We start from the raw sequence: 40530 nt of genomic DNA, 5'->3' as shown, positions 1-40530 counted from the left end.
CACATAACACGTATCTCTTAGGTAAGGAGGTGATCCAACCGCAGGTTCCCCTACGGTTACCTTGTTACGACTTCACCCCAGTCATGAATCACAAAGTGGTAAGCGCCCTCCCGAAGGTTAAGCTACCTACTTCTTTTGCAACCCACTCCCATGGTGTGACGGGCGGTGTGTACAAGGCCCGGGAACGTATTCACCGTAGCATTCTGATCTACGATTACTAGCGATTCCGACTTCATGGAGTCGAGTTGCAGACTCCAATCCGGACTACGACAGACTTTATGAGTTCCGCTTGCTCTCGCGAGGTCGCTTCTCTTTGTATCTGCCATTGTAGCACGTGTGTAGCCCTACTCGTAAGGGCCATGATGACTTGACGTCATCCCCACCTTCCTCCGGTTTATCACCGGCAGTCTCCTTTGAGTTCCCACCATTACGTGCTGGCAACAAAGGATAAGGGTTGCGCTCGTTGCGGGACTTAACCCAACATTTCACAACACGAGCTGACGACAGCCATGCAGCACCTGTCTCAGCGTTCCCGAAGGCACTCCTCTATCTCTAAAGGATTCGCTGGATGTCAAGAGTAGGTAAGGTTCTTCGCGTTGCATCGAATTAAACCACATGCTCCACCGCTTGTGCGGGCCCCCGTCAATTCATTTGAGTTTTAACCTTGCGGCCGTACTCCCCAGGCGGTCGATTTAACGCGTTAGCTCCAGAAGCCACGGTTCAAGACCACAACCTCTAAATCGACATCGTTTACAGCGTGGACTACCAGGGTATCTAATCCTGTTTGCTCCCCACGCTTTCGCACCTGAGCGTCAGTCTTTGTCCAGGGGGCCGCCTTCGCCACCGGTATTCCTCCACATCTCTACGCATTTCACCGCTACACATGGAATTCTACCCCCCTCTACAAGACTCTAGCCAACCAGTTTCAGATGCAATTCCCAAGTTAAGCTCGGGGCTTTCACATCTGACTTAATTGACCGCCTGCGTGCGCTTTACGCCCAGTAATTCCGATTAACGCTTGCACCCTCCGTATTACCGCGGCTGCTGGCACGGAGTTAGCCGGTGCTTCTTCTGCGGGTAACGTCAATTGATAAGGGTATTAACCTTATCACCTTCCTCCCCGCTGAAAGTACTTTACAACCCTAAGGCCTTCTTCATACACGCGGCATGGCTGCATCAGGCTTGCGCCCATTGTGCAATATTCCCCACTGCTGCCTCCCGTAGGAGTCTGGGCCGTGTCTCAGTCCCAGTGTGGCTGATCATCCTCTCAGACCAGCTAGAGATCGTCGCCTAGGTGAGCCTTTACCCCACCTACTAGCTAATCCCATATGGGTTCATCCGATAGTGCAAGGTCCGAAGAGCCCCTGCTTTGGTCCGTAGACATTATGCGGTATTAGCCACCGTTTCCAGTAGTTATCCCCCTCTATCGGGCAGATCCCCATACATTACTCACCCGTCCGCCGCTCGTCAGCAAGAAAGCAAGCTTTCTCCTGTTACCGCTCGACTTGCATGTGTTAGGCCTGCCGCCAGCGTTCAATCTGAGCCATGATCAAACTCTTCAATTAAAAGTGTTTGATGCTCAAAGAAATCGAAAACTTAGCTTATTCATTATATGAATTAACTTGTTAGTCACTCTTCAAGACTTGATACATCTAATTTTTTAGAAGATATTGTCTCTGCGAGTGCCCACACAGATTGTCTGATAATTTGTTAAAGAGCAGTGCAACTGTCGCTGCCGTTTCCGGTCTTCTGCGTTGTTGCGAGGAGGTGCATTCTACATCTTCCTCATTCAGTGTCAAGCGCTAATTTATCAGGCTTTTCACTTTTTATTTTGTTCTCTCAGCCGGTTCGCTTAGCGCCCTGTGCCGTGACAACGAGGACGCATTATAGGGAGTTTTCTGAGGCTGGCAATAGTTTTTTGAAAAAAAATGTTCAACAGCATATTTAATAATCAGAGCATCGATTTTAGCGCTATTTATAAACATTTATTGCTCAAAAAACAGATCAAATAGGTACTCTTCTCTTTGTTCTGTTCATTTACCTTTAAAAACACAAAACTGCAGGCATAAAAAAGAGGCCTATTCAGGCCTCTTTTTCAATTTAATGACATCTTCTATATATCATTACTATATATAAAGATACTTTATGACTGTTTTGCAATGATCTGATTGTCATCTAAGTCCAAGATAATTTCTTTACCCGGAACTAATTTACCCGACAAGATATCTTGCGCTAATGGGTTTTCAACCTCTTGCTGGATAGCACGTTTCAATGGACGAGCACCATAGATTGGGTCGAATCCAACTTCACCCAGTTTTTCTAATGCTGCTCCCGTAATAGTCACGTGATAACCACGCTCTTCTAAACGCTGATACAAACGACGTAATTGAATTTGAGCAATAGCGGCAATATTCTCTTTACCTAATGGATGGAATACCACTACCTCATCAATACGGTTAATAAATTCAGGTCTAAAGTGGTGACCAACAACATCCATAACAATAGTTTTCATTGCCGGATAATCAAGGGTACCGAAGCGCTCTTGAATTAAATCCGAGCCTAAGTTTGATGTCATAATGACTACGGTATTACGGAAATCAACGGTTCTACCTTGTCCATCTGTTAAACGGCCATCGTCTAATACCTGTAATAAAATATTAAACACATCAGGATGCGCTTTTTCTACCTCATCTAATAAGATGACAGAATAAGGACGGCGACGAACAGCTTCTGTTAGGTAACCACCCTCTTCATAGCCCACATATCCTGGAGGCGCCCCCACTAAACGTGAAACAGAGTGTTTCTCCATAAACTCAGACATATCGATACGCACCATCGCATCATCACTATCAAACAAGAAATCAGCGAGCGCTTTACACAATTCAGTTTTACCAACCCCGGTTGGCCCTAAGAATAAGAACGAACCAATTGGGCGATTTGGATCTGATAATCCAGCACGGCTACGACGAATTGCGTTAGAGACTGCATTTACCGCCTCATCTTGGCCGATAACGCGTCTATGTAATTCCTGTTCCATTCTTAACAGTTTTTCACGCTCCCCTTCTAACATTCTAGACACAGGGATACCTGTCCAACGTGCTAAGATTTCAGCGATTTCAGCATCTGTTACTTTGTTACGTAACAGTTTCATATGCTTATCTTCAGTTTTATTAGCTTCAGCAAGTTGTTTTTCTAAAGTAGGAATTTGACCATATTGGATCTCTGACATTTTTGCCAAATCACCACTACGACGAGCCTGCTCTAGTGCAATACGCGCTTGCTCTAATTCTGCTTTTATATGCTGAGTACCAGTAAGCTCTGCTTTTTCTGCTTTCCACTCTTCTTCTAAGCTAGAATACTCTTTCTCTTTTTCTGCAAGTTCTTCATTTAACATAGCTAAACGTTTCTTACTTGCATCATCAGATTCTTTTTGCAGTGCTTGCTGTTCAAGTTTTAGCTGAATAATTCTTCTATCCAGTCTATCTAATGCTTCTGGTTTTGAATCCATCTGCATACGTAGACTTGCACCAGCCTCATCGATTAAGTCAATTGCTTTATCTGGCAACATACGATCAGAAATATAACGATGAGACAAAGTAGCTGCTGCTACAATCGCCGGATCCGTAATTTGTACATGGTGATGCAATTCATAACGCTCTTTTAAACCACGCAAAATGGCGATGGTATCTTCTACCGTAGGCTCCGCCACATAAACTTTTTGGAAACGACGCTCTAAAGCCGCATCTTTTTCAATGTATTGGCGATACTCATCTAATGTAGTGGCGCCGACACAGTGTAATTCACCACGTGCCAAAGCAGGTTTCAACATGTTCCCTGCATCCATCGCACCATCAGCTTTACCAGCACCAACCATAGTATGTAATTCATCAATAAACAGAATGACACTACCTTCCTGTTTAGATAAATCATTTAATACCGCTTTTAAACGCTCTTCAAATTCACCACGATATTTAGCCCCTGCTAATAAAGATCCCATATCAAGTGAAAGCACACGTTTATTTTTTAAACCTTCAGGAACTTCTCCATTAACGATCCGTTGAGCTAAACCTTCAACAATCGCGGTTTTACCTACACCAGGCTCACCAATTAATACTGGGTTATTTTTAGTACGACGTTGTAATACCTGGATTGTTCTTCTTATTTCTTCATCACGTCCAATAACGGGGTCAAGCTTGCCTTGTTCTGCTCGTTCTGTTAAATCAACAGTATATTTTTTCAATGCTTGACGTTGGTCTTCTGCATTTTGATCGTTCACTGTTTCTCCACCACGTATTTTTTCAATGGCTAATTCTAAACTGGCTTTGTTAGCTCCGGCGGCTTTTAGCATATCAGCAACCTGACCACCGCTTTCCATGGCAGCTAAAAGAAAAAGTTCTGATGAAATAAATTCATCACCTTTTTTCTGAGCTAACTTATCGCATAAATTAAGATGTTTAATTAAATCGTTTGAAGGGTGAACTTCTCCACCAGCACCTTCCACTTTTGGTAATCGAGATAATGCATCATTAATTCTTTCATTAAATTGTGAGGCATTAACACCTGTGGATGTTAATAGTGGGCGAATAGAGCCACCTTGTTGATTAAATAACGCACTCAGTAAATGTATGGGTTCTATAAATTGATTATCGTTCCCAAGTGCCAATGACTGGGCGTCTGCGAGAGCTTGCTGGAATTTATTGGTTAATTTATCCAGACGCATAACACCTCCAAGTAAAATTCGATTTAAAATTTATCACTGGAGAATAGATGAGGTCATTTAGACAATATTCAAGCTCAAAATGACAATTTTGAGCAAAAATATTTGCCTATATTTGGGATAAGGAAGAATAAACGTTGGAGAGCGTCTATTTGATCCAGATTAATGAGGCCATACGTCCGGTAGTATGTTCACGTCGATAGGAGAAAAAGCGTGATTTATCGCTAACAGTACAAAAGTCCCCACCATAAATCTGATTTACCCCACTTTCCTGCAGAATTATTCTCGCTAACATATAAATATTAGCTAAGTATTTGCCATTGTGGGGAATAAATGCGCTATCAAAGGCAATATTTTTTTCTACAAAAGCGAGACGGACTTCTGCTCCTACTTCAAAAGCATTAGGGCCTATTGCTGGCCCTAACCACGCCATAATCTTCTCATTAGAGGCTTTAAATTGAGCGAGTGTCTGTTGTAATACACCTTGGCAAAGCCCGCGCCATCCACCATGGGCAGCGCCAACTTCCGTTCCATCAATGGTACTAAATAGCACAGGTAAACAATCTGCGGTCATGATAGCGCACACCTTATTAGCACTAGAGGTGTAAAGGGCATCGCCTTCAACGGTATGATTGTCTTGATTATCCAAATTAACCACCTCAATACCATGAACCTGTGTTAACCATAATGGCATTTCAGGTAATTGAGCTTGTTGACAAATGATACGTCTATTTTGTTCTACCAATAGCGCATCATCGCCCACATGCGCCCCTAAATTAAGGCTGTCATAAGGTGGCAAACTGACACCGCCAGTTCTTAATGTGCTACATGCGCCAATATTGTCAGGCTGTGGCCAATCAGGATAAATCAATGAGGTCATTTACCAGTCCATTTCATCTTTAAACTGTTCTGCGTCCACTTTTAGTACGCGAATAAGTTCTACCATATCATCAGGCAACGGTGCATGCCATTCCATTTCAATTCCGGTAATAGGATGATAAAGGCGTAACATTGTGGCATGTAGTGCTTGTCGGTCAAAGCGACGTAACGTCTCACGAAATTCTTCACTAGCCCCTTTCAAAGGACGCGGTCTACCACCATACAGTTGATCACCAATTAATGGATGATGGATATGAGCCATATGGACACGAATTTGGTGAGTTCGACCGGTTTCTAGACGCAAACGTAAGCGGGTATGGGCACGGAAATGTTCCATAACACGATAATGCGTCACCGCAGGTTTTCCCATTGGGTGCACTGCCATATGGGTACGTTTGGTGGGATGTCGAGAAATTGGCTCATTAACCAGCCCTCCTGCTGTCATCCTTCCTGTTGCAACCGCTTCATATTCACGGGTGATTTCGCGACGCTGTAATGCTTCTACCAAGTGAGTTTGAGCGGGAACTGTTTTTGCAACAACCATCAAACCTGTTGTATCTTTATCTAAACGATGAACAATACCAGCACGGGGAACATTAACAATCTCTGGATAACGATAAAGAAGTGCATTTAATACGGTGCCATCAGGATTACCTGCACCGGGATGAACAACAAGATCTCTTGGTTTATTAATCACCAAAATATCATCATCTTCATAGACGATATTTAACGGAATATTCTGAGGCTCCCAACGAACATCCTCTTCGATTAAGGCATCGACTTCAATTTTTTCACCGCCAAGCATTTTTTCTTTTGGCTTATTGATGATTTTATCGTTAACCTGCACTCTATTGTCTAAGATCCACTCTTTTATGCGTGATCTTGAATAATCAGGGAACAATTCGGCCAAAGCCTGATCTAAGCGTTGACCCAGCTGTGAATCTGCGACTGTAGCATTAAGTCGTATTTGTTGAGACATAAATAGTTTCTATATTAAGTTAGTATTTTGACGGCACAGCCGTTTCATTTAAAATGAGTTATAGTATAACCGATTTCAGGGAGCTTCACGGAGAGACTCCCAAACCTATTCAGAGGATAATCAATACGTGATGAGACGCATGAAATACCTAGTGGCAGCGGCCACTGTAAGCCTGTTACTTTCTGGCTGTTCTAGTTCAGACAAAGACGCAACTGCTGATATGTCTCCTTCTGAGCTTTATGCAACAAGCCAAGAAAAATTGCTAGATGGCAATTATGGAGCGGCTATCAAACAACTGGAGTCTCTCGATAATCGCTATCCTTTTGGTCCTTACTCACAACAAGTTCAGCTTGATCTGATTTATGCTTATTATAAATCAGCTGAGTTACCAATGGCGATTTCCGCTATTGACCGCTTTATGCGATTAAACCCAACCCATCCAAATATTGACTATGTTCTATATATGCGTGGGTTAACCGCTCAGGCATTAGATGATAGTGCATTACAAGGATTCTTTGGTATTGATCGCTCAGACCGTGATCCTCAGCATGCTAGAGTGGCTTTCAAAGACTTTAGCCAGTTAGTTCGCTACTATCCTGATAGCCTCTACACAGCAGATGCCACAAAGCGTCTTGTTTTTCTTAAAAACCGTTTAGCGAAATATGAACTCTCTGTTGCGAAATTCTATACCAAACGAGGGGCTTATGTCGCGGTTATTAATCGAGTTGAACAAATGATGCGTGATTATCCAGATACCGAAGCTACACGTGAAGCGCTTGTGTATATGGAAAATGCCTACAAAAAACTAGGCTTAACTCAAGAAGCAGATAAAGTTGCCTCACTGATTGCAGCCAACCCTGCTTAAACATTTTTACTATCAAAAACAGCAGCCTAGCGCTGCTGTTTTTTTATGCTAATTCAAAGGCTAAAAACTTACTTTTCATCAGACCAACCCTCTTAATATGAACGAATAAACACGACTCTACAAGCACTCTTTTTCAGCTATTTATCATTTGTCACGTTTCTATTACTTGTTATATAAACTTCTAACAAAAAGTGATCTTGATCATGTTTTAAATTGTGTATCACGATATTCTGAACCTATCCAAGATGGAGTAATAAAGAGGTAACTATATGATTATAAATATCACTAGCAAACAAATGGACATTACCCCAGCACTACGTGAACACATTGAAAGCCGTTTAACTAAACTTAACAAATGGCAGGTAAATTTAATCAACCCTCATATTATTCTCACTAAGGATCCAAAAGGTTTTAGTGTTGATGCAAGTATTCATACTCCGAATGGACAACTTGTAGCAAACGCACAACATGTTGATATGTATGCGGCAATTAATGATCTCTTGGCAAAATTGGAACGTCAATTAAATAAAGTTCAGCATAAAAATGAGTCTCGACGTGCGGCCAATAGCTTAAAAGAAGAAAATTTACTCGTAAATGAAATATAAGTAGTGAAGCTTGATTAAAAATTAGAATAATTCACTGACTCAAAACGCCTCTGCGCATCCTCGTGATGCGCTTTTTATTGTATTTTTCTTGACTCCTCACCCATCATCATGTTTGATAGCTATATGTTAAATAGTTAATCAATCCATATAATGATGACTCACTCTTTTTTGCCATTCTTCTTTTTCTTTTTACTCTATTCTTAAAGAGGCTTTGTTTATTTCAGAAAGAAAAGTAAGAACGACAATAGCCTCCAAAATGGAGGCTTTTTTATTTAAAATGGTACGATACAAAAGTATAGGGCACTAACATGGAAAAACTCGATTTATTAGCAATCAGAGATAAAATCACTGCGCTAGATTCTGAACTACTTTCACTATTAGCTCAAAGACGCCAATTATCGACTGAAGTTGCCCAATTTAAATTAAATACCCACCGCCCTATTCGAGATAAAAACCGTGAGCGTGAACTGCTTGAACTATTAATCGAAAAAGGGAAAAACGTTGGATTAGATGGCTTTTATATCAGCCGTATTTTCCAAATGATCATCGAAGATTCGGTGCTCACGCAGCAAGCCATTTTACAGCAACACCTTAATGCGACTGCAAATGAATCTGCAAGAATTGCTTATTTAGGCCCTAAAGGTTCTTATTCTCATATTGCCGCTCGCCAATATGCAGCCCGCCATTTTGATACTTTTGTTGATTGCACTTGCCATAAATTTGAAGATATTTTTACACTGGTAGAAACAGGACAAGCGGATTACGGTTTACTACCTATTGAAAACACCAGCTCTGGTGCAATTAATGATGTTTATGATTTACTACAAACCACCTCGCTGTCGATTGTTGGCGAAATTCGTATTCCGATAAACCATGCTTTATTAACAGCAGTTAAGAGTAGCCTAGAAGAATTACACACTATTTATAGCCATCCACAACCATTCCAACAGTGCAGTCACTATTTAAATCAATACCCTCACTGGAAAATTGAATATTGTGAAAGCACAGCTGCGGCAATGGAAAAAGTTGCATTAGCACAATCTCCCCATGTAGCCGCTATTGGCAGTGAAGCTGGCGGATCGCTTTATAATTTAACACCACTTGCTAGTAATTTAGCTAATCAACAAATTAATGTTACTCGTTTTATTGTGATTGCCCGTAAACCTATTGATGTATCAGAACAAGTACCTGCAAAAACCACCTTTTTAATGGCAACGGGGCAACAAGCAGGGGCATTAGTTGATGCTTTAATTACCTTAAAACAATACAGCATTATTATGACTAAATTAGAGTCTCGCCCAATAAATGGTACACCTTGGGAAGAGATGTTTTATATTGATGTACAAGCTAATTTACGGGATATCAATATGCAAAAAGCATTACATGACTTATCAAAAACATCTCGTTCACTCAAAGTATTAGGATGCTATCCTTCAGAAAATATTGTACCCGTTGAAATACAATAGCTTATTACCCTACTATATAACCAAAAGCCAGATAGCTTATTGTTATCTGGCTTTTCTACTTTTATGACTCTATTCCCAGGATAATTTAGCTAATTATAAAAAACCATACATAGCAGCAAATACCCAGCCAAAAATACAAGAAACAGTAACACCAATTAATCCCGGTAAAATAAAGCTATGATTAATAACAAAACGACCTATACGTGTTGTTCCTGAACGGTCAAATTGGATAGCGGCTAAATCACTGGGGTAAGTAGGAAGAATATAATAGCCATAGCACGCCGGTGCTGAAGCAACAATATAGGCAGGATCAATACCAATACCTAAAGCCAAGGGGACTATTGCGGCTAATGCGGCGGCTTGTGAATTAACAAACTTAGAAACAAGTAATAAGACAACGGCATAAGCCCAAGGATACTCACGAACTAATTGTCCTAATGCAGCTTCTATTTCTTTCATATGTGCAGAGAACATGGTTTCTGCCATCCAAGCAATACCATAGACCGCAACAATGGCTATCATACCGGAGCGAAAAACTTCATTTTTAGAAATAAGTGAAGGATTAGTTTTACAAATAATAATAATAGAAGCGCCCGCTAATAACATAAACATTTGAATAACTAATACCATAGATAATGGTTTATTATTAAATACGGGACGTAATTCAGAAAATGCACCTAATACAGCAACAACCGCAATCGCACCTAAGAATATCCACATTGCTACCCAATTTTTCATTGGTAATTTTTTATCTAACAATGTTGCAGTATCACCATAAACGTAATCATGATTCTCTGGTACGGAAATAAAATCTTGGAAGCGCTGATCTTTATCTAACTCTTTACCTCTAAACCAGCTAAAAATCCCAATGGCTAAAATACCAATAAAGGTTGATGGAATGGTAATCGCTAATAAATCTAAAAACTCAAGATGCTTACCATTAAAAGTGACATTACCTAACATTGCCACTAAGGTGACGACCGCAACAGATACGGGACTTGCGATAATTCCCATTTGTGAACCAATGGTACTGGCTGCCATCGGTCTTTCTGGACGAATATTATTTTTAATCGATACATCATAGATAATAGGCAAAATGGTATAAACCACATGTCCAGTACCACATAATATAGTCAGGGTACAGGTAACGAGAGGTGCAACAATAGAAATATACTTCGGATTTTTTCTTAATAATTTTTCAGCTATTTGCAACATAACATCTAAACCACCTGATGCTTGTAATGTTGCAGATGCAGAGACAACAGCAATAATCACTAACATTACATCGACAGGCGGTTTACCCGGAGGTAAATTAAAAATAAAGACTAAAATAACCAGCCCCACTCCGCCTAATAGACCTAATGCAATTCCCCCTTTCCTTGCTCCATAAAATAAACAAACTAATATAATGGCTAGTTGTATTATAAAATCCATCATTAACCCCTTAAAAAACGCATCGGAATAGAAATAAAAAATAATACAATTAAATCGTTAGCACTTTTTGCAAAAAAACAACGTCGACCAATATAATTTACGGCATCTGTTATAGGTATTTTTTTGATCGTTGTTATAGTTTTAATATCCGTTAATTATTTTATGCAAATTTAAGATCTCACCAACAAATAGCTTAAAAAGAAAAGACATTCTTGAACATTTATCATTAACTAATTAAACCCATAGACAACAATTACATAACAAATAAATTAAAAATAATATAATGTTGTCATTATTAGGTGATTACTAAAAATAGAAATTTCATTCATTTTTTCTAAATGTATATTGGTTTTATTCATTGTGAATATTGAATAAGTAAGGAATAGATATGCATACAATTATCATGCTACTGCTAGGTTTGAGCTATTTGAATTTCGTTGATAGTGCTCATAAAGGAAAAGGCTATTACTCCTATTCATTAGATCACCATATAAGTTCAACTCGCTGTACCGTAAGCCCATGCCCCGATCCGAAAGATTATTAAGTTATACCTATCAACGTTAGGAGAAGAAAATGAAGAAATTAATTATTTTTATACTATCAAGTTTATTCGCTTTTTATGCTAGCGCTTATACTTGGGATAATAAAATCAAAGATACCAGCACTGTTAATCAGTATTGTCAACATAATAGCAATACTCAACAATCTACTCGCTGTGTTTGGCCCCCTTGTGATGATGAGTGGTAATATTTATCGCAAGATATAACATATAAAATAAAAAACGAATAACATAACCTGTCATTCGTTTTTCTTACTATAAGTATTAGGTATAGCGTTTATGTATATTTATACTAAATCCGGCTATCATTGGCTTTTTGTAATAACGCACCACTCTCTTTCATAAATTGTGAAGCATAATCACCGAACCAATCACTTACATTATTAAATGAGCCAATAAATTCATCTTTTGTGTTTATATCTAATAAGGCTATAGCTTCACCTAATGAATGATGATATCTACGGATCAAGTTAATGTTTTCTTGTGAAGATAAAATAATATCGGCATATAATTGTGGATCTTGAGCAAAGAGCCTACCAATCATCGCTAGCTCTAAACGATAGATGGGAGAAGATAATCTTAATAAACTGGCTAAATCGACATTCTCTTTCACCAAATGTTGCCCATATGCAAAAGTAGTAAAATGTCGCAATGCTTGGATAAAACTCATATTTTTATCGTGCTCTTGTGCAGTAATAGCCTCTACTCTTGCTCCCCACACCATAAGTTGCTCAAGCAACCACTCAAAATGTGATAAATCTCGCCCTTCACAATAAGCGATAACTTGTTTTGCTAAACTTGGCACATCTGGACCAAACATTGGATGTAGTCCTAAAACAGGGCCATTATGTGCTTTTAACATCGCCTCTAAAGGCGCTTGCTTGATTGAGGCTAAATCTACCAATAAACAATTTTCTGGCAAGGGCGGTAATTGCTCAATAACATCAACCGTTAAATGGATTGGGACACTGATTATCACCATACCGGCATCCGCAAAAATAGCCGGAGATTTACTTTGCCACTCATCCGCTTCAAGACTTTCCACTTGATAGCCAGAAAGTGTAAAGAGACGAGAAAAAAGCCTCCCCATTTTTCCGTTCCCCCCCACAATGACAATTTTGCCTAATTGGGGATTAAGTGTTTTAAAGCCTTTATCATTTTCTTTGCTATATGACTCTCTCATTACTCGACGTAAAACATCTTCAATTAAATCAGCAGAAATACCCATTTTTTCTGCTTCATTACGTCGAGAAGCAAGCATTGCGGCTTCTCTATCTGGTGCATAGATAGGTAACCCGTGGCGATTTTTAACTTCTCCCACTTCTGCTACCAATTGCATTCTTTTGGCGAGTAAAGAAAGCAATGTTTTATCCACCTGATCAATTTGCTCTCGCAAATTTTGTAATTCTTCAGCCATCTATGCTTGCCTCTTCTTATTAAAGTGTTATTGGGTTAGCTAACTTTTCTTAGTTGCGCTGCACGCTGTGCTAAAACTGGCGAAATTTGCTGATGCAGATTTCTTAACACCGATTCAGTGGTTTCCCAGCTAATACATGCATCAGTAACAGAAACACCGTACTTCATCTCACTACGGGGCTGCTCTGATGACTGATTGCCTTCATTAATATGGCTTTCTAACATAATTCCTGTTATTGATTGATTACCTTTTTTAATTTGCTCAATCACTGAATCAACCACGACAGATTGACGACGAAAATCTTTATTTGAATTACCATGACTACAATCAATCATCAATGATGGTGTTAATCCCGCTTTTATCATATGAGCTTCACATAACGCGACATCTTCTTCATGGTAATTAGGTTTCTTACCCCCACGCAAAATAACATGTCCATCAGGATTGCCTTGTGTTTGTAATAAACAGACTTGTCCTGATTGATTAATGCCCATAAAACGATGTGGCATAGAAGCCGCTTTCATCGCATTAATAGCCGTATCTAAATTACCATCTGTACCATTTTTAAAACCGACAGGCATTGATAAACCTGATGCCATTTCACGATGGGTCTGAGATTCGGTCGTTCTTGCCCCAATAGCTGACCAACTAAATAAATCACCTAAGTATTGAGGATTGTTAGGATCTAAGGCTTCCGTAGCTAAAGGTAAACCTAACTGAACCAACTCTGTTAATAGTTTACGGGCAATATGTAAGCCTTTTTCCATCTCAAAACTGCCATCCATAAACGGATCACTAATTAAACCTTTCCAACCAACTGTTGTACGAGGTTTTTCAAAATAGACACGCATCACAATATACAGACTATCACTTAACTCAGACGCTAAGACTTTTAGACGTTTTGCGTAATCTAACGCAACATCGACATCATGAATAGAACAAGGGCCACATACCACTAATAAACGCGGATCACGACGTTGAACAATTTCAGAAATAGTTTGACGTGATTGAGTAATGGCATGCAGATCATTACGACTCAACGGGTATTTTTGTTTTAACTCTTCCGGCGTAATTAACACCAGCTCTTCGCTGATGTTGACATTATTGAGTGCGTCTTTTTGCATGATCATAATCTTTACCTTTTTTATGTCTGTCATTGTGATTTTTGTGTGTCTAAACGATAAGATAACATGCAATGTAAAGAAATCAATCCATATTTTCAATAAAAAAGGCATAAACGTAATAATATGTTTACATTATAGAGATATTATTAAATTTATTTTTATAAATCAATGTATTATCAATATAAAAACAACACAAAAAAATGTGATTAAGATAAAACAAAAATAGCAGACTGTAATTTTAATTTTACACCCGCAAGAAATTGGCCTTCACCTAGCAGATGAAACGACTTTATAAGAGATGTTATTTAATGATGAGAAAAATAGGCAAGGAGGTGAGTTATTGTCGAGTGCTTATAAAAAGATAGAAGACATTAGAGGAAATAGAGCAGGTTATAGTCAAAAAAAGGCCAGCTGATGCTGGCCTTTTAACCATAACTTTCGGATGTGCGAAAGCGTATTATTTAGCGTTAAGACGCTCTTTAATACGTGCAGCCTTACCTGAACGCTCACGCAGGTAGTACAGTTTAGCTTTACGAACCGCACCACGACGTTTAACTGTGATGCTATCTACGACTGGGGAGTGAGTTTGGAATACACGCTCAACACCTTCGCCATTAGAAATTTTACGAACAGTAAATGCAGAGTGCAGACCGCGGTTACGAATAGCGATAACCACGCCCTCGAATGCCTGCAGACGTTTTTTAGAACCTTCAACGACCCATACCTTAACTTCTACATTATCGCCTGGACGAAATGAAGGTACATCTTGCTTCATTTGTTCTTGTTCGATTTGTTTAATAATATTGCTCATAATAACTCTCTTACCCTAGGTAAACTGATATTAATGACACTTTGTGTCAGACTTACTCTGCTGTTCTTTGCAAATGTTCCTGCTGGAATTCTGCTAACAGCACTCTTTGCTCGTCAGTCAGAGCTAGGCTTTCCAGAAGCTCAGGTCTTCTTAGCCAGGTCCGGCCCAGCGATTGTTTCATACGCCAGCGATTAATATGAGCGTGATTACCAGACAGTAACACTGCCGGAACCGCCATACCATCTAACACCTCTGGACGAGTATAGTGAGGATGATCCAGTAATCCTTCTGCAAAAGAGTCTTCTTTCGCCGAAGCCGCATGTCCAAGAACACCAGGAACAAAACGTGCTACTGCATCTATCATTATCATGGCAGGGAGTTCCCCACCACTTAATACGTAATCACCAACAGACCACTCTTCATCGATTTCGGTCTGAATGACACGCTCATCTATTCCTTCGTATCGACCGCAAACCAGAATTAATTTCTCATTTGTAGCCAATTCGCAAACACCTTGTTGATCGAGTTTGCGCCCTTGAGGTGATAAATAAATCACCTTTGCACCATCACCTGCCGCAGCTTTTGCTTGATGAATAGCTTCCCTTAACGGTTGTACCATCATCAACATACCGGGACCACCGCCATAAGGGCGATCATCTACTGTATGATGTCTGTCATAAGTGAAATCTCGGGGATCCCAACATTCCACATTCAGCAGACCATGCTTCACTGCCCGACCAGTCACCCCGTACTCGGTTATAGCGCGGAACATTTCAGGAAATAGGCTAATTACCCCAATCCACATTTGCACTGTCCCACTGTTGAGAACCGTTAACCGGAGAATCTAAAAACCAGGATCCCAATCAACGATAATTTTTTTCGCTGAGAGATCGACTTTCTTGATAACCTGCCCATCAAGAAACGGAACTAACCGCTCCCTGACACCGAATGCATCTTTCAGATTTGCTTTGATTACCATGACGTCATTTGAGCCCGTTTCCATCATGTCGTTAACGACACCTAAATCGTAGCCCTTGTCAGTTTCTACCTGACAACCCATCAGATCTTTCCAGTAATACTCACCGTCTAGATCAGGAAGTTGTGTAGCACTTACGACAATTTCAAAATTAGTCAAAATATTTGCAGCATCTCTGTCGTCAATACCTTTTAGCTTGACGATAATATCTTGATTGTGGTGTTTCCAAGTTTCTATCTCAATGGATTCCCATTGACCATGTCGTTGAATAAACCACGGTTGATATTCAAAAATGTTTTCGGCATGTTCGGTGGAAGAAAAAACTCTGAGCCAACCACGGATCCCGTAAGGTGAGCCCAACTTACCCATAACAATAGGTTCTACAGGCTCTTTAAAGGTTTTTTGTTCGCTCATTGTTACCACCGCGACAGATTAAGCGCTTTTCTTCGCTGATTTGATCAGGCCAGCAACACGTTCTGAAACAGTTGCGCCTTGAGCAACCCAATGTTCAACACGGTCTACGTCTAAACGTAATTCTTCTGCATTACCGGTTGCCAGTGGGTTATAAAAACCTACACGTTCAATAAAACGACCATCACGCGCATTGCGGCTATCGGTCACGACTACTTGGTAAAACGGACGCTTTTTTGCGCCGCCACGAGCTAAACGAATTGTTACCATAACATCCTCATTAGTTAACAAAACAACCAGACCCCATCGAGGAATGGCGTCCGGTTGTCATATAAAAAGCCCGAAAAGTTTACTCACTTTGGCGAAAAAAGCAATCCAAAGCGACGTTTTTTTCGGACTTTTTGCTTTTAGCGACCTGGAAAGCCTGGTGGCATCATACCTTTCATGCCACGCATCATCTTAGCCAAGCCGCCCTTCTTCATCTTTTTCATCATACGTTGCATATCATCAAACTGCTTTAATAAGCGGTTGACGTCTTGCACTTGTGTTCCCGATCCCATCGCAATACGACGTTTACGAGAACCTTTGATGATTTCAGGTTTTTGGCGCTCTTTTTTCGTCATTGAGCTAATAATAGCTTCCATTTTGACTAAAATTGAGTCGTCCATTTGTGATTTCACCGCATCAGGCACCTGAGACATGCCGGGCATTTTACTTAGCATACTCGCCATGCCCCCCATGTTTTTCATTTGCTTTAACTGATCTAAGAAATCATTTAAATCAAAACCGTCCCCTTTTTTTAGTTTAGTTGCCAGCTTTTCAGCTTGCGCTCGGTCAACTTTACTTTCGATATCTTCAATTAATGAAAGAACATCGCCCATGCCTAAAATACGTGAGGCAATACGATCGGGATGGAAAGGTTCTAATGCTTCTGTTTTTTCACCAACACCGAGGAATTTAATTGGTTTCCCTGTGATATGACGAATAGATAATGCGGCACCACCACGAGCATCACCATCAACTTTAGTTAATACCACCCCTGTTAAAGGGAGTGCTTCATTAAAGGCTTTTGCGGTGTTAGCAGCATCTTGCCCTGTCATTGCATCAACAACGAATAGGGTTTCTACTGGATTGATTGCTTTATGAAGAAGTTGGATCTCCTCCATCATGCCTTCATCAACATGTAAACGACCCGCAGTATCCACCAGCAATACATCATAAAATTGGAGCTGAGCATGTTTTAACGCATTGCTAGCAATGGTGACGGGATTTTCTTGTACCGTTGAAGGGAAAAAGTCAATACCAACCGTTTCGGCTAAGGTTTCCAGTTGTTTAATCGCTGCGGGACGATAGACGTCAGCAGAAACTACTAATACTTTCTTCTTCTTTTTCTCTTTTAAAAATTTACCAAGTTTAGCAACACTTGTCGTTTTACCCGCCCCCTGTAAACCAGCCATTAATACCACGGCAGGTGGCTGAGCTGAAAGGTCAAGATCGTTATTGACCTCTCCCATCGCATTTACCAGCTCATTTTGTACAATTTTGACAAATTCCTGACCTGGGGTCAGACTTTTGTTAACTTCATGACCTACTGCACTCTCTTTGACACGTGCAATAAACTCACGAACCACGGGCAAAGCCACATCAGCTTCTAATAAAGCCATACGCACTTCGCGCAGTGTGTCTTTAATGTTTTCTTCGGTCAGTCGGCCTCTGCCGCTGATATTGCGCAATGTGCGCGATAATCTGTCACTTAAATTCTCAAACATTATCTTAGCTCAGTGTTAAAGTTGGGCTTGTCTGTCGTCTATTTCATCGATTATATCACGATGACGCGCAGATCTCTGCATAGAGATTTACGCTTAATGACTTCAATAGTTGGAGCGGAATTCACCTAGCGCTATACTAAGCAATTATGTACCCTATTATGTAAGCGAAACTATGCCCGTTATATCAATCTCTATCGTTGCTGTCTGCGCTTATTTACTCAGTCTGGTGTTTATTCTCCCCAGTTTGCTGAGAAAAGAGCAAAATGGATACCGTGGATTAGCGCTGCTTTTTGCGGTGGTCGCCCTTGTGACCCATGCTATCTCATTAAAATTTTTGATTTTCCGTCCACATAGCGGGCAAAATCTGTCACTCACCAATTTAGGGGCGGTGGTCAGTTTAATGGTCTGCGTTATCATGACCATTGTTGCTTCCCGTGGTAGAGCTTGGTTTTTGCTGCCTATTGTTTATTGCTTTTCCATAGTCAATCTCATTATTGCCGCCTTGATGCCAGGTGAGTTTGTCACCCACCTTGAAAGTAGCACATCGCTCTTTATTCATATTGGGCTTGCTTTATTAAGTTACGCCACTTTGTTAATTGCTGCTTTATATGCCTTACAACTCAGCTGGCTCGACTATCAACTAAAAAATAAGAAACTAAAATTTTCACCACAAATGCCACCATTAATGTCAATTGAACGTAAAATGTTTCATATTACCCAAGTGGGGGTAGTATTACTGACATTAACCTTGTGTACCGGCCTGTTATATATGGATAATATCTTTGGTAAAGAAAATATCCATAAATCAATATTTTCTATTATTGCGTGGTTTGTCTACATCATTTTATTATGGGGACACTTCCGTGAGGGTTGGCGTGGGAAAAAAGTGGTTATTTTTAACCTGATCGGTGCCATTATTTTGACATTAGCTTTTTTTGGTAATCGTTTATTGCAAGAGTTAATGCTTAATTAATCTTTTCATTTTAAGGTAGCAAAAGGAACTCAATTTTGGAGCATGTGTCGACAACAACGCTCATTATCATACTTATCGGTATGATCTTTGCCTCAGCCTATTTTTCAGGCACTGAAACTAGCATGATGACTATCAATCGTTATCGGCTACGCCACGCAGCCAAGCAAGGTAATCGCTCTGCCAAAAGAGTAGAAAAACTATTACAGCGTCCCGATAGATTGATTAGCTTAGTATTAATTGGTAATAACCTGATTAATATTGTCGCCTCCGCTCTCGCCACTATTGTAGGAATGCGTTTATATGGTGATGCAGGAGTAGCTATTGCAACAGGTGTATTAACCTTTGTCATTCTTATTTTTGCTGAGGTACTACCAAAATCTATCGCAGCGCTTTATCCAGAACGTTTCGCTTATCCAAGTAGCGTTCTTTTGTCACCTTTACAGAAAATCATGTTGCCCGTTGTGTGGTTTTTTAACCAAATTACCTTAGTGTTTATGCGCATTTTCGGTATTAAATCCCCCGTAATACAGGGTAATGCGGTATCAAAAGAAGAACTACGCACCATTGTGAATGAATCAAAATCGAAACTGTCACAGCGTAACCAAAATATGCTGATTTCTATTTTGGATTTAGAAAAAGTGACTATTGGCGATATTATGGTGCCGAGAAATGAAATTTTTGGTATTGATGTCAATGATGAGTGGAAATCCATTGTCAGACAGTTAACTCACTCCCCTCATGGGCGTATTGTCCTTTATCGTGATACCCTCGATGATGTCATTGGTATGCTACGAGTACGCGAAGCTTACCGCCTTATGACAGAGAAGAAAGAATTTACTAAACAAATTTTGATTAAAGCTGCTGATAAAATCTATTTTATCCCAGAAAGTACACCACTTAGCTTACAACTAGTTAATTTCCAACGTAATAATGAAAAAGCCGGTATTGTCGTCGATGAATATGGTGAAATTCAAGGATTAGTCACTGTTGAAGATATCCTAGAAGAGATTGTCGGTGATTTTACTACCTCAATGTCTCCTTCTTTAGCAGAAGAAGTGATCCCACAAAAAGATGGTTCACTATTAGTGGATGGCACAACTAATATCCGAGATATCAATAAAGCCTTTGCTTGCCATTTACCAGAAAATGAAGCACGAACAATTAATGGGGTTATTATTGAAGAGTTGGGTGATTTACCCGTAGTAGGTGCCAAAATAACGATTGATGGTTATGAATTTGAAGTGTTGGAAGTGCAAGACAATGTGATTAAGAAAGCCTTGATCCGCCATCTTACGCCCTCTCGTCACTAGCGATTATTAATAGCGGTTCAATGCAATTGGCGTTGACCGTTATGATAAATCACCCATCAAATTAAAAGAGACAACAAATCAAGATCAAATAGCTTGAGTTATTGTCTCTTTATCTATATAGCAACTGTAGCTAGATTTGTAACTCTTTGAGTTTGTCTTCTGGTAGTGCTAATTCATCATTATGATTAATGCCAATAGTGTGAGATAAAATGTCTCGTGCAATATCTTGAGCTTCAGCTAACGAGTGCATTTCATAAGTTCCGCATTGGTAGACATTAAGCTCAGGAATATGGTTTTGATCTTTAACCTTCAATACATCTTCCATAGCTGCCTTCCATGCATTAGCAACACGTTGCTCATCAGGCTGACCAATTAAGCTCATATAAAAGCCTGTACGACATCCCATTGGCGAAATATCGATGATCTCAACACCTTCACCATTTAAGTGATTACGCATGAAACCTGCAAATAAGTGCTCTAACGTATGAATTCCTTTCTCAGGCATGGCTTTTTTATTTGGGACAGTAAAGCGTAAGTCAAAAACGGTAATAGTATCACCAGAGGGTGTTTTCATCGTTTTAGCAACGCGTACCGCAGGTGCAGACATACGTGTATGGTCAACAGTAAAGCTATCCAATAACGGCATAAAAAACCTCCTAAGAAAATTTTTAAATATTTTTAAGAGAACATGAAACTTTCTGCGAGCGCCTCGGTCTTAGTAACGAATACGCGCAAAATGTTATCATCCCTATTTCTCTATAGAATTTATTCAGCCACACAAATTTTAGTGTGGCTTTTTTCTATCTGAGTTTTAAGAAGCCACACCATCATTATTTGGCCCAGCATGGAGCTTCAAATATTCATCGAAAGAAATGGTATCACTCTTTTCTAAGTCTGCCTGACGTTTAATAGATGAAATTCTCTCATGTTCAAAAGCATCATCTGTTAACACTTCATAAGCGGTATTGACTAATTGTTGATGATATTCTTCAGCTAAAGATAGACCATAACCGCCAATACCCTGTGCTTTAATTTTTTCTAATAATTTGCCAGAGAAGGTTAATTGCGGATTATCAAACATTTCCTCTAACTTAAGGCAAACTTCTAGATATTTAGTTCCAGAACAGCTATCTAATACCTTAGCTACGCGCTGTAAGTCAGCAAAAAGCGCTTTCCCCACTTGTGCTAATGGCTCTTTTCTTTCACCACAACCCATGCCAATAACTTGACCTGGCTTACGCCCTTCTAGAATAACGTTATTCCAATTTGCACGACAGCAGGCCAATTCTTCTGCATTCATTTCTGGTGCATCCGCTAATACACACCAAATCAAGAATAAATCTAAGAAACGAATTTGTGTTTCATCAACGCCGATAGGCGTAAATGGATTGATATCTAATGAGCGAACCTCGATATATTCGATACCACCACGTAATAATGCATCAGAAGGTGATTCATCCCCTTTGACTACGCGTTTAGGACGAATAGGCGCATATAATTCATTTTCAATTTGTAATACGTTAGTATTTAATTGAATATACTTACCGTCTTTCTTTACACCTAATTTAGCAAATTCTTCTGACGGTTTGTGAATGGCCTTTTTCAAACCTTTCACATAAGTCTCTAGATGATTAAAAGTAATATCTAAATCACTCTGTGACTTATTGGTATAGCCTAAATCACTTAAGCGCAACGAAGTTGCATAAGGTAAGTATTTTGCGCCTTTAGGGGTATTTTCAAAGGGTAAATTGGTTTTTCGACCTTTTAAGAATGAACCACAAATAGCTGGCGAAGCACCAAAGAAAAAAGGAATTATCCAACCAAAACGGTAGTAATTACGGATCAAACGTAAATAACCGTCTGAAATCGCCTCTTTACCTGTTTCTTCATCGGTGATATTTGCCCACGCTTGCCAAAATTCGATAGGTAACGAAAAATTGTAATGCACACCAGAAATAGTTTGCATTAACGCACCATAACGATTTTTCAGCCCTTCACGATATAACGTCTTAAAACGCCCAACATTAGAGGTACCAAATTGCGCTAATGTTATTTTATCTTCGGCTTCAATAAAGCAAGGCATACTCATCGGCCACATACGCTCATTGGTTAAATGACGTGCCGTATAGCGATGCAAATCACTTAAAAAATGTAAGGTGTGATCAATATTATCGTCAACAGGAGTAATAAACTCTAACAGAGACTCAGCAAAATCTGTCGTGATCCACTTGTGAGTGAGTGACTTACCTAGCTCGACAGGGTGTCCTGTAGCCGCTAAATGACCATCAGGAGTAACTCTTAAGGTTTCTCGCTCTATACCACGGTGGATACCACATAAAACTTTAGGATGGGCTTCCAACCAAGAAAGCGCTTTAGATACGTCCGGGATCAAAGGTGACCTCCCGCGTTGGTTAATGTTAATAAGTAGATAACAGTTACTTTATCGCAAAGTCACCAAATTGTCGCTGATTAGATGATATCGGCGTTATTAGTTGATGCGAAACAAATCGATAATATATAAACAATGCAGGAAAGAGAAAAAGCAAAAAGCCCCGCGATAAGCGAGGCTTTAAAGATGGTGCATCCTGGAGGATTCGAACCTCCGACCGCTCGGTTCGTAGCCGAGTACTCTATCCAGCTGAGCTAAGGATGCAGTCGTACTAATTTAACTAAGATAAGCTAACTTTATAAAAAGATGGTGCATCCTGGAGGATTCGAACCTCCGACCGCTCGGTTCGTAGCCGAGTACTCTATCCAGCTGAGCTAAGGATGCGTTGTTATCTTTTTGCCTCTCACATTACATTGTGCAATGTCGAGAAATAAGTGGTGCATCCTGGAGGATTCGAACCTCCGACCGCTCGGTTCGTAGCCGAGTACTCTATCCAGCTGAGCTAAGGATGCACGTTGTTTAATTTTACTCTTTTAATGCAAATTATTCACTATTCGCACCAAAATAAAAACCCCATACATTTAATCATGGGGTTGGAATATGGTGCATCCTGGAGGATTCGAACCTCCGACCGCTCGGTTCGTAGCCGAGTACTCTATCCAGCTGAGCTAAGGATGCAAATCTAAATGGCGGTGAGAGAGGGATTCGAACCCTCGATGCAGCTTTTGACCGCATACTCCCTTAGCAGGGGAGCGCCTTCAGCCTCTCGGCCATCTCACCATATTTAGAACCACTCGAAGAAGTTCTTTGTGAACATCTCGTCTCTGTGTGGCGCACATATTACTTTCTCAGCCTGAGAAGTCAAACAATTTTTCTCAACTTTTTACGAATATAGGTTCGTTTGAACACTTCACAAACAAACTGATGCGTTTATCAGCAAGAAAGGCTAAAAAAGAACTGAATACCATGATATCGCTGATGAAAAATCATTCAAGCATTTTATCTCATCGACGAATAATTTTATTCCCCCTACTAATAATTATGAATCGAATGATAAGCAGTAAAAAGACTTTCAATTCTGTCAATCAGAATAAGCGGATAGTGTAATAATAAATACAGTTCAAAAGAGCGAGGTGAAGAACGAGAAAGAAAATGGAAAGTTCTATAGAAAAGAAAAGCGCCCAGACCCGGCAAAAGTGTGGACGCTTACGAAGAAAGGGTAACTAGCTAAAAATAAGAGATTGCTTAGTAGTTATCTGTGGGCTGAGTTTTCTCGGCCTGAATTCGTTGATAGATCTCTTCACGATGGACAGATACTTCTTTGGGGGCATTTACGCCAATACGTACCTGATTACCTTTAACCCCTAAAACGGTTACGGTTACATCATCGCCTATCATAAGCGTTTCACCAACTCGACGAGTTAGAATAAGCATTCTTTGCTCCTTGAAAATTTACAAGAGTCGGGTCTCTAGAATTTCCCGGCCATTATCCATCATACATTGTCAATTCGTATAATCATTATTTATCACATATAGCCCATACTTCATAACAAAATATAAATTTTGTGATTGATTATTTAACGGATTGTCAATATTACATAAAGCGTTACCCCTAAAAACTAGGGATAACGCTTTTTCAGGTAGCTATCGCTTAAAGATGCGATTCTACCCACTCGTCAACACTCGCTAAAGCAGCGGGTAACGCTTCAACATCTGTACCACCAGCTTGTGCCATATCAGGGCGACCACCACCTTTACCACCGATTTGCTGAGCGACAAAACTAATTAGCTCACCTGCTTTTATTTTAGCAGTCAAATCCTTAGTCACACCGACAATTAAGCTCACTTTACCATCAGAAATAGTAGAAAGTACAATTATTGCTGAACCTAATTGATTTTTTAAATCATCAACCATTGTTCTTAACATTTTTGGTTCAACATTATTCAGTTCACGAACTAAAAGTTTGATACCTTTCACATTCTTAGCTTGGCTTCCTAACGAGGAGCTTTCTTGAGCTGCTTGCTGATCTTTCAGTTGTTGAAGTTCTTTTTCTAATGAACGGTATTTTTCTTGAACCGTTTTAATTTTCTCAACTAAATTACTACCATCACTTTTAAGTGCATGTGCCACAAGAGAAATCAGATCCGATTGCTCATGAACACTTTCAATCGCTGTAGCCCCCGTAATCGCTTCAATTCGGCGAATACCGGCCGCAGTCCCTGATTCACTCATAATGCGGAATAGACCAATATCACCCGTTCTGGCTGCGTGAGTACCACCACAAAGTTCAGTTGAGAAATCCCCCATGGTTAAAACACGAACACGTTCTTCATATTTCTCACCAAAGAGTGCCATCGCACCTTTTTGCTTCGCATCTTCAAGATCCATTAACTCGGTGACAACCGGCGAGTTAAGGCGGATTTGCGCGTTAACAATGTCTTCAATTTCACGTAACTGTTCTGGTTTTACTGCTTCAAAGTGAGAGAAGTCAAAACGCAGATATTTATCGTTAACTAAAGAGCCTTTCTGGGTAACATGAGTGCCTAATACTTGGCGTAATGCCGCATGCAATAAATGCGTTGCTGAGTGATTTAAGCGAATAGCATCACGACGAGCCACATCAATGACTGCATTGATCTTATGATTAACAATAAAAGATCCAGAAATGACTTTACCAATATGACCAATAGCCTTGCCATATTTTTGCGTGTCGGTAACTTCAAACTGGCTATCTTTGCCAATCAGAAGACCTTTATCACCTACTTGGCCACCAGACTCAGCATAAAAAGCCGTTTTATCTAAGAAGATAATCCCTTCTTCACCTGCTTTAAGCTCAGTGACTGTTTGACCATTATGGAAAATCGCATTAATAGTACCTTGTTGCTCATTATGGTCATAACCTGAGAAATCACTGCGACTATCGACTTTAATCAGTTCGTTATAGTCAGTACCAAAACCGCTAGATTCACGAGCACGTTTACGTTGCTCTTCCATTGCCAGTTCAAAGCCTTCTTCATCAACTTTGATATTTCTTTCACGGCAAACATCCGCAGTTAAATCTAATGGGAAACCATATGTATCATAAAGACGGAAAGCCGTTTCACCCGCTAAAGTATCACCGGTTAATTTTTCTAGCTCTTCATCTAATAATTGTAAACCGCGCTCTAAAGTACGTGCAAACTGCTCTTCTTCCGTTTTAAGTACTTTTTCAACGATTTCTTGTTGATTCTTAAGTTCTTTACCGGCTTCAGCCATTACATCAATAAGCGGTGCAACGAGTTTATAGAAGAAAGTATCTTTCGCACCTAACATATAACCATGGCGTACAGCACGACGGATAATACGACGTAGCACATAGCCTCGACCTTCATTAGAAGGAATGACACCATCACAAACAAGGAAAGAACAAGAACGGATATGGTCGGCAATCACACGTAATGATTTATTTGCTAAGTCTGTCGCATTAGTCACTTCAGCAACGGATTTAATGAGTGCGCGGAATAAATCAATATCATAGTTAGAGTTAACATGCTGTAGTACAGCAGTAATACGCTCTAATCCCATTCCCGTATCAACAGAAGGCTTCGGCAATGGATCCATTGTACCATCTGATTTACGGTTGAACTGCATAAAGACGATATTCCAGATCTCAATATAGCGATCACCGTCTTCTTCAGGTGTTCCTGGCGGTCCCCCCCAAATATGATCACCATGATCGTAAAATATCTCAGTACATGGACCACAAGGCCCCGTATCTCCCATTTGCCAGAAGTTATCTGAAGCAAATGGTGCGCCTTTATTATCACCAATACGAATAATGCGCTCAGCTGGAACACCGACTTCTTTATTCCAGATATCATAAGCTTCATCATCAGTGGCATAAACGGTTACCCAAAGTCTCTCTTTAGGTAAGTTAAACCACTCTTTGCCAGTTAATAATTCCCAGGCAAAGTTAATGGCATCATGTTTGAAATAGTCACCAAAACTAAAGTTACCTAACATTTCAAAAAATGTATGGTGACGTGCTGTATAACCCACATTTTCTAAATCATTATGTTTACCACCCGCGCGCACACAACGTTGCGCGGTTGTCGCTCGGGAATAAGGTCGGTTGTCCAATCCAAGAAATACATCTTTAAATTGGTTCATCCCTGCGTTTGTAAACAGCAATGTTGGATCATTATTTGGAACCAAAGAACTGCTTGGTACTATTTGATGTCCTTTAGTATGAAAAAAGTCGAGAAACGCCTGACGGATCTCAGCGGTGCTTTTGCTCATAATTATCCCGAAATCAAGCTGGAAAAACAGAAATTAGAAATCTAGTTAGAGGAGGTTTAGTTTTACCTCTACTTAGCCAACGAATACATAAGTAGGGATAAGATAGAATTTCTTCGCTCAGAAGTAAAACCCCCGATAAACTTATTCGAGTTGACATTGTAAATCGTCTAGTAGTTTTCTGAAAGTAGCAACATACTTCAAGATAGGTCGTTTTAACCAAATCGAGGCGAATTTTGTAAGATATGAGAAGGTAATGACGATAATTTCATAATAAAACTATTAAATAATTTTTTCGTCATTTTTAGTTTATTATCAATAGCATTTTGCTCATTTGCTCGCAACAGCTATCCTAAATCTGTATTATCAAAAAAAGCCAATATTCCCATTACATATTTAATTTTTCTGAATAAAAATCCCGCCAGAATCATTTAACTAAATATATTTACTGATAAATTTAAAATAATAAAGTAGCAAAAATCCATTTCTCTCGTAGTCAAAGAGATTGATTATCTATATAGATAGATGCTAACAATTTATTTTAATGCTATTTTTTCAAACATGTAAAAGAAATATGATGTTATAAATAACCAATAGAATACATCACCAAATCTTCACTATATAAACACTTACATAGTGTAAAACCACCCAAAGATAAAAATATTGTTATTGCTGATAAAATAGTAATAAATTGCAAAAAAAAAGAAAAACAGTGAAAAATAAACTAATTTTTCACTACCACTGAGTGGTTAATTTTTACATAAAACAAAAAGGAAGCTTTTTTAAGGCTTCCTTTGATATCTGAATAAAATTTATACAAACAAGTTATTCTATGGGATGCTGTCGTGATAATAGCCAATGATTTAAGGTCTATTTTCACACAAACAGCATGACAACCAGCTAATTACTCTTTTGTGTCGTCAGCATCACTGTCTGACTCTTCACCTGCAAAATCCGCAGCACTTGTGAATTCACCAGCATGATTTAACAACATTTCACGCAATTTAGTGTTTAACTCATTGTACATTTCAGGATGTTCTTTTAAGTAATTGGTTGCGTTAGCTTTACCTTGACCAATTTTTTCGCCATTGTAGCTATACCAAGCACCTGCTTTCTCTACTAACTTATGTTTAACACCTAAATCAATCAGTTCGCCATAGGTATTAATACCTTCACCGTACATAATTTGGAATTCAGCTTGTTTAAACGGTGCAGCCACTTTATTTTTAACAACTTTAACGCGAGTCTCACTACCAATGACTTCATCACCATTTTTGACAGAGCCAATGCGACGAATGTCTAAACGAACAGAAGCATAGAATTTAAGCGCATTACCACCGGTCGTGGTTTCTGGGTTACCAAACATAACACCGATTTTCATACGAATTTGGTTAATGAAAATCAGCAGTGTATTAGAGTTTTTAAGGTTACCCGCTAGTTTACGCATAGCTTGGCTCATCATACGTGCGGCTAAACCAACGTGTGAATCACCAATTTCACCTTCAATTTCAGCTTTTGGTGTTAATGCTGCCACGGAGTCCACGACAATAACATCGACCGCACCAGAGCGAGATAATGCATCACAAATTTCCAGTGCTTGTTCACCTGTGTCAGGTTGAGAGCAGAGTAGATTATCGATATCGACACCTAGCTTTTGAGCATAAATTGGGTCTAATGCATGTTCAGCATCAATAAATGCACAAATTTTTCCTTCACGCTGAGCAGAGGCAATAACTTGTAGAGTCAAGGTTGTTTTACCAGAAGATTCAGGGCCATAGATTTCAACAATACGGCCACGTGGCAATCCACCTGCACCTAAAGCAACGTCTAATGATAAAGATCCTGTAGAGATAGTTTCTACGTTCATGGAACGGTCTTCGCCCAGACGCATGATAGAACCTTTACCAAATTGCTTTTCAATTTGACCAAGTGCTGCGGCCAATGCTTTTTGTTTGTTTTCATCAATAGCCATGTTATCTCCCTCTGGGCAGTGAAGCATAAAGATGGGTCACTACCATTAAAACGTATATGATTTTGCTTGTTGAAACTCATTATACTGTATAATCATACAGTATCAAGTTAATTATTAATAATTTCTTTAAGAATTGATTTTAAAGAGAAAATCACAGATTGGGCTCTCACCTCCTCTCGTGATCCACTAAAAATACAGTGTTTAGCAACCACTCGAAGCCCCTCTGGGGTTTTTATTGCAAAGCCAAACCAAACTAAACCAACGGGCTTCTCTTCACTACCGCCGCCGGGACCTGCAATACCACTAACCGATACAGCATAGTCTGCATTTGCTGTTAGCAATGCCCCTTTTGCCATCTCACAGACAACTTGTTCACTCACGGCACCAAAATCAGACAATGTTTGCTCATCTACACCAATCATGTCATGTTTAGCTTGATTACTGTAAGTCACAAAACCTCGATGATAATAATCTGAGCTACCTGCTATATCAGTAATGACTTTTGCAATCCATCCTCCAGTACATGATTCTGCAGTAGTTAACGTTTTTTTTCGTTTTAGCAGTGCCTGACCGACTTCAATGCTCAGATGGGTCATTTCATCATTATTTATCATAAAGGTTGTTTCACCTCGACTCTCAATTAACGTTATTCAGCTCTCTTTCTTGTGCAATCCCACAACCATAATCCACCAATTGCTAGCGCAAAGATAGCACCAAAGCCAATACCAATTGTAATAACGGAAATACCCATACTGGTGACTAGCGAGAACAAACCTAGCATCAGTAACATTGCGGTATTCTCACCTAAATTTTGTACAGCAATGGCATTCCCCGCTCCCACACTATGCTTTCCTTTATCTTGTAGCAAAGCATTTAATGGTACAACAAAGAAGCCACCAAAAATGCCAATAACAACTAAGATAAAATAGGCTGGAATAATGGTGGTTTGTAATGAGAAGTAAACAACACCTAAGCCAATTAAAACCCCGGCAGGCATACAACGACGGACCGTTTTTAATGTGACAAACTTAGCGGCTAAACCAGCGCCAATCACGATACCAATCGCCACCATCGCATTTAATATTGTTGGTGTTGTATTATCAGTCATTCCCAAAGCTATTGGCACCCATTGCACTAATAGAAAACGCAATGTGACGCCGGCCCCCCAAAACATACTTGTTCCTACCAGAGAAAAACGGCTCTCTTTATCTCGCCATAAAGAGCCACAAGCAGCTAAGAATTGATTGAATATTTTTTTAATATTCCAGCCTCGACCTATTTGAGCAGGTGATAACTTGGGAATGCTAAAGTTAACCAATACAGCCAAAGCATACATTGTCGCACAGACAGCTAATGCTAAGATAATGCTCCAATCGGAAAGAAGCCCACCAATCACAGAGCCTAATAAAATTGCCGCAATAGTTGATGCTTCCATTAAGCCATTTGCTTTGACTAAACGCTCGCCATCGGTTAACTCACCTAAAATACCATATTTAGCAGGCGAATAAATGGCGGCGCCGATCCCCACTAAGGCGTAACCTAAGAATGGATCGGTTCCAATACAAATAAGAAAAGCACCGGCAAATTTTAACGCATTACCAGTAAGCATCACCCTACCTTTAGGCTGGCGATCGGCAACTTGTCCAACAAAAGGAGCTAAGAGAATATAAGCCAGCACAAACACCATTTGTAAAATAGGCTGGCTCCATTCTGGATAAAGTGCTGATTTAAATTGAGCGAGTATGGCAAATAACAAAGCATTATCCGCAAATGCAGAAAGAAACTGTGATAATAATACTGCTTTCATGCCCTTACTCAGTAATGGGGGCTGACTTATATTCTCTGACATTAATTATTTTCCTGTTCAGCGAGTTGCTTTAACGAGACAAAATCCGTTTTGCCACTTCCTAAAACAGGAATTTCTTTGAGAAAACGAATATCTTTTGGTACCGCAATTTCTGCCACACCAGTGGATTTAGCTAATGCCGATAACATACTGCGATCAAGTTGCTTATCGGTGGTAAAAAGCACTAATGACTCACCTCGACGTGGATCATTTACCGCCACCACAGCATGGTTGCCTTCCGAGGCTTTAGCCGCTAATTGCTCTACACTTTCAAGAGAAACCATTTCTCCTGCTATTTTTGCAAAACGTTTTACACGCCCTTTAATAGTGCAAAAACCTTCGCTATCAATAGCAACGATATCTCCCGTATCATACCAACCCGCTTCTTCGATGCCTTCGGCATTTATTGCTGTAGGCTGTTCTAATTTATAAGGGGACTCAACGCGCAAATAGCCAAGCATGATATTAGGACCACGCAGTTGTAATCTTCCACCATCCGTAATACCACTTATAGGAATTAAACGCCCTTCCATGCCTGGTAATAAACGTCCCACGGTATATGGCTTAGCACTCATTGGTACATTAATGGAGACAACAGGAGCACATTCAGTGACCCCATAACCTTCTAAAATACGAATACCAAATTTATCCTGCCATAATACTCGTGTCGATTCGGACAGTTTTTCCGCCCCTGCAACCACATATCTTAGTCGAGCAAAATCATAAGGATGAGCAAATTTGCCATAATTGCCTAAGAAAGTTGAAGTACCAAACAATACTGTACAATTTTGGTCATACACTAATTCAGGTACTACACGATAATGTAGTGGGCTTGGGTAGAGGAATACTCGTGCCCCTAAGCAGATAGGTGCTAATACACTTACCGTTAAACCAAAAGCATGGAATAACGGTAATGCAGCCATAAATTTATCTCTGGGTGAAAAGTCAGCAATAGCGCGAATTTGCTCTACATTCGCCAATAAACTGGAGTGGCTATGAACGACACCTTTCGGTGTGCCTTCAGATCCAGAAGTAAATAAGATAACTGCTGCGTCCGTCGATTTTTGCGCTAACATCGCTTTATGAGGAGTGAGTAAGTGCTGTGCAATCCAGCGTTTATCTTCTCTAGTAATGCTATCTTTGAGATCTTCAAGATAAACCCAGTTTGCATCCGGAGTCTGTTCTGGAATATGTAATAAATTTCCTTTCTCTAAAAATTGGCGTGAGGTAAAAATCGTTTTAATGGATGCCGCTTTCATGGCATTTTGTACACCTAAGCTACCCGCAGTATAGTTAAGCATCGCCACAACCCGTTGGCGCATTGTCGCCCCAAATAAAGCCGCAACCGTAACGGTAGTATTAGGAAGTAAAAGGCCAATTCGTTCATTAGGTTCGGTATAGCGTTCAATAATACGACTAACACCTAATATTTTTTTCAATAGGCCCTGATAACTATCCTCTTTCATATTAATATCTGAAATAAGAGGACTGAAACGACCAAACTGAGACATTCCTTGTAAAAATGCCTCATAGAGCGTGATATTAGGACGTGCTTGCATAATAGCATCCATCATAATATCACGGAGCTTTTCTCCCGATAAGCGACGGCGCTCTGCTGATTTTTCCGCTGTAGGCATAGGTAAATCAACCGCAGGTAGCACTTTTATTGTGATTTTAGGAAAGAGCTTTGCTTTTATATTTAACGTTTTATGCACTCGAGAAAAGTAGCTAAATTCAGCACCTTCTATTCTAACAGGGATAACTTTTGCCCCTGATTTAGCAGCAATAAACGCAGCACCTTCATAAATCTTCATCAAACCAATAGTTACCGTAATTCTCCCTTCAGGGAAAATAACAACAGGACGGCCTTTATCGACTTCTTTAACTAATTGGCGAACCGCCATTGGATTAGCGGGATCTAAAGGAACAATATCCGCATAACGACTGAGCCATTTGGTATGTTTGGCATTAGCCACTGAGGTGTAAACAGCAAAGACAGGGTTAATCGGTAAAAATAAACGCAATAATATACCATCAATAAACGATGTATGATTTGGCGTAATAATGCATTTTTCATATTGTGAAAACTGATTAATTAGTCCTTCAATTCTTACTCGAAATAAGAATTTAAATAGTGTTTTAAAAAACGCTATCAACATCATATCCATATCTCATTTTGCTATAATTAGCCTTACTATAAATAGGATATGATGAAAATAAAATAGTTGTCTTTTGTTTTCGTCTTTATATAGGACAACTTCCTAATTATTTAGCGAGTTTTGCGAGAATGACCTCAATAATATCATTAATAGATAATCCAGCATCAACAATAATATCTGCGCATTGCATATATAAAGGCTCACGCTTAATTAAAACATCATGTATTTCTGAAACTAATGTTTTTCCCGTCAAGCTAGGTCTTTGTGCCTCATTAGGATCTTGAGATAAACGCTCAACTAAAGTTTCAAGTGAAGCTTGTAAATAAACAATTACACCTGAATTTTTCATATAAACACGATTTTTTTCTGCCAACACTATCCCTCCCCCCGTTGAAATAACTTGGTTAGGTTGGCTAACTTGAATAAGCGCATCTGATTCAAGTTGGCGAAAGACATCCCAACCTTCCGCTTCAACCATAGAAGAAATAGTTTGTTGATATTTATATGTTATCCAATTATCTGTATCAATAAATTGATAATCTAAAGATAGAGAAAGCGCTTTACCTACTGTTGTTTTTCCTGCACCTCTAGGTCCTATAAGGTAAATTGTACTTTCCATAAATGCACTCTCTCCGCTGTGTTAACCTGCTAAATGGGTGTAATCTAAAATTTACAATGTGTAAAGTATTAAGTATCATACCTCACAATACAAAAAAATAAAGCCACACTTTATGAAAGTATGGCTTAGCTATTTAAGGGATTATTAGCGACGTAATGTATTGTCGCCGTAACCAATCCATTTATAGGTGGTTAGAGCATCTAATCCCATAGGGCCTCGTGCATGTAGCTTTTGTGTACTCACCGCTACTTCAGCACCTAAGCCAAACTGTCCACCATCTGTAAAACGTGTGCTAGCATTCACATATACCGCAGCAGAATCAACTTGGCGTACAAAGCGATCAGCATGACTGATAGATTGCGTTAAAATAGCATCTGAGTGCGCGGTACCATATTGGCGAATATGAGCAATTGCCGCCGTTAAATCATTAACGACTTCAACATTCAGATCCAGTGATAGCCATTCATCACAATAATCTGCTTCAGTCACATCGACGACCGTCGCACGTCCCTTTTTCAATGCAGTTATAGCGCGTTGACTGGCATGCAAAGTAACCTTTTGTGCTGCCATCGCATCACTTAATTGAGGTAAGAAACTCTCCGCAATAGCTTCATGTACCAATAACGTTTCTAACGAATTACATGCGCTTGGACGCTGTACTTTAGCATTAATAATAACATTTAATGCTTGGTCTAAATCAGCACTTTCGTCAACAAAGGTGTGACAAACACCAATCCCCCCCGTGATCACAGGAATAGTGGATTGTTCACGACATAACTTATGTAATCCTGCACCACCTCGAGGAATAAGCATATCAATATACTCATCCATTTTTAGCATTTTTGCGACTAATTCGCGATCTGGCTTATCGATAGCTTGAATAGCAGCCGCAGGAATAGCACATGTTTCTAGTGCTTGCTGGATCACCGCGACAACGGCTTGGTTAGTATGGTGAGTCTCTTTTCCGCCACGGAGAATAGCCGCATTCCCTGTTTTTAAGCATAAAGATGCTACATCTATAGTCACATTTGGACGAGCTTCGTAAATAACGCCAACAACCCCTAAAGGGACTCGGCGGCGTTCTAAACGTAAGCCACTGTCTAACAAACGACCATCTATCACTTGACCTACAGGATCTTCTAGATGACAAACTTGGCGAACATCATCAGCGATCGCTTTTAAACGTTCTGATGTGAGTAATAAACGATCAAGCATTGCAGCATTAATATTAGACTCTCGTGCCGCCACCATATCTTTTTCATTAGCAGCAAGAATAATGGCTTCTTGCTGCTCTAATAAATCAGCGATGACTAACAGTGCCTGATTTTTTTGTTCGGTTGATAGCTGAGCTAAGTGCCAAGAAGCTTCTCGCGCCGCTTTTCCCATTTGTTCTAACATATTTATACTCCCTAGCTCACAATCATATCATCACGGTGAACCGCAACACTGCCATACTCATAACCTAAAATTTGACTAATCTCTTGCGAATGGTGCCCCGCAATTAAGCGTAGCGCATCACTATTATAATGCGCGACACCATGAGCAAGATCTTTTCCTTGCAAACTTTGAATGCGGATAACACACCCTCGAGAAAAGTCACCTTTAATTTCTTTAATACCTTTAGGTAAAAGAGAACTCCCCTGCTCTTTAATCGCCTTTTCAGCCCCATTATCAACAATGATAACCCCTGCGACTGGAGCACCAAAAATCCATCGTTTACGCGTTTCAAGGGGGCTTTTTAAACCATGAAAGAGTGTTCCGACAGGTTCATTATCAATAACTTTACTGATAACATCAGGCTTAACACCGGCGGCAATAACAACGTCAATACCAGCACGCCCTGCAACAGTGGCCGCTTGTAACTTAGTTGCCATACCTCCAGTACCTAAACCAGAGACACTATCACCGGCCATTTGACGTAATTCATCGTTGATATCAAAAACTTCAGGAATAAGCTTCGCATCCGGATTGCTACGAGGATCGGCCGTATATAGACCTTCGATATCAGTAAGTAACAGGAGTTTATCAGCGCCACCTAAAATGGCAGCTAATGCCGAAAGATTGTCGTTATCCCCTACTTTTATTTCTGCAGTAGCAACGGCATCGTTTTCATTGATAACAGGAATAATCTTGTTATCTAATAATGCATGCAGTGTATCACGCGCATTCAAAAAACGTTCTCTATCTTCTATATCCGCGCGAGTTAATAACATTTGCCCAATATGAATACCATAAATAGCAAATAGCTGCTTCCATACCTGAATTAAAGCACTTTGCCCCACAGCGGCTAACAGTTGTTTAGATGCTATTGTTGCGGGCAAATCGGGGTAGTTTAAATATTCACGCCCTGCCGCTATTGCTCCCGACGTGACAATAATTATCCGGTGCCCTTTTTCGTGTTGTTTTGCACATTGGCGAACCAGCTCTACAATATGAGACTGATCCAGACGTCGTGAACCACCAGTCAGTACACTTGTCCCTAATTTAACAACCAGCGTTTGGCTGCTACTCATAACATTTACCATTTTTTGTTGATTTAAAAGATCATACACTGTTTTATCAGGAGAGAAGCGTTATGCCAACTGACATAACGCAAAATCTATGAAAAGTTGCCCTAACACAAAATTAGGGCTTAAGGGGAAGAGGAAAATTGCTCATTTTTTCATCTGGAACTAGCGTCATCTCTAATTCACTTACCGCCGCTTGTAGAAAATCATGAAAACGAATAAGTGTTTCATGTATTGATTCAATCACATCTTTTTTACTTATTACTTGATTAACCCAATCGCCATTTTTATCGAATAGGCCAACTTGGTAATAATAAATTAACTGTTCACCATTACGTTCAAGTTCCATCCACCAGCCCCAAAACTCTCGTTTTTCTGGTGTGACTTTCTTATTTACACAAACAGCTAAACAATCAAAAAAAAACTGGCTTTCTTGGCATTGTTGCTCACGGATATAAGGTCCTATTTGAGCAAAACGTTTTAATAACTTACCTCGGGTAGGGTGCAAAGATGAAGTCATAAATTCAGTCTCCTTATCACCTCTACTGTTATATAATCTATTATAATTAGCAAGTTATTGTTTGAAATTATTTATATTAATTTAGCATAGATCCAATCTGCGCTTTTAGTTAATGCCTGTTCAAGCCCTTTATAAAGTGGTTTTTCTTTTATTTCTACTATATCGCCATCCATAGAAGAGCGAGCAATGAGCTGCGAATCCTCTTTAGGACTAATTTCATCCCCTTTCCAATAAACACTCATCATCGGCACTGGCATACGACGACCAATCAACCCTTGGTTTTTCAGTGAATAACTACTTAACGATAGTCTGAGATTGTTTTCATCTATATTTAATAATCCTAAGCGGCTCGCCAGTACATCGAGATACATAATGGGGATTTTCTTCTGTAATTCCGCTTGAGTAAAAAAGGCATGAATTAATGGCCCTAATGCCACAACACCTTTAATCAATTTTGGATAAAGATAGGCTAAACGCACCGCAATATTGGCACCAAACCGAAATCCCATTACGCCCACTCGAGTGTGATCAATCCATGGAATATCTCCCAACTGCTGTAAAATATCACCATGCAATTGACAGGTATTTTCGCTGAGTTTCTGCTTAACAGAATAACCAATAGATGGCATATCTACGGTTAACATCGCGATACCTTTTGGTGATAAGTAGCGCCTAAAAAAGTTAACATAATCACTTTGTAAACTATCTAACCCACCACAAAAAATGACTGTTGGATAAGGTCCTTTACACCCTTTAGGTAGATGTAAAAATCCACTGGTAGTTCCTTTACCTGTTAATTTAAACGTCAGTTTTTTTACTTCAAATGAAGAGAATTTCATTGCATTTTCAAAAGCTTTCATCGCCAATACTACCGCTTGTTCAGCAAGAAAATCGCCATTAATAAATGGATAAGCAGCAATGCTATAAAGGTTTGCCGCTCGTAACCAACAATCAGCGGCTGCTTCCTCTGAGGTCTCTCGTAACGCTTTTTGTTGCCAAATCATTGCTTGATGAGACCATTCAAATGACCAGTTGCCACGTCGATAACCAACGACTGTATCAATAAATTTATCATCACTGCGTGGCGCATCAAAAATAGCAATGCGACTTAATACTTCTTCGATCTCTATGGGGGAAATACCTCGCCAGATCCACTGTAGACGTTGAATTGTGCGATACCAATTTTGCTGGCTCATCCCATTAAGTACAGAGTACGAATCAATATTAGATTTAGGGTGTGTGTACTGTATTAACGTTGAGGTTTCCGCATGTTTAGCACGAGGTTTAAATAACGTTTCAGAAAGATTTGTATTATTTGCCATATCACTCTTCAAATCAGTGTGTATCGTATAATGAGGCTCAAAATTCTGCTCACATCATAACATGGATTTCACTTCTACAGTGGAATAGCAGATCAACATCAGCACGAAGAGATAGGAAAAGCGTCAGGTCATCAAAAATAAAGCCGATATAAAAAATCCTCGCATAGGAACTGGGGTCAGTTCAATAAACGAGGATTTTATCAATATATTTGAATTAATTGATTAAGATAAATTATTTTTTATCACAAACAGGGGGAACAAACATAACGCCCATATCCCAAGGTTGTTCAATCCAGGTATTTTGTGGAATATCAACCACAAAATCATCAACTAACGGACGCCCTTCTGGCTTAGCAAAGATAGTGACAAAATGTGCTTTCGGATACATTTCACGGATAACTTTTGCGGTGCCACCTGTATCAACTAAATCGTCAACAACGATAAAACCTTCACCATCACCTTCTGCTTTTTTTAAGATTTTGAGGTCACGTTGATGGTCATGATCATAGCTAGAAATACAGACAGTATCCACATGGCGGATACCCAATTCACGAGCAAGTAATGCGGCAGGAACTAATCCACCACGACTGACGGCAATAATGCCTGTCCATTGTTCGACTGGTAACAAACGTTGTGCCAATTGACGGGCATGTATTTGCAACATATCCCACGTTACAACATATTTTTCGCTCATAATATTGTGATCCTAGCTACTTGAAATTCGAGAGAAGCTTTTTTGCGGAAAAAAAGGTTGCGCGAGATTATAGTGATTTGAGCGTTCAAAAACCAGAGAAAACATAAAAATGGTCGAGATAATCCTCATTTTTCCTGATATGTATTTTTTTTGTCTAAAAAACACGCAATAAAAAAGCGAACACCAACACAGAAATCCAAATTATTAGATAGATACGTAAGAGAATGACGCATTCATCAAAAGAAAGTGATATTCTCAATTATATTTGGCGAATAACGCTCAGAATAATAAAGCTAACCCTTAAGAAAGCGGTAGGCTATTCATAACACAGATGCTGTTAGAGGAGATCCATCGTGTCTGAACTATCTACTCTATCCCCACAACCATTATGGGATATTTTTGCAAAAATTTGTTCAATTCCACACCCTTCATATCATGAAGAAGCCTTAGCGTCCCACATTATGGCTTGGGCGACAGAAAAAGGTTTATCTGTTGAGCGCGATACGGTAGGAAATATTTTAATCCGTAAACCTGCCACCAAAGGTATGGAAGATCGTAAAACAGTCGTTTTACAAGCGCACTTAGATATGGTGCCACAAAAAAATAACGATACCGAACACGACTTTACCAAAGATCCTATCCAACCTTATATTGATGGTGAATGGGTAAAAGCGAAAGGCACCACATTAGGTGCAGATAATGGTGTTGGTATGGCTTCTGCACTCGCTGTATTAGCTGACGATACTGTTAAACATGGCCCCTTAGAAGTATTGTTAACCATGACAGAAGAAACTGGAATGGATGGTGCTTTTGGACTACAGCCTGGCTGGTTACAAGCGGATATTCTGATTAATACAGACTCAGAAGAAGAAGGCGAAATCTATATGGGTTGTGCCGGTGGTATTGATGTTAAAACCACGGTAGACCTCACTTATGAAGCTATTCCTGCAAACCATATCGTCAAAAAACTGGTACTAAAAGGCCTAAATGGTGGCCACTCAGGTGGTGATATTCATTTAGGTTTAGGTAATGCAAACAAATTATTAGCGCGTTTCCTTGCTGAACATGCGGATGAATTAGCACTAAAATTAATTGATTTCCATGGTGGTACACTGCGTAATGCTATCCCTCGTGAAGCGCATATTATTTTTGCTATTCCTGCGGATAAAGCGACTCAATTAAATAGCATTACCACAGAATTTGAAGCGCTATTAAAAAGTGAATTAGCCATTGCTGAAAAAAATCTAGCTATCGAATTAACAGATACTAGCACCGAAAAACCAGTATTTACTGCTGATTGTCAATCTCGCACTATCAATTTACTTAATGCCATGCCAAATGGTGTTATCCGCATGAGTGATGATGTGGAAGGTGTGGTTGAAACCTCATTAAACGTCGGTGTAGTGAGTATTGTTGACGATAAAGTAGAAATCCTATGTTTAATTCGCTCTCTGATTGATAGTGGTAAAACTTATGTTGTTAGCATGCTGACAGCATTAGCCAAACTTGCTCAAGCAGATATCGAAACCAAAGGTGGTTATCCTGGCTGGAAACCTGATGCGGATTCACCGGTTATGCACTTAGTACGTGACACTTATCAACAACTATTTGATAAAGTGCCAAATATTATGGTGATCCATGCAGGTCTTGAGTGCGGTCTATTTAAAAAACCTTATCCAGATATGGATATGGTCTCTATTGGGCCAACCATTCGCGGTGCACACTCACCGGATGAGCGAGTACACATTAAGAGTGTAGGTCAATACTGGCAGTTACTGACTGCTATTTTAAAAGCGATCCCGGCTAAATAATTCTACTTAAAAACAGTTATCAAACCCGCTTAATAAGCGGGTTTTTTGTTATTTTATCTCCCTATAACTTATTCCCAACCATCTTATAAAAGCCAATTCTTATACTATTTTGTAATAAAA

33 protein-coding genes, 5 tRNA genes, 1 rRNA gene and 1 other annotated feature are annotated in these 40530 nt (G+C 39.6%); of the genes, 8 read left to right on the top strand and 31 right to left on the bottom strand.

The genetic code is table 11. The features are described 5' to 3' along the window. Positions 1-22: 22 nt before the first annotated feature. The 4 genes from AACU95_RS09750 to rluD form a co-directional block, all read right to left on the bottom strand. Positions 23-1565, bottom strand: a 16S ribosomal RNA gene (locus AACU95_RS09750). 578 nt (positions 1566-2143) lie between these two features. Next, complete coding sequence (gene clpB, locus AACU95_RS09745) at positions 2144-4720, bottom strand: ATP-dependent chaperone ClpB (protein WP_004244758.1); 2577 nt, start codon at positions 4718-4720, stop codon at positions 2144-2146. A 145-nt stretch (positions 4721-4865) separates the two neighbouring features. Continuing rightward, positions 4866-5597 carry a purine nucleoside phosphorylase YfiH gene (yfiH, locus tag AACU95_RS09740; protein WP_046335091.1) on the bottom strand — a complete coding sequence of 244 codons (732 nt, stop codon included), beginning with the start codon at positions 5595-5597 and terminating at the stop codon, positions 4866-4868. Continuing rightward, positions 5598-6575: a 23S rRNA pseudouridine(1911/1915/1917) synthase RluD gene (gene rluD / locus AACU95_RS09735; protein ID WP_004244761.1), complete on the bottom strand. Its 978-nt coding sequence runs from the start codon at positions 6573-6575 to the stop codon at positions 5598-5600. A 130-nt stretch (positions 6576-6705) separates the two neighbouring features. Here rluD and bamD point away from each other — a divergent pair, with 130 nt between their 5' ends. From bamD to pheA, 3 genes are all read left to right on the top strand, one after another. Beyond that, the gene (bamD, locus tag AACU95_RS09730; RefSeq protein ID WP_012367573.1) at positions 6706-7440 is read left to right on the top strand and encodes an outer membrane protein assembly factor BamD; all 735 of its coding nucleotides are present in this window, start codon (positions 6706-6708) and stop codon (positions 7438-7440) included. 269 nt (positions 7441-7709) lie between these two features. Then, on the top strand, positions 7710-8045 hold the full coding sequence (gene raiA / locus AACU95_RS09725) for a ribosome-associated translation inhibitor RaiA (protein ID WP_004244763.1): 336 nt from the start codon (positions 7710-7712) through the stop codon (positions 8043-8045). A gap of 155 nt (positions 8046-8200) precedes the next feature. Further along, positions 8201-8318: a sequence feature (Phe leader region), on the top strand. 35 nt (positions 8319-8353) lie between these two features. Further along, the gene (pheA, locus tag AACU95_RS09720) at positions 8354-9511 is read left to right on the top strand and encodes a bifunctional chorismate mutase/prephenate dehydratase (RefSeq protein WP_004244764.1); all 1158 of its coding nucleotides are present in this window, start codon (positions 8354-8356) and stop codon (positions 9509-9511) included. 93 nt (positions 9512-9604) lie between these two features. On the opposite strand, the gene AACU95_RS09715 is transcribed toward pheA, so the two are convergent. Beyond that, positions 9605-10945 carry an anaerobic C4-dicarboxylate transporter gene (locus tag AACU95_RS09715; protein ID WP_036973372.1) on the bottom strand — a complete coding sequence of 447 codons (1341 nt, stop codon included), beginning with the start codon at positions 10943-10945 and terminating at the stop codon, positions 9605-9607. Positions 10946-11333: 388 nt separating this feature from the next. On the opposite strand from AACU95_RS09715, the gene AACU95_RS09710 reads away from it, so the two are divergent. Both AACU95_RS09710 and AACU95_RS09705 read left to right on the top strand, forming a co-directional pair. Continuing rightward, positions 11334-11489, top strand: coding sequence for a hypothetical protein (locus AACU95_RS09710; RefSeq protein ID WP_004247407.1), 156 nt, complete (start codon positions 11334-11336; stop codon positions 11487-11489). 29 nt (positions 11490-11518) lie between these two features. Continuing rightward, on the top strand, positions 11519-11692 hold the full coding sequence (locus tag AACU95_RS09705; RefSeq protein WP_004244766.1) for a hypothetical protein: 174 nt from the start codon (positions 11519-11521) through the stop codon (positions 11690-11692). 104 nt (positions 11693-11796) lie between these two features. Here the strand turns inward: AACU95_RS09705 and tyrA are convergent, their stop codons facing one another. From tyrA to ffh, 7 genes are all read right to left on the bottom strand, one after another. Continuing rightward, the gene (gene tyrA, locus AACU95_RS09700; RefSeq protein WP_004252261.1) at positions 11797-12921 is read right to left on the bottom strand and encodes a bifunctional chorismate mutase/prephenate dehydrogenase; all 1125 of its coding nucleotides are present in this window, start codon (positions 12919-12921) and stop codon (positions 11797-11799) included. A 35-nt stretch (positions 12922-12956) separates the two neighbouring features. Further along, positions 12957-14051: a 3-deoxy-7-phosphoheptulonate synthase gene (locus AACU95_RS09695; protein ID WP_004247405.1), complete on the bottom strand. Its 1095-nt coding sequence runs from the start codon at positions 14049-14051 to the stop codon at positions 12957-12959. A 451-nt stretch (positions 14052-14502) separates the two neighbouring features. Next, positions 14503-14856 (bottom strand): 50S ribosomal protein L19, encoded by a 354-nt coding sequence (gene rplS, locus AACU95_RS09690; protein ID WP_004244769.1) that lies wholly within the window; start codon positions 14854-14856, stop codon positions 14503-14505. 52 nt (positions 14857-14908) lie between these two features. Then, positions 14909-15661, bottom strand: a complete 753-nt coding sequence (gene trmD, locus AACU95_RS09685) for a tRNA (guanosine(37)-N1)-methyltransferase TrmD (protein ID WP_004244770.1) — start codon at positions 15659-15661, stop codon at positions 14909-14911. A gap of 39 nt (positions 15662-15700) precedes the next feature. Continuing rightward, entirely contained in the window at positions 15701-16246 is a 546-nt protein-coding gene (rimM, locus tag AACU95_RS09680) for a ribosome maturation factor RimM (RefSeq protein WP_004244771.1), read from the bottom strand. A gap of 18 nt (positions 16247-16264) precedes the next feature. Continuing rightward, a complete protein-coding gene (gene rpsP, locus AACU95_RS09675; RefSeq protein ID WP_004244772.1) occupies positions 16265-16513 on the bottom strand; it encodes a 30S ribosomal protein S16 in 249 nt (82 codons plus the stop codon). Between the two features lie 137 nt (positions 16514-16650). Beyond that, complete coding sequence (gene ffh / locus AACU95_RS09670; RefSeq protein ID WP_017827485.1) at positions 16651-18012, bottom strand: signal recognition particle protein; 1362 nt, start codon at positions 18010-18012, stop codon at positions 16651-16653. A 172-nt stretch (positions 18013-18184) separates the two neighbouring features. Here ffh and AACU95_RS09665 point away from each other — a divergent pair, with 172 nt between their 5' ends. Together AACU95_RS09665 and AACU95_RS09660 are read left to right on the top strand one after the other, a co-directional pair. Next, positions 18185-18985, top strand: a complete 801-nt coding sequence (locus AACU95_RS09665) for a cytochrome C assembly family protein (protein ID WP_004244774.1) — start codon at positions 18185-18187, stop codon at positions 18983-18985. Positions 18986-19020: 35 nt separating this feature from the next. After that, the gene (locus tag AACU95_RS09660; RefSeq protein ID WP_004247404.1) at positions 19021-20295 is read left to right on the top strand and encodes an HlyC/CorC family transporter; all 1275 of its coding nucleotides are present in this window, start codon (positions 19021-19023) and stop codon (positions 20293-20295) included. Positions 20296-20425: 130 nt separating this feature from the next. Here the strand turns inward: AACU95_RS09660 and luxS are convergent, their stop codons facing one another. The 19 genes from luxS to gpt all read right to left on the bottom strand — a co-directional run bounded on the left by luxS (position 20426) and on the right by gpt (position 38599). Then, a complete protein-coding gene (gene luxS / locus AACU95_RS09655) occupies positions 20426-20941 on the bottom strand; it encodes an S-ribosylhomocysteine lyase (RefSeq protein WP_004244776.1) in 516 nt (171 codons plus the stop codon). A 165-nt stretch (positions 20942-21106) separates the two neighbouring features. Then, the gene (gshA, locus tag AACU95_RS09650) at positions 21107-22687 is read right to left on the bottom strand and encodes a glutamate--cysteine ligase (protein ID WP_049217596.1); all 1581 of its coding nucleotides are present in this window, start codon (positions 22685-22687) and stop codon (positions 21107-21109) included. A gap of 184 nt (positions 22688-22871) precedes the next feature. Continuing rightward, positions 22872-22948: transfer RNA gene (locus AACU95_RS09645), tRNA-Arg, on the bottom strand. Positions 22949-22991: 43 nt separating this feature from the next. Beyond that, positions 22992-23068 (bottom strand) — tRNA-Arg (locus AACU95_RS09640). A 51-nt stretch (positions 23069-23119) separates the two neighbouring features. Further along, positions 23120-23196, bottom strand: a tRNA-Arg gene (locus AACU95_RS09635). Positions 23197-23285: 89 nt separating this feature from the next. Beyond that, positions 23286-23362 (bottom strand) — tRNA-Arg (locus AACU95_RS09630). A gap of 9 nt (positions 23363-23371) precedes the next feature. Further along, positions 23372-23464, bottom strand: a tRNA-Ser gene (locus AACU95_RS09625). A gap of 465 nt (positions 23465-23929) precedes the next feature. Then, a complete protein-coding gene (gene csrA, locus AACU95_RS09620) occupies positions 23930-24118 on the bottom strand; it encodes a carbon storage regulator CsrA (protein ID WP_004244778.1) in 189 nt (62 codons plus the stop codon). Between the two features lie 217 nt (positions 24119-24335). After that, on the bottom strand, positions 24336-26963 hold the full coding sequence (gene alaS, locus AACU95_RS09615; RefSeq protein ID WP_004244779.1) for an alanine--tRNA ligase: 2628 nt from the start codon (positions 26961-26963) through the stop codon (positions 24336-24338). A 901-nt stretch (positions 26964-27864) separates the two neighbouring features. Further along, complete coding sequence (gene recA, locus AACU95_RS09610; RefSeq protein ID WP_004247401.1) at positions 27865-28932, bottom strand: recombinase RecA; 1068 nt, start codon at positions 28930-28932, stop codon at positions 27865-27867. Between the two features lie 107 nt (positions 28933-29039). Beyond that, complete coding sequence (gene pncC, locus AACU95_RS09605) at positions 29040-29546, bottom strand: nicotinamide-nucleotide amidase (protein WP_012367572.1); 507 nt, start codon at positions 29544-29546, stop codon at positions 29040-29042. A gap of 32 nt (positions 29547-29578) precedes the next feature. After that, positions 29579-30781, bottom strand: a complete 1203-nt coding sequence (gene lplT, locus AACU95_RS09600; protein WP_004252263.1) for a lysophospholipid transporter LplT — start codon at positions 30779-30781, stop codon at positions 29579-29581. After that, complete coding sequence (gene aas / locus AACU95_RS09595) at positions 30781-32940, bottom strand: bifunctional acyl-ACP--phospholipid O-acyltransferase/long-chain-fatty-acid--ACP ligase (protein ID WP_080544257.1); 2160 nt, start codon at positions 32938-32940, stop codon at positions 30781-30783. Before aas ends, lplT begins: the two co-directional genes overlap by 1 nt. Before the next feature lie 103 nt (positions 32941-33043). Further along, positions 33044-33556: a shikimate kinase AroL gene (gene aroL / locus AACU95_RS09590; protein ID WP_049217169.1), complete on the bottom strand. Its 513-nt coding sequence runs from the start codon at positions 33554-33556 to the stop codon at positions 33044-33046. Between the two features lie 144 nt (positions 33557-33700). Then, on the bottom strand, positions 33701-34954 hold the full coding sequence (proA, locus tag AACU95_RS09585) for a glutamate-5-semialdehyde dehydrogenase (protein ID WP_004244786.1): 1254 nt from the start codon (positions 34952-34954) through the stop codon (positions 33701-33703). 11 nt (positions 34955-34965) lie between these two features. Next, the gene (proB, locus tag AACU95_RS09580; protein WP_004247396.1) at positions 34966-36069 is read right to left on the bottom strand and encodes a glutamate 5-kinase; all 1104 of its coding nucleotides are present in this window, start codon (positions 36067-36069) and stop codon (positions 34966-34968) included. 112 nt (positions 36070-36181) lie between these two features. Beyond that, positions 36182-36583, bottom strand: a complete 402-nt coding sequence (gene crl, locus AACU95_RS09575; protein ID WP_012367569.1) for a sigma factor-binding protein Crl — start codon at positions 36581-36583, stop codon at positions 36182-36184. Positions 36584-36654: 71 nt separating this feature from the next. Then, positions 36655-37905 carry an esterase FrsA gene (frsA, locus tag AACU95_RS09570; protein ID WP_049217172.1) on the bottom strand — a complete coding sequence of 417 codons (1251 nt, stop codon included), beginning with the start codon at positions 37903-37905 and terminating at the stop codon, positions 36655-36657. A 232-nt stretch (positions 37906-38137) separates the two neighbouring features. Continuing rightward, a complete protein-coding gene (gene gpt / locus AACU95_RS09565; protein ID WP_004244790.1) occupies positions 38138-38599 on the bottom strand; it encodes a xanthine phosphoribosyltransferase in 462 nt (153 codons plus the stop codon). 353 nt (positions 38600-38952) lie between these two features. On the opposite strand from gpt, the gene AACU95_RS09560 reads away from it, so the two are divergent. Beyond that, positions 38953-40410: an aminoacyl-histidine dipeptidase gene (locus tag AACU95_RS09560; RefSeq protein ID WP_049217174.1), complete on the top strand. Its 1458-nt coding sequence runs from the start codon at positions 38953-38955 to the stop codon at positions 40408-40410. Positions 40411-40530 lie beyond the last annotated feature (120 nt).

The sequence above is a fragment of the Proteus sp. G4415 genome (assembly GCF_963896075.1).
Taxonomy (GTDB): Bacteria; Pseudomonadota; Gammaproteobacteria; order Enterobacterales; family Enterobacteriaceae; genus Proteus; species Proteus mirabilis.
The sequence above is the reverse complement of the archived record's forward strand: the minus strand, read 5'-3'. Positions and strand labels throughout refer to the sequence as shown.

Coding starts and splice junctions, on each gene's coding strand:
- clpB (WP_004244758.1), bottom strand. CDS start 4,720: ATGCGTCTGGATAAATTAACCAATAAATTCCAGCAAGCTCTCGCAGAC.
- yfiH (WP_046335091.1), bottom strand. CDS start 5,597: ATGACCTCATTGATTTATCCTGATTGGCCACAGCCTGACAATATTGGC.
- rluD (WP_004244761.1), bottom strand. CDS start 6,575: ATGTCTCAACAAATACGACTTAATGCTACAGTCGCAGATTCACAGCTG.
- bamD (WP_012367573.1), top strand. CDS start 6,706: ATGAGACGCATGAAATACCTAGTGGCAGCGGCCACTGTAAGCCTGTTA.
- raiA (WP_004244763.1), top strand. CDS start 7,710: ATGATTATAAATATCACTAGCAAACAAATGGACATTACCCCAGCACTA.
- pheA (WP_004244764.1), top strand. CDS start 8,354: ATGGAAAAACTCGATTTATTAGCAATCAGAGATAAAATCACTGCGCTA.
- AACU95_RS09715 (WP_036973372.1), bottom strand. CDS start 10,945: ATGGATTTTATAATACAACTAGCCATTATATTAGTTTGTTTATTTTAT.
- AACU95_RS09710 (WP_004247407.1), top strand. CDS start 11,334: ATGCATACAATTATCATGCTACTGCTAGGTTTGAGCTATTTGAATTTC.
- AACU95_RS09705 (WP_004244766.1), top strand. CDS start 11,519: ATGAAGAAATTAATTATTTTTATACTATCAAGTTTATTCGCTTTTTAT.
- tyrA (WP_004252261.1), bottom strand. CDS start 12,921: ATGGCTGAAGAATTACAAAATTTGCGAGAGCAAATTGATCAGGTGGAT.
- AACU95_RS09695 (WP_004247405.1), bottom strand. CDS start 14,051: ATGATCATGCAAAAAGACGCACTCAATAATGTCAACATCAGCGAAGAG.
- rplS (WP_004244769.1), bottom strand. CDS start 14,856: ATGAGCAATATTATTAAACAAATCGAACAAGAACAAATGAAGCAAGAT.
- trmD (WP_004244770.1), bottom strand. CDS start 15,661: ATGTGGATTGGGGTAATTAGCCTATTTCCTGAAATGTTCCGCGCTATA.
- rimM (WP_004244771.1), bottom strand. CDS start 16,246: ATGAGCGAACAAAAAACCTTTAAAGAGCCTGTAGAACCTATTGTTATG.
- rpsP (WP_004244772.1), bottom strand. CDS start 16,513: ATGGTAACAATTCGTTTAGCTCGTGGCGGCGCAAAAAAGCGTCCGTTT.
- ffh (WP_017827485.1), bottom strand. CDS start 18,012: ATGTTTGAGAATTTAAGTGACAGATTATCGCGCACATTGCGCAATATC.
- AACU95_RS09665 (WP_004244774.1), top strand. CDS start 18,185: ATGCCCGTTATATCAATCTCTATCGTTGCTGTCTGCGCTTATTTACTC.
- luxS (WP_004244776.1), bottom strand. CDS start 20,941: ATGCCGTTATTGGATAGCTTTACTGTTGACCATACACGTATGTCTGCA.
- csrA (WP_004244778.1), bottom strand. CDS start 24,118: ATGCTTATTCTAACTCGTCGAGTTGGTGAAACGCTTATGATAGGCGAT.
- alaS (WP_004244779.1), bottom strand. CDS start 26,963: ATGAGCAAAAGCACCGCTGAGATCCGTCAGGCGTTTCTCGACTTTTTT.
- recA (WP_004247401.1), bottom strand. CDS start 28,932: ATGGCTATTGATGAAAACAAACAAAAAGCATTGGCCGCAGCACTTGGT.
- pncC (WP_012367572.1), bottom strand. CDS start 29,546: ATGATAAATAATGATGAAATGACCCATCTGAGCATTGAAGTCGGTCAG.
- lplT (WP_004252263.1), bottom strand. CDS start 30,781: ATGTCAGAGAATATAAGTCAGCCCCCATTACTGAGTAAGGGCATGAAA.
- aas (WP_080544257.1), bottom strand. CDS start 32,940: ATGATGTTGATAGCGTTTTTTAAAACACTATTTAAATTCTTATTTCGA.
- aroL (WP_049217169.1), bottom strand. CDS start 33,556: ATGGAAAGTACAATTTACCTTATAGGACCTAGAGGTGCAGGAAAAACA.
- proA (WP_004244786.1), bottom strand. CDS start 34,954: ATGTTAGAACAAATGGGAAAAGCGGCGCGAGAAGCTTCTTGGCACTTA.
- proB (WP_004247396.1), bottom strand. CDS start 36,069: ATGAGTAGCAGCCAAACGCTGGTTGTTAAATTAGGGACAAGTGTACTG.
- crl (WP_012367569.1), bottom strand. CDS start 36,583: ATGACTTCATCTTTGCACCCTACCCGAGGTAAGTTATTAAAACGTTTT.
- frsA (WP_049217172.1), bottom strand. CDS start 37,905: ATGGCAAATAATACAAATCTTTCTGAAACGTTATTTAAACCTCGTGCT.
- gpt (WP_004244790.1), bottom strand. CDS start 38,599: ATGAGCGAAAAATATGTTGTAACGTGGGATATGTTGCAAATACATGCC.